Annotated in this window: 57 protein-coding genes, 1 tRNA gene and 1 other RNA gene (2 of these 59 only partly in view); 26 read left to right on the top strand and 33 right to left on the bottom strand. The window is 63.8% G+C overall.

Features of this window, described 5'->3' with window-relative positions; translation table 11 throughout:
- From RSE12_16760 to RSE12_16735, 6 genes are all read right to left on the bottom strand, one after another.
- Positions 1 to 258: the start of an SPFH domain-containing protein gene (locus tag RSE12_16760; protein ID WRH62000.1), read on the bottom strand. It extends 843 nt beyond the left edge of the window; 258 of the gene's 1101 nt are visible here — the first part of the coding sequence; its start codon is at positions 256 to 258; its stop codon lies beyond the left edge, outside the window.
- Between the two features lie 49 nt (positions 259 to 307).
- Positions 308 to 1249, bottom strand: a complete 942-nt coding sequence (locus RSE12_16755) for a DUF2927 domain-containing protein (GenBank protein ID WRH61999.1) — start codon at positions 1247 to 1249, stop codon at positions 308 to 310.
- Positions 1250 to 1281: 32 nt separating this feature from the next.
- On the bottom strand, positions 1282 to 2463 hold the full coding sequence (locus RSE12_16750) for a toxic anion resistance protein (GenBank protein ID WRH61998.1): 1182 nt from the start codon (positions 2461 to 2463) through the stop codon (positions 1282 to 1284).
- A 210-nt stretch (positions 2464 to 2673) separates the two neighbouring features.
- The gene (locus RSE12_16745) at positions 2674 to 3456 is read right to left on the bottom strand and encodes a hypothetical protein (GenBank protein ID WRH61997.1); all 783 of its coding nucleotides are present in this window, start codon (positions 3454 to 3456) and stop codon (positions 2674 to 2676) included.
- Positions 3457 to 3545: 89 nt separating this feature from the next.
- Positions 3546 to 4439 (bottom strand): 5-bromo-4-chloroindolyl phosphate hydrolysis family protein, encoded by an 894-nt coding sequence (locus tag RSE12_16740; GenBank protein ID WRH61996.1) that lies wholly within the window; start codon positions 4437 to 4439, stop codon positions 3546 to 3548.
- Between the two features lie 167 nt (positions 4440 to 4606).
- Entirely contained in the window at positions 4607 to 5773 is a 1167-nt protein-coding gene (locus RSE12_16735) for a pseudouridine synthase (protein ID WRH61995.1), read from the bottom strand.
- A gap of 151 nt (positions 5774 to 5924) precedes the next feature.
- On the opposite strand from RSE12_16735, the gene RSE12_16730 reads away from it, so the two are divergent.
- Positions 5925 to 6380, top strand: coding sequence for a nucleoside deaminase (locus tag RSE12_16730; protein WRH61994.1), 456 nt, complete (start codon positions 5925 to 5927; stop codon positions 6378 to 6380).
- Positions 6381 to 6413: 33 nt separating this feature from the next.
- On the opposite strand, the gene RSE12_16725 is transcribed toward RSE12_16730, so the two are convergent.
- Complete coding sequence (locus tag RSE12_16725) at positions 6414 to 7106, bottom strand: metal-dependent hydrolase (protein ID WRH61993.1); 693 nt, start codon at positions 7104 to 7106, stop codon at positions 6414 to 6416.
- A 247-nt stretch (positions 7107 to 7353) separates the two neighbouring features.
- Between RSE12_16725 and gatC the strand changes: the two genes are divergently transcribed.
- The 7 genes from gatC (at position 7354) to RSE12_16690 (ending at position 12146) form a co-directional block, all read left to right on the top strand.
- Complete coding sequence (gatC, locus tag RSE12_16720; protein ID WRH61992.1) at positions 7354 to 7641, top strand: Asp-tRNA(Asn)/Glu-tRNA(Gln) amidotransferase subunit GatC; 288 nt, start codon at positions 7354 to 7356, stop codon at positions 7639 to 7641.
- On the top strand, positions 7638 to 9116 hold the full coding sequence (gene gatA, locus RSE12_16715; GenBank protein WRH61991.1) for an Asp-tRNA(Asn)/Glu-tRNA(Gln) amidotransferase subunit GatA: 1479 nt from the start codon (positions 7638 to 7640) through the stop codon (positions 9114 to 9116). The genes gatC and gatA overlap by 4 nt, the downstream gene beginning before the upstream one ends.
- Positions 9117 to 9145: 29 nt before the next feature.
- The gene (locus tag RSE12_16710) at positions 9146 to 9961 is read left to right on the top strand and encodes a hypothetical protein (protein WRH61990.1); all 816 of its coding nucleotides are present in this window, start codon (positions 9146 to 9148) and stop codon (positions 9959 to 9961) included.
- Entirely contained in the window at positions 9958 to 10629 is a 672-nt protein-coding gene (locus RSE12_16705) for an N-acetylmuramoyl-L-alanine amidase (protein ID WRH61989.1), read from the top strand. Before RSE12_16710 ends, RSE12_16705 begins: the two co-directional genes overlap by 4 nt.
- Before the next feature lie 12 nt (positions 10630 to 10641).
- Positions 10642 to 11031: RNase P RNA component class A (gene rnpB / locus RSE12_16700), an RNA gene on the top strand.
- A 295-nt stretch (positions 11032 to 11326) separates the two neighbouring features.
- Positions 11327 to 11494 carry a 50S ribosomal protein L33 gene (gene rpmG / locus RSE12_16695; protein WRH61988.1) on the top strand — a complete coding sequence of 56 codons (168 nt, stop codon included), beginning with the start codon at positions 11327 to 11329 and terminating at the stop codon, positions 11492 to 11494.
- Positions 11495 to 11618: 124 nt separating this feature from the next.
- A complete protein-coding gene (locus RSE12_16690; protein ID WRH61987.1) occupies positions 11619 to 12146 on the top strand; it encodes a GNAT family N-acetyltransferase in 528 nt (175 codons plus the stop codon).
- Between the two features lie 82 nt (positions 12147 to 12228).
- Here RSE12_16690 and RSE12_16685 read toward each other — a convergent pair whose 3' ends face one another.
- The gene (locus RSE12_16685) at positions 12229 to 12972 is read right to left on the bottom strand and encodes a Bax inhibitor-1/YccA family protein (protein WRH61986.1); all 744 of its coding nucleotides are present in this window, start codon (positions 12970 to 12972) and stop codon (positions 12229 to 12231) included.
- Positions 12973 to 13144: 172 nt separating this feature from the next.
- Entirely contained in the window at positions 13145 to 13372 is a 228-nt protein-coding gene (locus tag RSE12_16680) for a DUF1127 domain-containing protein (GenBank protein WRH61985.1), read from the bottom strand.
- A gap of 107 nt (positions 13373 to 13479) precedes the next feature.
- On the opposite strand from RSE12_16680, the gene RSE12_16675 reads away from it, so the two are divergent.
- Positions 13480 to 14334 (top strand): LysR family transcriptional regulator, encoded by an 855-nt coding sequence (locus tag RSE12_16675; GenBank protein ID WRH61984.1) that lies wholly within the window; start codon positions 13480 to 13482, stop codon positions 14332 to 14334.
- Here RSE12_16675 and RSE12_16670 read toward each other — a convergent pair.
- The gene (locus tag RSE12_16670) at positions 14322 to 15293 is read right to left on the bottom strand and encodes an NADPH:quinone oxidoreductase family protein (protein ID WRH61983.1); all 972 of its coding nucleotides are present in this window, start codon (positions 15291 to 15293) and stop codon (positions 14322 to 14324) included. The two genes, RSE12_16675 and RSE12_16670, sit on opposite strands and share 13 nt — an antisense overlap.
- Positions 15294 to 15636: 343 nt before the next feature.
- Between RSE12_16670 and RSE12_16665 the strand changes: the two genes are divergently transcribed.
- Together RSE12_16665 and RSE12_16660 are read left to right on the top strand one after the other, a co-directional pair.
- Positions 15637 to 15999: a helix-turn-helix transcriptional regulator gene (locus tag RSE12_16665; GenBank protein WRH61982.1), complete on the top strand. Its 363-nt coding sequence runs from the start codon at positions 15637 to 15639 to the stop codon at positions 15997 to 15999.
- A gap of 96 nt (positions 16000 to 16095) precedes the next feature.
- The gene (locus RSE12_16660; GenBank protein ID WRH61981.1) at positions 16096 to 16893 is read left to right on the top strand and encodes an inositol monophosphatase family protein; all 798 of its coding nucleotides are present in this window, start codon (positions 16096 to 16098) and stop codon (positions 16891 to 16893) included.
- Between the two features lie 32 nt (positions 16894 to 16925).
- On the opposite strand, the gene RSE12_16655 is transcribed toward RSE12_16660, so the two are convergent.
- The gene (locus RSE12_16655) at positions 16926 to 17510 is read right to left on the bottom strand and encodes a hypothetical protein (GenBank protein WRH61980.1); all 585 of its coding nucleotides are present in this window, start codon (positions 17508 to 17510) and stop codon (positions 16926 to 16928) included.
- A 221-nt stretch (positions 17511 to 17731) separates the two neighbouring features.
- Here RSE12_16655 and RSE12_16650 point away from each other — a divergent pair, with 221 nt between their 5' ends.
- From RSE12_16650 to RSE12_16640, 3 genes are all read left to right on the top strand, one after another.
- Entirely contained in the window at positions 17732 to 19075 is a 1344-nt protein-coding gene (locus RSE12_16650; GenBank protein WRH61979.1) for an 8-oxoguanine deaminase, read from the top strand.
- Positions 19076 to 19087: 12 nt separating this feature from the next.
- Entirely contained in the window at positions 19088 to 19399 is a 312-nt protein-coding gene (locus tag RSE12_16645; protein WRH61978.1) for a hypothetical protein, read from the top strand.
- Between the two features lie 81 nt (positions 19400 to 19480).
- A complete protein-coding gene (locus RSE12_16640) occupies positions 19481 to 20260 on the top strand; it encodes a formate/nitrite transporter family protein (GenBank protein WRH61977.1) in 780 nt (259 codons plus the stop codon).
- Positions 20261 to 20471: 211 nt separating this feature from the next.
- Here RSE12_16640 and guaD read toward each other — a convergent pair whose 3' ends face one another.
- On the bottom strand, positions 20472 to 21749 hold the full coding sequence (guaD, locus tag RSE12_16635; GenBank protein ID WRH64848.1) for a guanine deaminase: 1278 nt from the start codon (positions 21747 to 21749) through the stop codon (positions 20472 to 20474).
- Positions 21750 to 21894: 145 nt separating this feature from the next.
- On the opposite strand from guaD, the gene mgtE reads away from it, so the two are divergent.
- Positions 21895 to 23265 carry a magnesium transporter gene (mgtE, locus tag RSE12_16630; protein ID WRH61976.1) on the top strand — a complete coding sequence of 457 codons (1371 nt, stop codon included), beginning with the start codon at positions 21895 to 21897 and terminating at the stop codon, positions 23263 to 23265.
- Complete coding sequence (locus tag RSE12_16625) at positions 23262 to 23813, top strand: 5-formyltetrahydrofolate cyclo-ligase (GenBank protein ID WRH61975.1); 552 nt, start codon at positions 23262 to 23264, stop codon at positions 23811 to 23813. Before mgtE ends, RSE12_16625 begins: the two co-directional genes overlap by 4 nt.
- Before the next feature lie 128 nt (positions 23814 to 23941).
- On the opposite strand, the gene RSE12_16620 is transcribed toward RSE12_16625, so the two are convergent.
- The 14 genes from RSE12_16620 to RSE12_16555 form a co-directional block, all read right to left on the bottom strand.
- Entirely contained in the window at positions 23942 to 25294 is a 1353-nt protein-coding gene (locus RSE12_16620) for an ATPase (GenBank protein ID WRH61974.1), read from the bottom strand.
- Positions 25295 to 25349: 55 nt separating this feature from the next.
- Positions 25350 to 25868 carry a prepilin peptidase gene (locus RSE12_16615; protein ID WRH61973.1) on the bottom strand — a complete coding sequence of 173 codons (519 nt, stop codon included), beginning with the start codon at positions 25866 to 25868 and terminating at the stop codon, positions 25350 to 25352.
- 6 nt (positions 25869 to 25874) lie between these two features.
- On the bottom strand, positions 25875 to 26720 hold the full coding sequence (locus RSE12_16610; protein WRH61972.1) for a tetratricopeptide repeat protein: 846 nt from the start codon (positions 26718 to 26720) through the stop codon (positions 25875 to 25877).
- 39 nt (positions 26721 to 26759) lie between these two features.
- Positions 26760 to 27281: a tetratricopeptide repeat protein gene (locus tag RSE12_16605; GenBank protein ID WRH64847.1), complete on the bottom strand. Its 522-nt coding sequence runs from the start codon at positions 27279 to 27281 to the stop codon at positions 26760 to 26762.
- A gap of 49 nt (positions 27282 to 27330) precedes the next feature.
- Positions 27331 to 28314, bottom strand: coding sequence for a type II secretion system F family protein (locus RSE12_16600; protein WRH61971.1), 984 nt, complete (start codon positions 28312 to 28314; stop codon positions 27331 to 27333).
- A 3-nt stretch (positions 28315 to 28317) separates the two neighbouring features.
- Positions 28318 to 29286 carry a type II secretion system F family protein gene (locus tag RSE12_16595; protein WRH61970.1) on the bottom strand — a complete coding sequence of 323 codons (969 nt, stop codon included), beginning with the start codon at positions 29284 to 29286 and terminating at the stop codon, positions 28318 to 28320.
- Positions 29287 to 29301: 15 nt separating this feature from the next.
- Positions 29302 to 30786, bottom strand: a complete 1485-nt coding sequence (locus tag RSE12_16590; protein WRH61969.1) for an ATPase, T2SS/T4P/T4SS family — start codon at positions 30784 to 30786, stop codon at positions 29302 to 29304.
- A 42-nt stretch (positions 30787 to 30828) separates the two neighbouring features.
- Entirely contained in the window at positions 30829 to 32124 is a 1296-nt protein-coding gene (locus tag RSE12_16585) for an AAA family ATPase (GenBank protein WRH61968.1), read from the bottom strand.
- Positions 32125 to 32447: 323 nt separating this feature from the next.
- Positions 32448 to 33095 (bottom strand): OmpA family protein, encoded by a 648-nt coding sequence (locus RSE12_16580; GenBank protein WRH61967.1) that lies wholly within the window; start codon positions 33093 to 33095, stop codon positions 32448 to 32450.
- A gap of 10 nt (positions 33096 to 33105) precedes the next feature.
- Positions 33106 to 34494 carry a type II and III secretion system protein family protein gene (locus tag RSE12_16575; protein WRH61966.1) on the bottom strand — a complete coding sequence of 463 codons (1389 nt, stop codon included), beginning with the start codon at positions 34492 to 34494 and terminating at the stop codon, positions 33106 to 33108.
- Positions 34495 to 34725: 231 nt separating this feature from the next.
- Entirely contained in the window at positions 34726 to 35565 is an 840-nt protein-coding gene (gene cpaB / locus RSE12_16570; GenBank protein WRH61965.1) for a Flp pilus assembly protein CpaB, read from the bottom strand.
- Positions 35566 to 35647: 82 nt separating this feature from the next.
- A complete protein-coding gene (locus RSE12_16565; GenBank protein ID WRH61964.1) occupies positions 35648 to 35845 on the bottom strand; it encodes a pilus assembly protein in 198 nt (65 codons plus the stop codon).
- 159 nt (positions 35846 to 36004) lie between these two features.
- On the bottom strand, positions 36005 to 36193 hold the full coding sequence (locus RSE12_16560; protein ID WRH61963.1) for a hypothetical protein: 189 nt from the start codon (positions 36191 to 36193) through the stop codon (positions 36005 to 36007).
- 421 nt (positions 36194 to 36614) lie between these two features.
- Entirely contained in the window at positions 36615 to 36803 is a 189-nt protein-coding gene (locus RSE12_16555; GenBank protein ID WRH61962.1) for a hypothetical protein, read from the bottom strand.
- A gap of 390 nt (positions 36804 to 37193) precedes the next feature.
- On the opposite strand from RSE12_16555, the gene RSE12_16550 reads away from it, so the two are divergent.
- Complete coding sequence (locus tag RSE12_16550; GenBank protein ID WRH61961.1) at positions 37194 to 38045, top strand: lytic transglycosylase domain-containing protein; 852 nt, start codon at positions 37194 to 37196, stop codon at positions 38043 to 38045.
- Positions 38046 to 38054: 9 nt separating this feature from the next.
- Here the strand turns inward: RSE12_16550 and RSE12_16545 are convergent, their stop codons facing one another.
- From RSE12_16545 to RSE12_16530, 4 genes are all read right to left on the bottom strand, one after another.
- Positions 38055 to 38342 carry a GNAT family N-acetyltransferase gene (locus RSE12_16545; protein WRH61960.1) on the bottom strand — a complete coding sequence of 96 codons (288 nt, stop codon included), beginning with the start codon at positions 38340 to 38342 and terminating at the stop codon, positions 38055 to 38057.
- A gap of 173 nt (positions 38343 to 38515) precedes the next feature.
- Positions 38516 to 39145, bottom strand: coding sequence for a 3-oxoacid CoA-transferase subunit B (locus RSE12_16540; GenBank protein ID WRH61959.1), 630 nt, complete (start codon positions 39143 to 39145; stop codon positions 38516 to 38518).
- Positions 39145 to 39849, bottom strand: a complete 705-nt coding sequence (locus RSE12_16535) for a CoA transferase subunit A (GenBank protein WRH61958.1) — start codon at positions 39847 to 39849, stop codon at positions 39145 to 39147. Before RSE12_16535 ends, RSE12_16540 begins: the two co-directional genes overlap by 1 nt.
- A gap of 82 nt (positions 39850 to 39931) precedes the next feature.
- Positions 39932 to 40543, bottom strand: coding sequence for an META domain-containing protein (locus tag RSE12_16530; protein WRH61957.1), 612 nt, complete (start codon positions 40541 to 40543; stop codon positions 39932 to 39934).
- Between the two features lie 239 nt (positions 40544 to 40782).
- On the opposite strand from RSE12_16530, the gene RSE12_16525 reads away from it, so the two are divergent.
- Positions 40783 to 40868: transfer RNA gene (locus RSE12_16525), tRNA-Leu, on the top strand.
- Positions 40869 to 41116: 248 nt separating this feature from the next.
- Entirely contained in the window at positions 41117 to 42079 is a 963-nt protein-coding gene (locus RSE12_16520) for a response regulator (protein ID WRH61956.1), read from the top strand.
- On the opposite strand, the gene RSE12_16515 is transcribed toward RSE12_16520, so the two are convergent.
- On the bottom strand, positions 42072 to 42533 hold the full coding sequence (locus RSE12_16515; protein WRH61955.1) for an Lrp/AsnC ligand binding domain-containing protein: 462 nt from the start codon (positions 42531 to 42533) through the stop codon (positions 42072 to 42074). The two genes, RSE12_16520 and RSE12_16515, sit on opposite strands and share 8 nt — an antisense overlap.
- Before the next feature lie 104 nt (positions 42534 to 42637).
- On the opposite strand from RSE12_16515, the gene putA reads away from it, so the two are divergent.
- On the top strand, positions 42638 to 46084 hold the full coding sequence (putA, locus tag RSE12_16510) for a bifunctional proline dehydrogenase/L-glutamate gamma-semialdehyde dehydrogenase PutA (GenBank protein ID WRH61954.1): 3447 nt from the start codon (positions 42638 to 42640) through the stop codon (positions 46082 to 46084).
- Positions 46085 to 46385: 301 nt separating this feature from the next.
- Positions 46386 to 47159 (top strand): rhomboid family intramembrane serine protease, encoded by a 774-nt coding sequence (locus tag RSE12_16505; protein ID WRH61953.1) that lies wholly within the window; start codon positions 46386 to 46388, stop codon positions 47157 to 47159.
- 3 nt (positions 47160 to 47162) lie between these two features.
- On the opposite strand, the gene RSE12_16500 is transcribed toward RSE12_16505, so the two are convergent.
- Positions 47163 to 47951: an inositol monophosphatase family protein gene (locus RSE12_16500; GenBank protein WRH61952.1), complete on the bottom strand. Its 789-nt coding sequence runs from the start codon at positions 47949 to 47951 to the stop codon at positions 47163 to 47165.
- Between the two features lie 149 nt (positions 47952 to 48100).
- On the opposite strand from RSE12_16500, the gene RSE12_16495 reads away from it, so the two are divergent.
- The 5 genes from RSE12_16495 to RSE12_16475 all read left to right on the top strand — a co-directional run bounded on the left by RSE12_16495 (position 48101) and on the right by RSE12_16475 (position 54835).
- A complete protein-coding gene (locus RSE12_16495; GenBank protein ID WRH61951.1) occupies positions 48101 to 49675 on the top strand; it encodes a calcium-binding protein in 1575 nt (524 codons plus the stop codon).
- A gap of 179 nt (positions 49676 to 49854) precedes the next feature.
- On the top strand, positions 49855 to 51432 hold the full coding sequence (locus RSE12_16490) for a calcium-binding protein (protein WRH61950.1): 1578 nt from the start codon (positions 49855 to 49857) through the stop codon (positions 51430 to 51432).
- A 153-nt stretch (positions 51433 to 51585) separates the two neighbouring features.
- A complete protein-coding gene (locus RSE12_16485) occupies positions 51586 to 52794 on the top strand; it encodes a GTP-binding protein (protein WRH61949.1) in 1209 nt (402 codons plus the stop codon).
- Entirely contained in the window at positions 52791 to 53075 is a 285-nt protein-coding gene (locus RSE12_16480; GenBank protein ID WRH61948.1) for a DUF6525 family protein, read from the top strand. Before RSE12_16485 ends, RSE12_16480 begins: the two co-directional genes overlap by 4 nt.
- 200 nt (positions 53076 to 53275) lie before the next feature.
- The gene (locus RSE12_16475) at positions 53276 to 54835 is read left to right on the top strand and encodes a calcium-binding protein (protein WRH61947.1); all 1560 of its coding nucleotides are present in this window, start codon (positions 53276 to 53278) and stop codon (positions 54833 to 54835) included.
- Between the two features lie 185 nt (positions 54836 to 55020).
- On the opposite strand, the gene RSE12_16470 is transcribed toward RSE12_16475, so the two are convergent.
- Positions 55021 to 55623, bottom strand: the 3' portion of a protein-coding gene (locus tag RSE12_16470; GenBank protein ID WRH61946.1) for a LysR family transcriptional regulator. Its footprint extends 303 nt past the window's final position; 603 of the gene's 906 nt are visible here — the last part of the coding sequence; the start codon falls outside the window, past its right edge; it ends in the stop codon at positions 55021 to 55023.

Below are 55623 nucleotides of genomic sequence, written 5' to 3'. Positions count from 1 at the left end.
GAAGCCGTGATCCCAGTGCTGAAGCGTGGTCATCACCGGCATGTTGTTGGTTTCCAACATGTAGAGGCCGGGGCCGAAGACATCGGCCAACTGCCCTTCGTGGATGAAGACGGCGGCCTGGCCTTCGCGGACGGTCAGCTTGGCGCCGTATTTGATCGCGTTGCCGCGCCGTTCAAACCGCCAGACCATCGTATCGCGGGTGTCATCCGTCCAATCGATGACGTCGATGAATTCGCCCTTGAGGAAATCGAAGACCATCTTTCACACTCCTACCGTTGCGCCCCTGACTGTTGGGCTGGCACTTTGGTCAACTTTCGCCGCCCACCAGCCGCGCTGCAAGCGATTCCACGATGGGGCGGGCCTGCGCTTCGGTCATGCCGGGGCGGAGGGCGGGGTTGTAGAGCATCCGCAGCATCAATTCATCCTGCCGGGTGAGGAGGGCGAATTCTTCGTCATCGTTGAAGATCGAGGGGCGGGCGGTGGGGCTGTCATTGGCGAGGCCAAGGCCCTGCGCGATTTCTTCGTGCAGGCAGGAGAGGCGGAGGAGATCGGGGTGTTCGGCGCGGATCACCGCGAAGGCGCGGCTGTAGGTGGAGCCGTCGGGGGCGGACATGGCGTAGACTAGGCAATAGGTGGAACGCGGCATGTCGGTGATGGCGGCAACCTCGGAGCCGGAGAGGCCGGGCAGCACGGCGCGGACCTGTGGGCCCAGTGCGCGGCGTTCATCTTCCGAGACGATGTGGATGAAGAAGTTGGGGGCGCGGTCATCCAGCCCGATGGGGTGACCTGTGGCGCGGGAGAGGCGTTGCAGGAGCGAAGATATGCGGGCGGTATCGGCGGCGCGGCGGTCGGGCGGGGTGGAGGGGCCAAAGCGCAGGCCGACGCGGACCGGGGCCTGCCATTTGCGGATGCGGCTGGTTGTCATGCGCTGCACCGGGCCGTTGGAGGTGCGGGCGTATTCATCGAAAAGCGCGATGCGGATGAAGTTTTCCGCCAGCATCCGGTCAGTGAAGGGGGTGTCGCGACCGCCGCCATCGGTGCGCAGCAGGCCCTGCGACAGAAGCTGTGCCTGCACGCGGGCATAGTGCTGCCGCGCGGCGGCAGAGGCCGCCGTTTCCGGGGCCGGACCGGCGGGCTGGCCTGCGGTTTGCGGCGCGGCGGGGGCGATCACGCGGGTGGTGGACGTGGTCGGTGTGCAGGCGGTGAGCCCTGCCAGCGCGAGGGCGGCGAGGGTCTTGGGGACGTTCATGTTCTTGGCCGATGCGGGCTGGAGGGGTCTGATCAGGTGGCGGGGGCGTCGAGCGGCGGTTGCGTGGTGCGTGCGCGGGCCGAGGAGAGGGTGTCGCGCAGGTCCACTTCCATCTTTTGCAACTCGATTTCGGCATTTGCGCGGCGGGCCTTGCCTTCATCAGCGATGCGCAGGCTGTCTTCGATCGTGGCGATCAGGGTTTCATTGGCTTCGCGGACGGCTTCGATGTCGAAGACGCCGCGTTCCATTTCCTCGCGCACGACCTTGTTCGCCTCTTGCAGGTTGTCGGCGTTGGATCGGAGGAGTTCGTTGGTCAGATCGTTGGCTTCGCGGACGGCTTCGGCCGCCTCTTTGCTGCGCTGGATGGTGACGGCCTGAGCCAGCTGGGTTTCCCAGAGCGGCACGGTGTTGACGAGGGTGGAGTTGATCTTGGTGACCAGGCTCTTGTCGTTTTCCTGCACGAGGCGGATGGACGGGAGCGATTGCATGGTGACCTGACGGGTGAGTTTCAGGTCATGCACCCGGCGTTCCAGATCATCGCGCGCGGCGCGCAGGTCGCGCAGTTCCTGGGCGACCTTGACCTTGTCCATTTCGGGCGCGGCGGCGACGGCGGCCTCTTTCGCGGGGATGGCGGTGCTGTCGGTCTCAAGCAGCTTGGCCTCGCCCGCTGCGATGTAGAGGGCAAGCTCATCATAGAAGCGCAGCGTTTTTTCATAGAGCAGGTCGAGCGACTTGATGTCTTTGAGAAGCGTGTGTTCGTGCTTCAGCAGGTTTTCGGTGATCTTGTCGATCTGGGACTGCACCTCTTCGTAGCGGGCCACGAATTTGGCGAGGGGCGCGGCCTGACCGGTGAGTTTGTCCCACCAGCTGCGTTCGCGGCTGACGTCAAGCTCTTCGGAGGCGAAGCCGCGGATAGTGGTGACGATGTCGCGCAGCGCGTCGCCGGCGGGGCCAACATCCTTGTTCTTCACGCCGGCGAGCATGTCCTGCGAGATGACCTGCAATTCGGCCTGGGCGGAGGAACCGAAGGAAATGATGGATTGGGTGTTGGTCAGGTCCACCTCGGCCATGCGGCGGCGAATCTCATCCGCCTTGTCGGCGGGGGCGGCGTCGAGCGCGACGATTTCGGCCACAGGTGCGGGAAGAATGGTGGTGGTGAGCGCCTCGACCTCGGCCAGGGCTTTTTCGGCATCTTCGCGGACGGTGGTGGCCATGGGGGCATCCTTGTTGGTCGGCGGCTGGGTCGGGCAGCGCTTTGGTGATGAAATGGGTCGGGCCGGTAGTTGCCGCGCAGGTTGCGACAGGTTGGCCGGATTTTCCAGAGTGGTTTTCATCAGGCCGCGCAGAAAAGCGTGATGACGCCGGGGAAGGGGGCCGGGGTAGCCTGCGGTGGCCGTCTGGGGACGGCTGTCAGTGGGAGGGCGTCAGGGGGCGGGCATCAGGGGGCGGGGGCCATGCGGCGCGGGGGTGGCGCGGGCAGGATCGGGGTGGGTGGCAAGGCGGGCGAGTTGCGCGGTAACATTGGCCAGCGTGGCGGTCAGCTCGGCGGCGGGTTGGGCGGCGGCGGTTGGCGTGGTCAGGCAGTGCTGGCGCAGATGTTCGCAGACATCGACCAGTGCGGGCAGCCAGAGGACGAGGGCGCGATGTGCCCGGGCCTGCGTGGCGGGGTCACGGTCGACCTGCGCGGCAAGGGCCAGCGCTTCGCGGCGCAGGGCGCGGGCCGCGACATGCAGATGCGGATCGCGGCAGGGGGCGAGGGCGGTGATGATGCGGGCGAGGTGAGTTTCCGTCTGAGCGGTGATCCGCTCTGCCTGCGGTGGGGTGCGGATGGGGCGGGCGGCGGGGCCGAAGGCCGCAAGATGCAGGGCGGCGGCCAGAGCGCCGCAGAGCAGAGCCGCGGGAAGATCGGCACTGTCGCGGGCCAGCGCCGCGCCAAGTGCGAGGCCCATCAGGGCAGAGAGGAGAGGGAAGAGGTAGGCCTTTGCACGTGGGATGCGGGCGCGGGTTGCGGACAGGAGGGTGCGGATGCGCCCAAGCGCGCGGGGGCGAAGGGGATTGAGCCTGTCTGCGAAAGCCCAGATCAGGGTGGCGAGGGCGAGGAAGGCGAGCAGGGCCGCGAGGAGGAGCAGGCCGAATTGCACGCCGACAACTGCAAGGCCGCAGCCAAGGCCGAAAAGGGCGGCAAGGGTGAAGAGGGCGGTCTTCATGCAATCCTGTCCCGTTCTGAGGGGGTCAGGATGCGCGCGGGCGATGGCGGGAATGGGGCAGAGGCGTGGAAAGCTGCGGGCGCGGACTGTCAGTGATCGCGTTGCAGCCGTTCGCGCAGCACGCCGATTTCGACATCGAGATCGGTGCGGTTGTCGGAAAGCAGGGTCTGGGTGCGCGCGGCGAAGTTGGTTTCCAGATCGGTGAGCAGCGATTCGTAATCGGCGCGGGCGGCGGGGTCGCGGTTCTGGCGGTAGAGATCGGCGAACTTGACCGTCGCGTCGCGGGCCCCGGTCAGGTAGACCGACAGATATTTGCGCGCGGCGGTCAGGTCGCGGGGATCGGCCTCGATCGTGCGGAACATGGCGCGGGCGGTGGTGACGAAACGATCAACCCGCGTCTCGAGCGCGCGGTCACCGGCGCGGAGGATGGCGTCTTTCATGCCGTCCAGCAGCTTTTCGGCATCTTCTACGGCGCGGGCGACACGGTCGGTCTGGAAGGTGTCGATCCCTTCGGCCCCCTTGTCGCGCAGGGGATCGGGGCCGAAGGCGAAAAGGTGCAGCAGGCCGCCCGCGATGGCAAAGCCGATGGGGGCAAGGCCCGGCTGGCTTATGGATGCGGCCAAGGCGAGGCCCGCGCCGGTGAGGACGGAGGCAAAGAGCTTGCGCGGGATGGCGGGGCGGCGCGCGATGCGGCGGTCATCATATTCCTGATGCGCGCGGGTGCCTTCGCGGGTGAGCCAGGCGGCGAAAAGAAGAAGCGCGGTGGCGCCGAGGCCTGCAAACAGCGCGTCCGATCCGCCGGTGAAGGCAGGGACAAGCATGGTGAGCGAGGCGAAGAAGAACATGTTGACACGTGCGCCCGCGCGGTTGGGGCGTTTGCCATCGAAGCGGTGGGGCGGGATGGGGGCTGGTTGGCCTTTGGGATCGGCCGGGGGGCGGCTGTCGCCATTGGGGCTGTATTTTCCGCCGAAACGTTGGGCCATGTCACTGCACCCCGCTGCCGGCGGTATACAGGATCAGCGCCAGAAGGACGAAATAGGACAGCGTTTGTAGTCCCGTGCCCGACATGTGCCCGCCCCTTTTGCCTGCCTGTCACGGAGTATAGGCGATGGGGGCAGGGCGGGGCAATGGCGGGCGGATGCCGTTTCGGTCAGCGCGGGCGGCGGGGTGGCTGCGGCGGGCGGGGGCCAGTTTTGGGGCCAGATTTGGGGGCCGGTTTCGCACCTGTGGGGCGCGGGGAGGGGCTGGGTTTGCCTGTGGGGCCACCTGCGGGTTTGGTAAAGGGTTTGCCGCCGCGCCGGGGGGCGGGTGCATCCAGCAGGGTTGCGCCGCGCGGAACGGCGGGTTTTGCGTCCGATTTGGTGGTTGGTCTGGCACCTGATCTGGCCGTTGTCTTGACGCCCGGCTTGGGGCTGGTGCGGGGGCCGGATCGTTCGGATGCGGCGGGGGCGGGGCCGTGCGCGCCACGGGGGGCGGATTTATTGGGGCGTGTTTCTGGCCGCGCGGGGCGGCCGGGTTGGCGGGGGGTGTCGCCATCAGACGCCTCGCCCGTGAGGCCAAGCTGATCGCGCAGGACTTTGGGGCGAACCTCTTCCACCTCGCCGGGTTTAAGCTCGTTCAGGCGGAAGGGGCCATAGCTGATGCGGATCAGGCGGTTCACGGTCAGGCCGATGGCAAACATGGCGCGGCGGATTTCACGGTTCTTGCCTTCGCGCAGGCCCACGGTGAGCCAGGCATTCGCGCCCTGATGGCGGTCGAGGATGACCTGCATCGGCTGAAAATCCTCGCCCTCCACCGTGATCCCCCGGCGGAGGGGTTCGAGATCGGGGTCGGTCGGGTTGCCCTTGACCCGGACGCGGTATTTGCGGAGCCAGCCGGTGGAGGGAAGTTCAAGCCGGCGCTTGAGTTCGCCGTCATTGGTGAGCAGCAGCAGGCCTTCGGAATTGAGGTCGAGCCGGCCCACAGACATGACGCGGGGCAGGTCTTCGGGGAGGTGGTCGAAGATCGTGTCGCGGCCCTTTTCATCGGCGTTGGAGGTGACCAGACCTTCGGGTTTGTAGTATAGCCAGAGCCGCGCGGGTTCGGGCGCGGCGAGGGGCTGGCCGTTCACGGTGATGCGGTCACGGGGGCCGACATTGAGCGCCGGGCTGTCGATGACCTTGCCGTTGACGGTGACTTCGCCTGCCTCGATCATCCGTTCCGCCTCGCGCCGGGAGGCGATGCCTGCGCGGGAGAGCACCTTGGCGATACGCTCGCCTTCGGGGGCTGTGGCGGAGGCGGGCGCAGCGGGCGGCGTGGCTTTGGGGGGGCGGGTCATGGTCTGTCCTTTGCGCGTCAGATAGCGTGCCTATCGGAAGCGGGGTGTGTTTTCTACCCCCGGTGCTTTGGCGGAGGCCGGGCAGGGGGTATTTGGGCCAAGATGAAGGGGCAAGGTTGCGCCTTTGCCTGTGGCGGGGCAGGAAGGGCGTATGGAATTCCGGTCTTTCATGGATGTGGCGCTGGAGGAGGCGCGGGCGGCGGGCGCGCGGGGCGAGGTGCCCGTGGGTGCTGTCGTGGTGTCGCCCGGCGGTGTGGTGGTGGCGCGGGCGGGGAACCGGACGCGGGAGTTGAGCGACCCCACGGCCCATGCCGAGGTGCTGGCGATCCGGGCGGCTTGTGCGGCGGCGGGATCGGAGCGGCTGGGGGGCCATGATCTTTATGTGACGCTGGAGCCTTGCCCGATGTGCGCGGCGGCGATTGCGGCGGCGCGGGTGGCGCGGCTGTACTATGGCGCCTCTGATCCGAAGTCAGGCGGGGTGGCGGTGGGCGCGCGGATATTCACGCATCCGCAGTGCCACCATGTGCCGGAGGTCTATGACGGGATCGGCGCGGCAGAGGCGGAGGCCTTGCTGAAGGCGTTCTTCGCGGCGAAACGGCCGGGGTGACGGCGTGGGGGGCGTGATGGCCCCCCAGCCGGTTCACAGGCGGATGGGTTCCAGCACCTGCGGTTCAATCACGTTCACGCCCGGCAGGGCCGCAATCATGGCGGTGGCGTCCTGTTCCAGCGCGCCGAAGGTGCGGTAGTGGCAGGGGATCAAGGTCTTGAAGTTGAAGTAGCGCTTCGCCGCCCAGGCCGCACGTTCCATATCCATCGTGAAATGCCCGCCCGCGGCAAGGATGCCGATATCGGGGGCGTGCAGTTCGCCCATCCATTGCATGTCGGCCATGATGTCGGTGTCGCCCGAGACATAGATGCGGTGCCCGCTGCCCGCGATCATGAAGCCCGCCTCGGATCCCACGGCGACGGGGCCGTTTTCGCCGGGCATCGTGGAAGAATGGCAGGCATTGACCAGCGTGACCTTGGCCCCGCCCAGATCGACGGTGCCGCCCTTGTTGAAGCCGATGGTGGCGATGCCTTCGCGGGACTCGAGCCAGCTTGTGAGGTCGTAGATGCCCACCAGCGGGATCGACAGCTCTTTGCAGATGGCCACGGCATCGGCGGAATGGTCGCCATGCGCGTGGGTCAGAAGAACATGGGTGGCGCCCGTGATCGCCTCGGCCCGGCGGTCCGCCGGGAACATCGGGTTGCCGGTCAGCCAGGGGTCGATGAGCAGGATGGCCCCTTCGATTTCGATGCGGAAGCCGGAATGGCCAAGCCAGGTGATCTGCATGCGCGTGTTCCTTGTTTCGTTACGGGGTTTCGTTGCGGGCGTAGTCAGTTGGGCGCAAAGGTAGCGGGCGGCGCGCGTTAAGGAATAGGACCAAGGGCGCAGAGACTGTGCGCGGCGGAGAGTTGCCGGGGGGATGCGCGCAGATGCGCCCCGCTTTGCCGTGCCATTCCTGTGCAGGACGGGCCTTGCGAGACGGGGGGCGCGGGGCTAAACGGGCTTGGATCAGAACAGGGAAGCGCTATCGCCCATGTCCATTGACATCGACACCGCCCGCCGCGTGGCAAAGCTGGCCCGGATCCGGGTTGAGGAAGCCGATCTTCCGGCATTGGCCGGGGAGCTTTCGGGGATCCTGACCTTCATGGAGCAGCTGAACGAGGTGGATGTGACGGGGATCGAACCCATGACATCGGTCACGCCGATGCGCCTGAAGCGGCGCGAGGATGTGGTGACGGATGGCAATATCCAGGCGCAGGTCTTGAAGAATGCGCCCGATGCGCGCGAGGGGTTCTTTGCCGTGCCGAAGGTGGTGGAATGAGCGCGAACAGCTGGACGATTGCGGCGGCGCGGGATGCGCTTCGCAAGGGTGAGATCACGGCGACCGACCTGACGATGGCCTGCCTGACGGCGATGGATGCGGGCGATGCGCTGGGGGCTTTTGTCCACAAGACGCCCGAGATCGCGCTGGAGCAGGCGCGGGCGGCGGATGCGCGGATCAAGGCGGGCGATGCACCCGCGATGTGCGGCATTCCGCTGGGGATCAAGGACCTGTTCTGCACGAAGGGCGTGCCGTCGCAGGCGGCATCGAACATCCTGCGTGGGTTCAAGCCGGAATATGAATCCACGGTCACCACCAAGCTGTTTGATGCAGGTGCGGTGATGCTGGGCAAGCTGAACATGGACGAGTTTGCCATGGGGTCCAGCAATGAGACGTCCTGCTATGGCAATGCGGTGAACCCCTGGAAGGTGGACGACCGCAAGCTGACGCCGGGCGGTTCGTCGGGCGGTTCGGCGGCGGCGGTGGCGGCGGACCTGTGTCTGGGTGCGACCGGCACTGATACGGGCGGGTCGATCCGCCAGCCTGCGGCCTTTACCGGGATCGTCGGAATCAAGCCCACCTATGGCCGGGTCAGCCGTTGGGGCGTGGTGGCCTTTGCCTCCAGCCTTGATCAGGCGGGGCCGATGACCAAGTCGGTGCGGGATGCGGCGATCTTCCTGCAGGCGATGGCCGGGCATGACGCCAAGGATTCCACGTCCGCCGATCTGGCCGTGCCGGATTTCGAAGCCGCACTGACCGGGGATATCCGGGGCAAGAAGATCGGCCTGCCGCGCGAATACCGCATGGACGGGATGCCAGCGGAGATTGACAAGCTGTGGGCCGATGGCGCGGCGATGCTGAAGGATGCGGGGGCGGAGATTGTCGATATCTCGCTGCCCCACACCAAATACGCGCTGCCTGCCTATTATGTGATTGCGCCTGCAGAGGCGTCATCCAACCTCGCCCGGTATGACGGGGTGCGCTATGGGCATCGAGCGAAGCTGGCGCAGGGTGATGGCATCACCGAGATGTATGAGAAGACGCGCGCCGAAGGCTTTGGCAAGGAAGTGCAGCGTCGCGTGATGATCGGGACCTATGTTCTGTCGGCAGGCTTCTATGACGCCTATTACAACCGGGCGCGGAAGGTGCGGGCGCTGATCAAGCGCGATTTCGAGCAGGTGTTTGCCGCCGGGGTGGATGCGATCCTGACGCCCGCCACGCCGAGCGCGGCCTTCGGGTTGGGCGAGATGTCGTCGGCCGATCCGATCGAGATGTATCTGAACGATGTGTTCACCGTGACGGTGAACCTGGCCGGGTTGCCGGGGGTTTCGGTGCCGGTCGGGTTGAGCGCGCAGGGGCTGCCGCTGGGGTTGCAGCTGATCGGGCGGCCCTGGGACGAGGGTGGTCTGCTGAATCACGCTTATGTGCTGGAGCGTGCTGCGGGCTTTGTGGCAAAGCCTGCGAAATGGTGGTAATCCCCCGGACCGAACGAAACCGAGGCGTGATGATGCGTATTGCTGTGATGCTTGCCCTGACGGCCGGAGTGGCGGCCTGTTCCCCCAGCGTGCCGGACAGTGGCGCGGGTGTCGGGTTTCAGGATTACAACAGCTATCTGCGTGAGCAGGCGGCATCGGCCCCGCGGGCGGCAACACCGGTGACGCCGGTTGCGCCCTTTGGCACGGCAATAGCGCCGGCAGCCCCGGCGGGCGGGTTTTCACCCGATCTCGCCTCGGCCGCGATTGACCGGGCGAGCGGGACAGGGCCTGCAACGGGCAACGTGATTGGTGCGCCGCTTTCGGCGACGGCACCGGTGACCTTCCCCGCGCCGCTGGCGCAGCCGTCGACTGCGACGGCGGCCTTTGATCCGAACGATCCCAACCGGCCGCGCGGCAATGCGCCCGCGACCATTCAGCCGCAATCGGGCGAGATGCAGGCCAGCAATGCAGGTATTTCGGACGAGCAGGACTTTGATGCCGTGGCGGCGCGTGAAACCATCGAAAGCGATGCAGAGCGGATCGCGCGCAACAAGGCGCAGTATACGGTGATCCAGCCGACGGCGGTGCCGGAGCGGGCAACGACCGGGCCGAACATCGTGCAATTCGCGCTGTCTACCACCCATGCGCCGGGCACGCAGGTCTATAACCGGTCGTCACTGCGCTTTACCGATCAGGCGGCGGCTTGCGCGCGCTATTCCTCATCCGATCTGGCGCAAGAGGCGTTTCTTGCGGCAGGGGGGCCAGAGCGTGACCGGCGCGGGCTGGACCCGGATGGCGACGGTTTCGCCTGTTCCTGGGACCCGCGGCCTTTCCGCCTGCAGTGAGCTTCCCGTCGCCGAATTGCGGCGAACGGCGCGGCGGGGCGCGGCCCGATCTGATTGTCATTCATTATACGGCCATGGCCAGCATGGCCGAGGCGCGGGCGCGGCTGTGCGACCCCGCGCATGAGGTATCGGCGCATTGGCTGATATCAGAGCAGGGCGCGGCAGAGCAGCTGGTGGATGAGGCGCTGCGCGCCTGGCATGCCGGCGCAGGGGCCTGGGGCGCGGTGAGCGACGTGAATTCACGCTCCATCGGGATCGAGCTGGCCAATACCGGGGCGGCCCCGTTTGCGGAGGCGCAGATGGCGGCGCTGGAGCAGGTGCTGGCGGGGATCATGGGGCGGTGGGGAATCCCGCCCGCGCGGGTGATCGCGCATTCCGACATGGCACCGGCGCGGAAATCCGATCCGGGGCCACGGTTCGACTGGCGTCGGCTGTCGTTGGCAGGGCTGTCCGTCTGGCCCGACAGGCGAAGCGGCGGTCGGCCGGTCGCGTTCCGCGACCATGCGCGCCGCTTCGGTTACCCGGACGTGGAGGAGGCGCTGATCCTGCGGGCGTTCCGGCTGCGGTTCCGGCCCTGGGCGGAGGGACCCGCCGATGCGCTGGATGCGGCGATGGCGGAAGATCTGGCGCTGCGCTTCCCGGTTGACGGCGGCGGTGCCGGGGCGTAAGCCGCCCCTCGCGCGGATGGCTGGATGACCGCGGGGCGCAAGTCCCGAGGAAAGTCCGGACTCCATGAAGCAAGGGTGCCGGGTAACCCCCGGCGGGGGCAACCCCAGGGAAAGCGCCACAGAGAAGAGTCTGCCTTGCATGCAAGGTGATGGTGAAACGGTGGGGTAAGAGCCCACCGCGGACCGGGCAACCGGGACGGCACGGCAAGCCCCACCCGGAGCAATGCCGAATAGGGGCCTCGCGCGGAAAGGTCCGGGTTTCCGGAGACCTCCGCAGGGACGCTTCAGCCCAGAGGCCCGGGTTGGCAGCTTGACCGCCGCGGTAACGCGTGCGGCAGAGGAATGGTCATCCATGGGGGGAAACCCCCGGGACAGAATCCGGCTTACAGGCCATCCGCGCGTTTTCCTTTGTGTCGGAGGAAGAAGGGGGCCTTGCCCCCTCGCCGCCTGTGGCGGCTCACCCCCAGGGTATTTGTGCCAAGATGAAGCTGATGCCGTTTCACCTTGGGCCAAATACCCAATACGGAGCCAAGCGGCGCAGGCCGCGCAGGCGACCCGAAAAACTTGCGCCGCAAGGCGCGCGATTTGATTGGCAACGGTTGGTTTGGCTGTTGACTCTGCCGGTTCGCCAAGTAAAAGGCGGGCTTCAAGAGATTTCGCGGGGGCGGTGCGTTTCCCCGATGCAGGAGAGACGACTATGGCGAAACCGACGACGATCAAGATCCGTCTGAACTCGACGGCGGGGACCGGGCATTTCTACGTGACCAAGAAGAACGCCCGCACCATGACCGAGAAGATGGTCGTGAAGAAGTACGACCCCGTCAAGCGCGAGCATGTGGAATACAAGGAAGGCAAGATCAAGTAAGATCTGCCTTGCTTTCGGGTTGCAGGCCGTCCTTCGGGGCGGCCTTTTCCGTTTGTGGTGGCGGGTTCTGAACAGGCCTGCCTCGGGGTGCTTTACTCGAGCCGCGAGGGTGGTAGGCTTTGGCATGGATCACAGCCTGACCCTGCGGCGTGCGCGGCCATCGGACCTGAAAGCGGTCGATCATCTGCTGCGGCGGAGTTATCCGCGCCTCTTGAAGCCGGATTATCCGCCATCGGTGATGGTGCTGGCGCTGCCCATCATCGCGCGGGCGCGGCCGGAATTGCTGGCTTCGGGGCGGTATTTCGTGGTGCAGGCAGAGGATGGGGTGATCCTGGGCGCGGGCGGGTGGAGCATGGGCGCGCCACAGGCGGCCGGCGCGACGGATTGGGCGGAGCAGACGGGGATGGGCCATGTGCGCCATGTGGCGGTGGACCCGGAGTGGGTGCGCGGTGGCGTGGGGCGGGCGATCATGAGCGAGGTGATCGTCGATGCGCTGCGCCATGGGGTGCGGTGGCTGGACTGCCTGTCGACGCGGACGGCGGTGCCGTTCTATGAAGCGCTGGGGTTCCGGGTGCTGCATGAGGTGGAGGTTGGGCTGGCGCCGGGGATCGCCTTTCCCGCCATCCGCATGATGCGGCAGATCGCGCCCTGAGGCTGTGCTTGGCCGCTAAAGGAAAAGGGCCGGTCTTGCGACCGGCCCTTTCCTTTTGGTTCATCCTGCGCCTAGCGCCGCGTCATTCGCGGTTGCCGAGGAATTGCAGCAGGAACATGAAGATGTTGATGAAGTTCATGTAGAGGTTCAGCGCGCCCATGATGGCGGATTTGCCGAGCCATTCTTCATCGCCATACTGTGCGTGCTGAATGTAGGTGTTCTTGATGTTCTGGGTGTCGAAGGCCGTCAGGCCCGCGAAGATCAGCAGACCGATCACCGAGATCGCGAAGGCCAGTGCGCCCGAACCCAGGAACAGGTTCACGATCGAGGCGACGATCAGGCCGATCAGACCCATCATCAGGAAGGTGCCCATGCCCGACAGATCGCGCTTGGTGGTGTAACCCCAGAGCGACAGACCGGCGAAGGAGATCGCGGTGACGAGGAAGGTCTGCGCGATCGACACGCCGGTGAAGGCCGCGAAGATCCAGGCGATGGAAAGACCCATCACCGCCGCGAAGGCGTAGAAGAACAGCTGTGCCGCAGCCTGCGACAGGCGGTTGATCGCCGCGCCGAAGGCAAAGACCATCAGCAGGGGGGCGAACATGACCACCCAGCCGAGGATATTCGGCTGCAGGGTTGAAGGGTCGCGGAAGATGGACAGCAGCGCGTCTGACGTGCCGACAGCCCAGGCCACGCCGCCGGTCAGCAGCATGCCCACGGACATCAGGCCGTAGACCTTGTTCATGTGGGCGCGAAGCCCGGCGTCGATCTCGGCGGTCCGGGCGCCTGCTGCGCCGGCCGGCCGGATCGTCTGATAGTCAGCCATGTGAAGCCTCCGATGTTGAGCCAACGGCTGCGGGTTGGCGCCCCACAGGCCGGATGTTGGGAATATCGGGATGCGCGCCTTGAATTTCAAGACGCAATGCCGGGAAACGATGCGGCAAGAATGTCGCTTTTTCGGCGCTGATGCGGGCTTCGGGGCAGGCTGCGGGGCGGGGTCATTCCCGCCAATGTGCAGGCACGTCCCAGAGTGGGCGCGTGGCTTCATTCTGGGCCTGTTCGCGGGTCACGCCGATGTCTCGCAGGAGGTGGTCATCAAGGCTGGCGAGGCTGCGGCGCTGGCGGAACAGGGCCCCGATCTGTGCGAGGCGGTGCAGGAGCTGCAGGCGGCGGGCGGGGCGGGCGGCAGGTGTGGCGAGGGTGCGGAGCATGGCGGTGGCCTTCATATGATGTTGTGATGGATGCGGGGGTTTGAATCAGGATGCTTGAAATATGCGGGGCGGCGTGGCATTTGTGAAATGAATGATTGTTTGACGATACATCAGGGGATGTGATGATGGCGCGAACGCTGGATCTGGTGGCTTTGCGGTCTTTTGTGGCGGTGGTGGATGCGGGCGGGGTGACGCGGGCGGCGAGCTTGCTGAACCTGACGCAATCGGCGGTGTCGATGCAGTTGAAGCGGCTGGAGGAGTCGCTGAACCTTGGGCTGTTTGCACGGGCGGCGCGCAAGTTGACGCTGACCCCGGAGGGGGAGCAGCTGATTGGATTCGCGCGCAAGATGCTGTCGCTGAACGATGAGGCGTTGGCGCGGCTGACATCATCGGCCTATGAGGGCGAGATCCGGCTGGGGGTGCCGCATGATATTGTTTACCCTGCGATTCCGGGCATCCTGAAGCGGTTGTCGGGGCAGTTTCCGCGGATGCGGATCAATTTGGTGTCTTCGTTCACCATCCTTCTGAAGGAGCAGTTTCAGCGCGGGGAGCTGGACCTGATCCTGACCACCGAGGATGTGCCGGGGGCGGGGGCGGAGGAATTGGCGTCACGGCCGCTGGTCTGGGTCGGGGCCGAGGAGGGGCAGATCTGGCAGAAGCGGCCGCTGCGGATCGGGTTCAAGGATACCTGCATTTTCCGGCGCAAGGCGGTGACGGCGCTGGATGGGGCGGGGGTGCCTTGGGAATTGGCGGTTGATGGCGAAAGCGAGCAGGCCATCGAGGCGACGGTGGCGGCCGATCTGGCGGTGACAGCGCGGCTGACCAATGCCATGCCGACGGGGCTTTATGTTATTGATACCAAGGGGATGCTGCCCGATCTGGGCGAGCAGACGATCTGCCTGTATGTCGCGCCCACGCTGAAGGGCGAGGCGGCGGCGCTGTTGATGCAGGAGTTGCGTAACGCCTATTGCTGCTGATCCATCTCGATCACCACCTTTCCGGTGGCCACGCGCGAACGCAGCAGGTCGAGCCCTTCGGCGAGGCGGTCCATCGGCAGGCGGTGCGAGATGTGGGGGTGCAGTTCGCCTTTGCCATACCAATCGAGCAGGGTGGCGAGGCTGTCGCGCAGCAGGTGCGGGGCAAAGGCGAGATAGCCGCCCCACCAGAAGCCGATGACAGTGATGTTCTTGACCAGCAGGAGATTGGCCGCGACCTGCGGCACGGTGCCCGAGGCGAAGCCGATGGCGAGGACGCGGCCATCGGGGCGGGTGGCGCGCAGGGCGGCGTCAAACGACGGGCCGCCGACCGGATCATAGACGACATCGACGCCGCCCAGTGCCTTGAGCGCGGATTTCAGATCGGGGTGGTCGCTGTCGATCACCTCATCCGCGCCAGCGGCGGTGGCAATGGCGAGTTTTTCATGGCCGCGCGCGCAGGCGATGACGCGGGCGCCCATGCGTTTGCCCACCTCGACCGCCGTGAGGCCCACGCCGCCCGCTGCGCCGAGGACAAGGAGGGTTTCGCCGGGTTGCAGGCGGGCCCTGTGGGCAAGCGCCAGATGTGAGGTGCCATAGGCGATCTGGAAACCCGCAGCTTCGGCAAAGGACATGGCGGGGGGCAGGGGGAGCAGGCTTTCGACGGCGAAGCAGCCCTGTTCGGCCAGTCCGCCCTGACCGCCATAGACCGCGACGCGGGTGCCGGGTGCGGGGCCTTGGGTGCCGGGGCCAAGGTCAAGGACAGTGCCTGCCAGTTCGAGGCCGGGGATAAAGGGCAGTGTCGGTTTTTCCTGATATTTGCCATCTGCCATCAGAAGATCGGCGAAGTTCAGGCCGCAGGCATGGATGGCCACGCGCGCCTGACCGTGGGCTGGGACGGGATCGGGCAGCTGGCGCAGGGATGCGGGGCTGCCGAGAGTGTCGATCTGCCAGGCGCGCATGTGGAGGCCTTTCTGCCTTTGCGTGTCCCCGACGCAGGTAGTGCGCGGGAGAGGGGGTATCCAGAGCCGGGTTCATTGCAAAATGAAAATCTGATCGCGAAAAAGTTGCAAAATGCATTGCAAAATGAAAAACATCCTTAGGGGGAAAATCCCATTTGCTGGTTCCGCCTAGGGTATTGCGGGACTTTGGTTGGATGCTTCTTCTCCAGATGTATAATCGGACGTATCCAAAAAGATAGGTTTACGCATCTTTCTTTCGATTTCTGTGGATATTTTCAAAGCTTCTGACTTTGGCACGATAATTGCTTATATATTGGTGGGGACGATGTCCGAGGAGTACAAGATGAAGCATCCTGTTGACGCCCATGTGGGAAAACGCATCCGCCATCGGCGTTGGATGGTGGGCATGACCCAGCAGCAGTTGGCGGACAAGGTTGGGATCAAGTTCCAGCAGATCCAGAAATATGAGACGGGGATGAACCGGGTTTCGGCCTCGCGTCTGTGGGATATCGCGGATGCGCTGGGCGTGACGATCGGGTTCTTCTTTGAAGGGCTGGATGACAGCCGCGAGAATGCGCAGGCGGCCGAGGGTGATTTCATGGCCGACAAGGAAGCGCTGGAACTGGTGCGGTCCTACTATGCCATTCCCGAAGCGCAGCGCCGCCGTCTGTTCGATCTGGCGCGCGTGCTGAGCGACGCGGCCTGATCACGCTTTCAGCCGGTGGGCGCCTCCGCCGCCGGGCTTGACCCTGTCCCCCCGTGCGGATAGCGCGGGGGGACAGTCTATTTCGGGGGGCGGATCATGCGGGTTTCGGCGCAGGTTGCGGATGAGATCATCGCCACGGCGGCGGAACTGGCCGATGCGGCGCGCGAGGCGACGCTGCTGCATTTTCGGCGCAGCGACCTGACAGCGGATACCAAGGAAGCGGAGCGGTTCGATCCGGTGACGGTGGCGGATCGGCTGTCGGAAGAGCGGATGCGCGCGATCCTGAAGCGGCGGCGTCCGCAGGATGGCATTCTGGGTGAGGAATTCGGTTCCGAGGCGGGCACGAGCGGGCTGACCTGGGTGCTGGACCCGATTGATGGCACGCGGGGGTACCTGTCGGGGACGCCCACTTGGGGGGTTCTGATTTCCGTCCGCGATGAGGTGGGGCCGATCTATGGCATCATCGACCAGCCCTATATCCGCGAGCGGTTCGAGGGGGGCCTTGGCCGGGCCGAGGTGAACGGGCCATCGGGGCGGGCGGCGCTGCGCTGCCGGGCGGCGCGGCCTTTGTCGCAAGCGATCCTGTTTTCCACATTTCCCGAGGTGGGCACGCCCGACGAAGGCGCGGCCTTCCGGCGCGTGGTGCCAGAGGTGCGGCTGACGCGTTATGGCACGGATTGCTATGGTTATGCGCTGATCGCGGCGGGAATGGTCGATCTGGTGATCGAGGCGGGGTTGCAGGCCTATGACGTGCAGGCCCCGATTGCGGTGATCGAGGCGGCAGGGGGCATCGTGACCGATTGGGAGGGGAAACCCTGCCTTGACGGGGGCCGTGTGCTGGCGGCGGCCAACGCCGAGATTCACGCGGCGGCGCTGGCCTTGTTGCGGGGCTGAGGCCGAGGTTTCGGGCGGCCTTGGTTGGCCCATCAGGGGCCGGTCAAGGCGACGACCGGGCTTGTCAGGGTGGTGGGGCGGCGTTCCGGGCTGCACATGTCGTTGTCTGCCGGACGGGCACCGAAGCGCAGGCCCGTCGCATCCAGCGACAGAAGGTCGTGGTCGGTGCCGCAATCCGCCACCGATTTCCATGGGCCACAGCCGGTTGCGGAGATATCGATTTCAAGATTGAATGGCAGGCCGCAGGCGGCAAGACCCATGCCGGTGATCACCTCGGGGATGGTGGTGAGCAGGGTGAGATGTTTCCAGTTTTCGTCGAAGTCGGCTTGAAAAGCGCTGTCACCTGCGGGTGCGCCGATGCGGTAACTGCCGCCGGTGCGAAACTGGAAGGTGCGCTGCGTCATGCCGGGATCGAGGGCGTGGGTAAAGATCAACTGCCATTGCCCGTCGGCGAAGATGAATTCCCGGGTGCCAAAGCCACCGTACCATGTTTCGACCTGAGGGCTGATGAAAGTGCCGGAGAGTTGGCCAAGGGCGGTGGCGTCTGCGGGTTCGGCGCTGCCGGGCAGGGGGGCCAGACTGGCGCAGAAGGCGAGCATGGAGAGGACGCGATGCATGATGTGGACTCCTGTTCTGCGGGCGGCCGATCCGACCCGCTGGAGCAAAGACGCGGGCGGCGGCGGGTTTTCGACATCGGGACGAAAAAAACCTGCAATCGCAGCTTGTCCTCGCGCGGGCCTTGCCGATAGCTTTGGAAAGCACCGGCCGAGTCCTTCCCCCTTCTGTCGCCGGGCGTTCCCGATCCACCGAAGGGGGTGGGTATGAAGGGAGCATTTCCATGCCAGAGAGCGAAGTTCTGATCCGGGGCGCGGCGGCGGTTGTGACCATGGATGCCGCGCGGCGCGAGATTGCCGGGGGGGATGTGCTGATCCGGGGGGGCGTGATCGCCGCCGTGGGGCAGGGGTTGGCGACGACGGGCGTGGTGGTGGACGCGGCGGGCTGCGTGGTGACGCCGGGTTTGGTGAACACGCATCATCATCTGTACCAGACGCTGACGCGGGCGGTGCCGGGGGGGCAGGATGCGCTGCTGTTCGGGTGGTTGAAGACGCTGTATCCGATCTGGGCGCGGTTCGGGCCGGAGGAGATGTTCGTGTCCGCCCAGGTGGGGTTGGCGGAATTGGCGCTGTCGGGCTGTTCGCTGACATCGGATCATCTGTACCTTTATCCCAATGGGGCGCGGCTGGAGGATACGATTGCCGCCGCCGCCGAGGTGGGGTTGCGATTCCATCCGACGCGGGGGGCGATGAGCATTGGTGAAAGCGCCGGGGGATTGCCGCCGGACAGTCTGGTGGAGGCGGAGGCGGCGATTCTGGAGGATTGCATCCGGGTGGTGGATGCGTTCCACGACGCGCGGCCGGGGGCGATGGTGCGGGTGGGGTTGGCGCCCTGTTCGCCGTTTTCCGTGAGCCGTGACCTGATGCGCGAGGCGGCGCTGCTGGCGCGGGACAAGGGGGTGATGCTGCACACCCATCTGGCGGAGAATGACGAGGATATCGCCTATAGTCTGGCGCAGTTCGGCTGCCGTCCGGGGCAGTATGCGGAAGAGCTGGGCTGGACGGGCGATGACGTGTGGCACGCCCATTGCGTGAAGCTGGATTGTTCGGAAATTGATCTTTTTGCCCGGTCTGGAACCGGGGTGGCGCATTGCCCCTGTTCGAATTGTCGCCTTGGGTCGGGGATTGCCCCGGTGCGGGCGATGCGGGATGCGGGCGTGACGGTGGGGTTGGGGGTGGACGGATCGGCGTCGAATGACGCGGGTAACCTTGTGGCCGAGGCGCGGCAGGCCATGCTGCTTCAGCGCGTGGCGCGCGGGGCGGATGCGATGGGCGTGCGCGAGGCGCTGGAGATTGCGACGCTGGGCGGCGCGAAGGTGCTGGGGCGGGATGACTGTGGTGCGCTGATGCCGGGGATGCGGGCGGATGTGGCGGTGTGGGACATGACGGGGGTGGAAAGCGCGGGGGCCTGGGACCCGGTGGCGGCGCTGCTGCTGTGTGGGCCTGTGCGGGTGCGCGATCTGTTTGTTGAGGGAAAACAGGTGGTTCGGGGCGGCGAGATGGCGACGATTGATCTGGCGCGCGTGGTGGAACGGCAGAACCGTCTGGCGGCGCGGTTGATGGGATGATAGGGGGCGGGAATGTCACATAACTATGAAGCCCAGCGACGCGATACCTTTGCCACCTTCAAGGGGGTGAAGAATCTGCCGAAGGAATCGGTCATCGATTTCATGTTCTTCGTCGAGGAAACCGACGCGAACTGGAACGCCTTTGAAAAGGCGTTGAAGGTGCGCGGGTTCAAGCCGCGGCGGGTGGGCGACAATGAAACGGTGATTGCCAGTTTCGGGCCGATCCCGGTGACGCCGGAGGCGATCTGGGACAAGGAACGGGTGGCCACCGAGATCGCACTGGCGCATGATTTCTATCCGGACGGGTGGGAACTGGCGGAATAGGCTGCCGCTGCGGCCATGCCGCCTGCAAGGCAGCGCGGTGTGCGGTTGGTTCCCCTTTTTCGCGACAGAGGGAGGGATGCCATGCAGGGGCCGACGGATGCCTATAGACCCGCCGAGATCGCCGCGCTGATCGAGACGGCGGGGGTGGCCAAGGCCGCGCTGCCCGCAGGGCGGATGCTGGTGCTGGCCGTGCTGGCGGGCGCGTTCATCGGATTTGGGGCGGCGGCCTGGTGCATGGCCATGGCGGGGGTGGACCCCGGATTTGGCCCGGTCCGGGTGCTGGGCGGTGCGGTCTTTGCACTGGGCTTGATCCTTGTGGTCGTGGGCGGGGCGGAACTGTTCACTGGCAATGCGCTGATGGTGATGGCGGCGGTGGATGGGCGCATCACGCCGGGGGCCCTGTTGCGGAATTGGGGGATTGTCTGGCTGGGAAACCTGATCGGGGCTGTGGGGCTTGCGCTGGCCTTTGGGTTTTCCGGGCTGGCCGAGGGGCCGATGGGGGCGGTGGCCGTGCGGGCGGCGGAGGCCAAGGCCGGGCTGGGGCCTTGGGAGGCTGTGATCCGGGGCGCGCTGTGCAATGCGCTGGTCTGTCTGGCGGTGTGGCTGAGTTTCGCGGCGCGGTCGGTGACGGACCGGGTGCTGGCGGTGCTGTGGCCGGTGACGGCCTTTGTCGCGCTCGGGCTGGAGCATTCGGTGGCGAACATGTTCCTGTTGCCGCTGGGTTGGCTGGCAGGGGGCGAGGTGCCTTTGGCGGGGGCGGCGGGGAACCTGTTCTGGGTGAGCCTTGGCAATGTGATCGGGGGCGCGGGGGGCGTGGCGCTGGCCTATCGGTTTGCCTTTCCGGCGATGGCGGGGAAGTGAAGGAAGGTGCAGGGGGCGTTCCGCCCCCTCTTGGCGCTGTGCGCCAATTCACCCCCTGAGGGTATTTTTGCCAAGATGAAGGGGGCGGGCGCGTTAACCCTAATAATCGGTATCTGATTGTTTATGCCGGGGTCTGGTCGTGGATCCGGGATGGCGTTGCGCGAGACTGCGCACATCATGTGGATTGGGGCGCGGGCGGGCTGCGACGGGATCAGCGCAGGGGTTTGCCGCCGATCCAGACGGTGCGGATGGCGCGGTCGTCGCCCATCATGATGGTGGGAAAGAGCGCCTGCCAGATCGTTTCGGCCCGCGCCGTGGCCTGGGCGATGGCGGGGGTTGAGGCGAGGTCGAGGATCGTCAGGTCCGCCTCCATCCCCGGGGCGATGTTGCCGATGCGGTGCTCGGCCCGCAGGGCACGGGCGGAGCCGATGGTGGCGAGCCAGAGCAGTTGTGAGGGATGGAGGGCCTGACCGCGCAGCTGGGCCACCTCATAGGCGGCGGCCATGGTGTGGAGCATGGAAAAGGACGACCCGCCGCCGGTATCGGTAGCGAGGCCCACGCGGAGGTGGCGGGCGAGGGACATGTCGAAAAGGCCCGATCCGATGAACGTGTTGGAGGTGGGGCAATGCACAAGGCTGGCGCCGGCCTCGATCAGGCGGGATTTTTCGCGGTCGGTCAGATGGATGGCATGGCCGTAGACGGCACCTTCGCGCAGCAGGCCCTGGGCTTCGTACGTATCCAAATAGTCGCGCGATTGCGGGAAGAGGTCGCGCACCCAGGCGATTTCATCGGTCTGTTCCGACAGGTGTGTCTGCATCAGGCAATCGGGGTATTCGCGCCAGAGGCTGCCGAGCGCGGCCAGTTGTTCCGGGGTGGAGGTGGGCGAGAAGCGGGGGGTGATGACGTAGTTTAGTCGGTCTTGTCCGTGCCATTTCTCCAACAGCGCCTTGCTGTCGTCATAGGCGGATTGGGCGGTGTCGCGCAGGCCTTCGGGGGCGTTCCTGTCCATGCAGGTTTTGCCCGCATAGAGGCGCATCCCGCGCGTCTGGGCGGCGGTGAAGATGGCGTCCACCGATGCGGGGTGGATGGTGGCATAGGTGCAGATGGTGGTGGTGCCGTGCGCGGTGGCGAGGTCAAGGTAACGGTTGGCGATCATGTCGGCATAGGCGGGATCGGCAAAGCGCATCTCTTCGGGGAAGGTGTAGCTGTTGAGCCAGTCGATCAGGCGTTTGCCCCAGGAGGCGATGATGGCGGTCTGCGGGTAATGGACATGGGCGTCAATGAAGCCCGCTGTGATGAGGGCGCGGCCATAGTCATGCACCTTTGCCTGCGGATGGGCGGCGCGCAGGGTATCGGCTGGGCCGGTGGCGATGATGCGGCCCGCGTCGACCAGCACCGCGCCGTGGCTTTCGTGCCGGGCGGCGGTTTCGCCCTCGATAAACGGATCGGCGGTGAAGGACAGCACCTGTCCCAGAAGAAGATCGGCCATGTCAAACCTTTGCCTGCGCCGGGGTTGGCGCGTCATGCTTTGCTTGCAAAGCTATGATCTTTTGGCGCATGGGTAAATTTCCCCTTGGCCCCTGTTTCCCAGAAACAGCTTTCGCCGGGGTGCGGGTAATCGGGCAGGGTGCGACATGGCGGAAAACGAGGCAGGGATCGAAGAGGTCGAGCTGGATGACGCCCGCGTCGAGGCGATCCGCGCGGCGGTCGAAGCTGGGGACGATGCGCTTGTCCTGCGGTTGATGGAGCCGCTGCATGCGGCCGATATCGCCGACTTTCTGGAACAGATCGACCAGCGCGAGCGGCGGGACTTTCTGGCCATCTATGCCGGTGAGATCGACGGTGATCTGCTGTCCGAGATTGATGAGACGATCCGCGAAGAGGTGATCGAGAGTCTGCCCGTTTCGGTGGTGGCCGAGGCGGTGCGCGATCTGGATACCGATGACGTGGTCGATATTCTGGAGGATCTGGAGGCCCCGGCGCAGGGGCGCATTCTGGATGCGCTGGATCTGGCGGACCGGGTGGCGGTGGAACAGGCGATGGCCTATCCGGAAGGATCGGCAGGCCGCCTGATGCAGCGCGAAGTGGTAGTGGCCCCCGAGCATTGGACGGTGGGCGACGCCATTGATCATATGCGCGGCGATGTGGTGCTGCCTGATCAGTTCTATCACGTGATCCTTGTCGATCCGCGGATGAAACCGCTTGGCTATGTCACGCTGGGGCGCATCCTTTCGGCGCGGCGGGATGTGGCGCTGAAGGATCTGTCGGAGGACAGTTTCCGCACCGTCGAGGCGACGGAGGATGAGGAAGAGATCGCCTATATCTTCAACCAGTATCACCTGATTTCCTGCCCGGTGGTCGATGCCGGAGGGCGGTTGGTGGGGGTGATCACCATCGACGACGCGATGAACGTGCTGGATGAGGCGCATGAGGAAGACATGCTGCGACTGGCAGGCGTGGGGCAGGAGGCGAGCGTGCTGGACGGCCCCTTTGCCACCGTCCGGCAGCGGCTGCCCTGGCTGGTGGTGAACCTGTTCACGGCGTCCATCTCGGCCTTTGTCATTTCGCGCTTTGAGGCGACGATTGCGGCCATCGTGGCGCTGGCGGCGTTGATGCCGATTGTCGCCTCGACCGGGGGGGTGGCGGGGACGCAATCGCTGGCCGTGGCGGTGCGGGCCTTGGCGGCGCGCGACCTGACGGCAAGCAACGCGCGGCGGGTGGTTTTGCGGGAACTGGCGGCCGGGGCGATGAACGGCGTGGCGCTGGCAGTGGTAATCGGGTTGGCGGGCTGGGGGTTGTTCGGCGATCCGTGGATCGGGGCGGTGCTGGCGGCGGCGATGATCGTGAACCAGATCGTGGCGGCGCTGGGCGGCGTGCTGGTGCCGCTTACGATGGACCGGATGGGGCTGGACCCGGCGCTGGCATCGGGCACCTTTGTCACCACGTTGACGGATGTGATGGGGTTCCTGGCCTTTCTGGGCTTTGCGACGCTGGTGCTGATATGAGCGTGGACATGGACAAGGCCACGGCGCGCAAGGCGGCCTTTGCGGCGCGGAAAGAGGCTTTTACGCGGGGGCAGGGGCAGGCGGCGGAATTGCTGGCCGATCTGCTGGCCGCGCATCGGGGGCGGGCGCTGGCCGGGTATATGGCGATGCGGACAGAGATCGATCCGACGGCTGCGATGGCCGCGCATCAGGGGGCGGTGGGGGTGCCGGTCATCCTTGGGCCCGGGCAGGCGCTGCGGTTTCGCGAATGGTCACCCGGTTGCGCGATGGTGGACGGGGAATTCGGCGCGCGCATCCCGGCCGACGGCGCGTGGATCGAGCCGGAGGTGGTGATCGTGCCGCTGGTGGGTTTTGACGCGCGGGGGTATCGGCTGGGCTATGGCGGCGGGTTCTATGACCGCACACTGGCGGGCTTGCGCGCGCGGCACCCGGTGCTGGCGGTGGGGTTTGCCTTTGCGGCGCAGGAACTGCCAGAGGTGCCGATCGACCAGTATGATCAACGACTGGATGTGATCGTGACGGAAGAGGGCATCCGTCGGTTCACCTGACTGACCCTGTCCATTCTTCTCTGTGAAAATATCCCACGGGGGTCAGCCAATGGTCCGCCACCGGTTCAAGAACCGTTGGCTGACGGGGCTGGCCCCCGGTCCTGTCCGTTCCATCCGCGCAGCGCTGATTACTTCGCGATCTTTTCGTCGCGGACGAACATGTTGGCCCAGGCGCGGTCGATCAACTCGGGGGTCATCTGATAGGGGATGCCCTCGAAATCGCAGATGGAGATCATCTGGTCGATCAGGAAGACCGGCTGATAGTTGGCATAGTTGTTGTTGATCGTGGGGTATTTCACCTTGAGCAGGTGGACGAGGGATTTCTCGTCCAGCGGCATCTTCTTCTTGCGGGCCACAAGGGCGAAGATTTTCAGGAAGTTTTCCTGATTGGGGCCGTCGATCTTGATCTTGAAGAAGATACGACGCAGGGCCGCGCCGTCGAAGATTTCGTTGGGGTGGAAGTTGGTGGAGAAGATCACCAGCGTGTCGAAGGGGACGGTGAATTTTTCGCCCGATTGCAGGGCAAGGATGTCGCGGCTTTCTTCCAGCGGCACGATCCAGCGGTTGACGATCTTTTGCGGCGGCTCAGACTGGCGACCAAGGTCGTCGATGATGAAGATGCCGCCCGTGGCCTTGAGCTGGAGCGAGGCGTTGTAGGTGCGGGCGGTGGGGTTGTATTTCAGATCTAGCATGTCGAGCGTCAGTTCACCGCCGGTGATAACGGTCGGGCGTTCGCAGCGGATGTAGCGTGCGTCATAGCGGTTGCCGGTGCGGCGCAGGCTGTTGGGATCATCGACCTGTTCTTCGGCGGCGGCGTGAACGATCGGGTCGTAGACCGTGATGATCTGGCCGGAATATTCGATGGCGCGGGGGACATAGATCTTGTCACCCAGTGCATCGCGGATGCCGTTCGAGATGGAGGATTTCCCGTTGCCGGGGGGGCCATACATCAGGATGGACCGGCCCGAGGTGACGGCGGGACCCAGATTGTCGATCAGGTCGGGGGGCAGGATCAGGTGGCCCATCCCCTTGAGCAGTTCCTGCCGGGTCAGCATGATGTTGCGGACCGACTGGCGTTTGACCTGTTCCTTGTACATGTCGAGCGGGATCGGGGCCGCGCCGTAATATTCGGATTGCGACAGCGCATCGAGCGCGCGCGCCTTGCCGGCATCGGTGAGCTGATAGCCCATCTCGCTGCTGGAGGTGGCGTGCAGGGTGCCTGTCGCCTCGATGAATCTTTGGGTGCGGGCGCTGTCGACCATTTCCTGGATCAGCGTCAGCGGCAGGGCGATGATCCGCGAAATGTCGGTGACATATTCGAGGTTCATGCGGAACATCGTCTTGAGCAGGAGATCGCGCAAGAGAACGGGCGAGAGGCCGGTTTCCGCAAGTGACCGGGGCTGTGGCGGTGGCGTCACCGACGGGGTCGGGGCGGCGGGCTGAGCCGTGGTCTGTGTCAGCGGTGCGGAAGGGGCGTTCATGCCTGTGGCTCTCCGGTCGGGGGCGGGATCGTTACCCGACCGGATTAGCCTTCATTCATGGAGAAATTCGGGCAGATATGAGGAGACCGAGCAGAAAATAGAAACTGATGGTGCCCGACAGCGCGAGGCCCATGGGGAATTTGCGATGGGTCCAGCTGGCCCAGTCGGCGGTGGCGGCGCGGAAAGGTGGCACAAGCCGCATCAGCCGATGCGCGAAGAAGGCGGCGAGCAGGCAGACAGAGAACAGCACGAACACCAGCGCGGGGCTGGATTCGGCAAAGAAGGGGGCCATGGCGGCGGCAAATTTGGAATCGCCCGCGCCCACCATCCGCACTGCCGAGGCGACAAAGCCTGCAACCAGCGTGATCACACCGAGCGCGAGGCCCCAGAGATAGCTTTCGAAGGGCAGGGCGATGGGGCCGATCACGATGAACACCGCCGCCAGCGCCAGAACGGCGGTATTGGGGATTTTCATGAATTTCATGTCGGACCAGGACACCCAGATGCTGATGGCAAGCACTGGCAGCAGGAACCACAGGGCGGACCACAGCGAAGGCAGATCGTCGAGCCGCATCGGTAATCAGGCCTCGAGCGCGGCAAGGCTGCGGACGGCGGCCTCGAAATGCTGGGGATGGGTGGAGATAGCGTCTTGTAGCAGGGCCTTGCCCACGGCTACATCGCCCTTTTTGATGGCGGTCAGCGCAAGGGTGTAAAGCAGTTCCGCCTTTTCCGTCTGGGTCGTGGTGATGACGGGCAGGTCATATTTGCGCTGCGCGCCACGGGCCATGACGAGGTTGTTCTTGGCGGTGAAAAGGCTGTTGTCGAAGGTCAGCGCTTGGGTGAAGAGCCGTTCCGCACCGGAGTAATCGGCGCGGCTGAGTTTGGAGAAGCCCCAGTTGTTATAGACGCCCGCGGGTTTCGTGGTCATGCCGGCGGCGATTTCGTAGAAGCTGTCCGCCTTTTTCCAATCCTTGCGGCTGTCGGCGACCATCGCTTCGAGGCGGTAGCGTTCAAAGGTTTCATGCGTGGGGGGGATGCGGTTCAGCTCGGCCGCGGCCTTGTCCCATTCGTTCGTGCGGATCAGGGAATCGGCGAGGGCGACGCGGTCTTCGGGCGTGCCTTCGGGCGAGTTGGCGATGGCGCCCCAGACTGCGACAGCCTCGGCCGGGCGGTTGGCGCGGATCAGCGATTTGCCCAGCCCGCGCTTGAGATCGACGCGGTCAGGCTGATCAGTGACGGCCTTGTTGAAATAGGCGACCGCCTCGTTCGGGTCGCCCACGGTGAGCATGATGTCATTGAGGTTCGTCTCATCAATGACATTGACGCTTTGAATGGCGCGCTGCACCTCGGCGTCCGAGGATTTCTGACAGGCGGAGAGGGCCACCGTGCCGGTGAGGCACAGGGCAACCAGGACAGGGTGGCGCATCTTGCTGCGTCCTTTTTGCTGCTCGATCCTTTGGCCCCCCTAGAGCTGCGAAAGCAGGACAAACTGGCCCTGACCGCGCCGCACGAGGGAGAAATTCGGCTCTTGTTGGGGTTCTTCATACACGTTTGCTTCGCTTTGCGCGATAGCAAGGCGCAGATTTTCGCGAATGGAGTCCGTTTCGCCACTGTCCTGCGCAAAGGCCTGCTGGAAGATCAGCCGGGCCTCGGCCGGTTTGCCCTGTTCCATCAGCACGACGCCCAGATTGTTGAGCGCGGGGACGGAGGTGGGATCTTCCTTGATGGCGCGGCGGAGGATCTGTTCGGCCTGTCCAAGGCGGCCAAGTTGCAGGTTGGCAGAGCCGATGGCCGAAAGGACATCCGCATTGATGCCAACCTCGCCCGCTGCGCGCATATAGGCCTTGAGGGCCAGTTCATATTCGCCCGATTCCATCAGGCGGTGGCCCACGATCAGGCCATCTTCGCCATCGGCGCGGGCGTTCACGCCAGGGGCGGTGCGGGTGTCGGATGTGCCAAGGCCGCCGGTCGGTTGACAGGCGGCCAGAAGCGAGAGGCCCGCGAGAGCGGTCAGGTAACGCCGTATCAAGTTGGGCTCAGCCCCCTCCGAATGCCTTCATCACGCCGTGGATGGATGGCCCGATCAGGATCACCATCAAGGGCGGCACAGTAAAGAGCATTGTGCCGAGGGTCAGCTTCGTGGGCAAGGTGTTTGCCTTTTCTTCGGCGCGCATCACGCGCTTGTCACGCATTTCGTTGGAATAGACGCGCAGCGCTTCGGCGATGGAGGTACCGAAGGTGGCGGACTGGATCATCGTGGTGACGAAAGAGGTGATGTCGGGAAGGCCGACGCGTTCGGACATGTCGCGCAGAACGGTGACGCGTTCCTTGCCGGCGCGGACCTCTTGGCTGACGATGTCGAATTCTTCGGACAGTTCGGGATAGGCGGCACCGATTTCTTTGGCGACCCGGGCGATGGACTGGTCAAGCGACTGACCCGCTTCGACGCAGACAAGCATCATGTCGAGCGCATCGGGGAAGCCTTCGGTGATCGCCTCCTGGCGGGTTTGCAGGCGGCGTTGGACCCAGTAGGTGGGCAGGTAATAGCCGGCGGCGGCGGGCAGCAGGGTGGACAGCGCCATCGCCTGCATGTCGAGCGTCTGCGAGCGGCTGACGAGGAAGGTATAAAGCATCCCGAGCAGCAGCAGGCCGATGCCCAGCAGGAACTGCATGGCGTGGAACATGCGGACCGAATTCTTGCCGCGATAGCCTGCGCGCAGCATTTTAAGCCGGGCGGCGGACATCTGTTCCTTGTCCTGCGGTTCGAGGAAATGCGCGAACTTGTTGAGCTTGTCGCTGCGGTCGGAGGCGCGGCGCAGGTCGCCTTCGCGGGCGGCGCGTTCCTTGGCGCGCTCGGGGGCGCGGTTTTGCTGTTTCAGCTTTTCAAAGGGTTCCGGTTCCTTGCGGAGCAGGAAGGGCACAGTGACAAGGATCAGCAACAGCCCCAGCCCACCCGCAAGCAGGAGCGGGCCGGTTTCGCCCATACGTTCGACGATGAATGCGTTTAGCGAAGCGAGCATGGCTCAGACCTTGATATTGACCATTATCTTCATGAAGATAACGTTGACCACGAGGAAGGCGCAGACGCCCAGGGCGACGGGGACGAACACATCGGTGTCCTTCACGCCATCGTAATAGTCAGGCTTGAGCATCTGGATCATCACCAGTGCCACGATGGGGAAGGCCGACAGGAACATGCCGGACCATTTCGCTTCGGCCGTGATGGCGCGGACGCGGCGGAACAGTTTGAACCGGGCGCGGATCACCTTGGCCAGACCATCGAGGATTTCAGCAAGGTTGCCGCCCGATTGCTGTTGGATCGACACGGCAACGGCGAGGAAGTGGAGATCCTGATTGTCCATCCGGCCGGCGAAGGAGCGCAGGCTTTCGGCGATGTCGCGGCCATAGGTCGCCTCATCCGCGATGAGGCCAAATTCGGTGCCGAGCGGATCGGCGACCTCTTTCGACACGATGGCGACAGCGGCGGAAAAGGGATGGCCCACACGCAGTGAGCGGACCATGAGTTCCACCGCATCGGGAAGCTGTTCTTCCAGCAGCGACATGCGCTTTTTGGCCTTGCGCGAGACCCAGACATAAACGCCGCCCACGCCCATCGCCGCGGCCAGGGCGATGCGGACGGTGGTTTCGGCCGAGGTGCCGACGGTCAGGCCCACATAGGCGAAGGCCCCCAGCAGGACCATGATCCCGAGGAGTTGCTGGGGCGAGAAGGCGATGTTGGCCTTCTGTGCCTTGGATGCCAGCACCTTATAGAGCGGGATGCCCTTGGCGTTCATGTGCTGCGACATTTCCTTGCGGAGCTGTTCGAGCACCTGTTCGCGGTTCTGGTTCTTTTCCAGCAGCGCCAAACGGCGGCTGACGCGGGAGTTGAGGCTGATCGACTTGCCGAAGACGGTCAGATACAGGCCCTCGACCAGGACCACGACGGCCACGAAGATCAGGATGTAGATGACGGGGGCTGCACTGAATTCCATGTAAGGCGGACCTGATCAGATGATGGGTTCATAGATGGACGCCGGGAGGTCATAGCCCCACTGGCGGAAGCGGTCGGAATAGTGCGAGCGCACGCCGGTCGCGTTGAAGCGACCGATGATCTTGCCCGAGGGTTCGACGCCAAGGCGTTCGTAGCGGAAGATTTCCTGCATCGAGATGACGTCGCCTTCCATCCCGGTGATTTCGGTGATCGACACCATGCGGCGCGAGCCGTCTTGCAGGCGGGAGGCCTGCACGATCAGGTTGACGGCGGAGGCGATCTGCGAGCGGACGGCCTTGAGCGGCATTTCGATGCCGGCCATGGCGACCATGTTTTCCAAACGCGAGATGCCGTCGCGGGCGTTGTTGGCGTGGATCGTGGTCATCGATCCGTCATGGCCGGTATTCATGGCCTGAAGCATGTCGATGACTTCCTCGCCGCGGGTTTCGCCCACGATGATGCGGTCAGGGCGCATCCGCAGCGCGTTGCGCAGGCAGTCGCGCTGGGTGACGGCGCCCTTGCCTTCGACGTTGGCGGGGCGGCTTTCCATGCGGCCCACATGGACCTGCTGAAGCTGGAGTTCGGCGGTGTCTTCGATCGTCAGCACGCGTTCGGTGTTGTCGATGAAGGACGACAGCGCGTTCAGCGTGGTGGTTTTCCCCGACCCTGTGCCGCCCGAGACGATGATATTGAGGCGGGTGGACACGGCGGCCTGAAGATAGGCGGCCATTTCTTCGGTGAAGGCACCAAAGCGGACGAGATCGCCCACGCCCAGCTTTTCTTTCTTGAACTTCCGGATGGAGACGAGCGAGCCGTCCACGGCCACCGGCGGGACCATGCAGTTGAAGCGCGAGCCATCGGCGAGGCGGGCGTCGCAATAGGGGTTGGATTCATCGACACGGCGGCCCACGGCCGACACGATCTTGTCGATGATGCGCAGGAGGTGGCGCTCATCCTTGAAGGTGATGTCGGTCAGCGTCAGCTTGCCGCCGCGTTCGATGAAGATGCGCTGCGGGCCGTTGACGAGGATATCGGAGACGCTGTCGTCTTTCAGCAAGGGTTCCAGCGGGCCAAGACCCATGACTTCGTCATAGAGTTCCTGATTGAGGGTGGCGCGGTCATCCTTGTTCAGGGCGACGGACATTTCCGACAGGGCTTCGGAGGTGATGTCAGCGATTTCTGACCGGAGGTTCGCCTCTGTCGCGTGTTCGAGTGCGCCGAGGTTGAGGCTTTCGAGGAGCTTCTTGTGCAGCTCGACCTTGAGCTCCATCAAGCGCTCTTTGCGCTTTTTCTCTTTGTCGGCGGCGGCGGCCTCGGGCGTGGCGGGGACGGTCGTGGGACGCCCGCCCAGCACCGGTTTGGGTGCTGCGGCCACAGACTTGGGCTGCGCGGCGGGGTTGGCGGCAGGTTGCGGCGTGGCAGCGCCGGGCGTGGCCTGCGTCACCGGGCGCAGGGCGGGCTTGATGTCGGTTCCGTCAGGTTTCTTGAAGCGTGAAAACATCAGATAGGCCCCCCAGGCCAAGGCAGTCTGATCGTGTTGCGGTTACTTGCGCGCGGTTTCGACGGCGCGGTTCAGGTCGAACAAGGATTTGGCAAGCTTTTGAATTTCCTTGCGGACCGGGTTTTTGGGCGCGCTGGCAGACAGGGGATGACCGTGGTCATTGGCCTGTGTCACCTGTGCGCCGCCATCCGGGATCTGCACTTCGAGCCGGATGTCGAGGCTTTCGGACATGCGCTTTACCCGGCTCTTGGCAGAGAGATCGGTGAACTTTGGCGCACGGTTCAGGACGTAGCGGAGTTTTTCATGCGGCAGCGTTTCGGCCTTGAGCGCGCGGACAAGCCGCAGGACGTTCTGGGCAGAGCGGAGATCAAGGTCCATGGTGGCGAAGTAGACATGCGCGCGGGACAGGACGGTTTCCGTCCAGGCGACGATGGTTTTCGGCATGTCGATGATGACGAAATCGAAATTCGTCTGCGCCATGTCGATGATGCGGGCGATGTCTTCGGGTGCCACGATATCAAGCGGCAGCATGTCGGCGGGTGCCGTCAGGACGTGCAGCTTTTCGTTATAGGTCAGCATCGCCTCAAGAAACGCGTCGCTGTCGGCGGCGGCGGTGTCGGAGAGCAGTTCGAACACCGATTCCTTGCGCGGCAGGTCGAGATAGGTGGCCACGGAACCGTACTGGAAATCGAAATCCAGCAGGCAGACGCGGGGCGGGTTGGTCTTGTCGATTGTCGCCAGTTCCCATGCGAGGTTGACTGCAAAGGTCGAGGCACCGGAACCGCCGGACAGGCCATGCACGGGCAGGACCACGCCGTCACGGTCGCCCTTGGCCTTGAAAGCAGGGGTTTGCGGGGCGGCGTCGGGGACGGCGTGCAGATGGGTGACCGAGGCGCTGGGCGCGGCCGGGATGGTGGCCTGCACCGGGGCGGGTTTGCGGATGCGTTCGATCGCCTCTTTCAACGCGCCATCGGGAAGGGGGTAGGGGACAAAGTCATCGGCGCCCAGGCGAAGCAGCTGATGCAGGCCGGCGGGGCTGATCTGATCGGCGATCAGGATCACCTTGATGTGGCGTTCCGTGGCGGATTTGATGATTTCGGTGATGCGGGACAGATCGCCTTCGTCTTCGGCATTCACGGCGATTGCAACGAATTCCAGGCTTTCGGCATCAGGCTGAATCAGGAAATCGCGGGCATCTTCAAAGGTGAGATCACCCCAGCTTTCGCCAAGCTCCAGTTCCATGTCGTCGATCAGCAGATCGAAGTTCTGGATATCCCGCGAGATGGTGCAGGCCAGAATCGGTGCTGGATCCGGCATCATGTTGGCAGCAGTGCTCATCGCCTTTTGTCCCTCTTGGCCGGGGGTGGCGATGGGCTGCGGGTGCCCGGCCCGGAAGCGGGCAGGCGTGCAGGACCACCGGTCAACCCCGCACGGCACCCTTGCCGTGAGATTGTTCCCAGTCAGTGTGGAAGCTGGGGGGGAATGGTGGCGATTCTTGGGCTAGAAAGGCGTGATTGTTTGAAATCTGGCGACTTTAACCGGGCAATGCGGGGGAGTGTCGCGATCCGGTGCGTGGCCGGGGGCATTTTCGTGCGGTCTGTTGGAAACGACGCGGGCGGGGGAGTGCATCCCCCGCCCGGTATGACGTGCGGTAGCGGTGATCAGGGCGCCGGGGCGCCGCCAGGTGCCGCGCCAGCCGCCGGTTCGGCTGCCACGGTGGTCGGCATCGCGCTTTCGATGTAGGAACGGTAGATCACTTCGGCATATTTGCCGTCGAGGATGTTGGGGTGGCGTTTCACGAAACCCGAAACTTCGGTCACGGTGCGGCGGTTCGCCTCTTCCGGGCCGGGGGTTGAGATGACGGGGCGGGTTTCGCCGAAGGAGACCAGCGCCTCGAGCCGCGAGCGCGACAGGCCGCGCGAGGCGAAATAGGCGACGACCGCTTCGGCGCGGCGTTGACCCAGCGCACGGTTATAGCCGCCGGAACCCACCAGATCGGTATGGCCGTAGACGCGGAAGCGGACTTCGGGGAATTGGCGGATGAAGTTCGCCTGACGGTCCAGCACGCCGCGTGCTTCAGGTGTGAGCTGCGCGCTGTTGAACGGGAAGGTGATGGTGTTGGGCACTTCGCGGGCGAAGCGTTCGCCCAGTGCCTGAACTGGGTCGATCTGGCCGGTGGCCACCATGAAGTTGTTCATGGTGGAGTTGCCGAAACCGCCTTCATCGACATCTGAGCCAATGACCTTGTTGGCGCATCCGGAAAGCGACAGCAGTGCGGTGGTTGCAAGGGCGAAGGCTGCGATTTTCATGGCCATCCCTTTATTCCATCACATAGCCGTAGGAGCCGGTGAAATCCTGCCGGGCGACTTCGCCCGCAGCACCGGTGGTGGCGGCCTTGCCGACCTCGCCGAACAGGAACAATTCGCGTTCCGTGGGCAGGCGGACCCGGTCCGTGGGCAGGGCCAGCGCCTCGCCCCGCGTGGGGGATACGAGGTGCGGGGTGACGATGATGACGAGTTCGGACTGCGCCTGCTGATATTCGGCCGAGCGGAACAGGGTGCCGAGGATCGGGATATCGCCCAGCCACGGCACCTGACTGTTGATGTCGCGGAAATCGTCCTGCAACAGGCCCGCGATGGCAAAGCTTTCCCCATCGCGCATTTCGACGGTGGTCGATGTTTCGCGGCGTTTGAAGGCAGCCAACTGGATGCCGTCGCTTTCCTGGGTGATGCTGCCGTCGATGGAGGAGACGGAGGCGTTGATCTGGAGGTTGATGAGATCACCGTCCACGACAGTGGGGGTGAATTCCATTTCAACGCCGAAGGGTTTGTATTCGACGGTGATGGTGCCATCATCCGACACAGGGACCGGATATTCGCCGCCGGCAAGGAACTTGGCCTGCTGACCGGACAGAGCCGTCAGGTTCGGTTCGGCCAGGGTGCGGACAACGCCTTTGGATTCCAGCGCTTCGAGCAGGATGCCGATCTGGAGCGAACCTGTGGTGAAGCCCAGCAGGCCCGCGCCGACGACGTTTTCACGCAGCGTGACGGCCGGGTTGCCAAGACTGTTTGCGCTGTTTGTCCAGGTGCCGGTTTCGACAGCCCCGTTCGTGCCGCCAAGTGCAAGGGAGGAGGAAAGGTTCTTCGACACAGACCGCTGCATTTCGGCGAAGCGGACCTTGAGCATGACCTGCTGGGTGCCGCCTACGGACATCAGGTTCGACACGCGGCCTGCGGCGTAGCGTTCGGCCAGATCCAGCGCGCGGGCGAGTTTCTGGGTGGAGGACACGGTGCCCGAGAGCACGATGCCATCATTTGCGGTGCGAACCTCGATCTTTTCGCCGGGCAGGATCTGGTTCAGGCGTTCCTTGAATTCCGCAATGTCAGTGGTGACCTGCACCTCGACGTTGGTGATCAGCTCACCTTCGGACGTGAAGAGCGTCAGTGTGGTGCGGCCGGGCGTCTTGCCCAGCACATAGATCGACCGGTCCGACAGGGTGGAGATATCGGCAATGCCGGGATTGGCGATCGACAGTTCCGCGAAGGGAACGTCGCTTTCCAGAACCACGGCGCGGTTCATCGGCACTTCCAATGCCTGAGCGGCCGTCCCCTTGACGACCCTCAGCACTTCGGCCCTTGCCGGCATCGTGGCAAAGGTTGCGAGGGCCAAACCCATCGCACCCGCTGCCATCAGCTGTCGCATCTGCATCGGTGACCTGCCCTTTCGATCACACCTCTTTGGGCGGGTCTTGGTTGCCCGCTCCGTTGCCCAACATGCCCGAGGTGAAGTTTATTTGCAAGAATCATTGCCTTAGACGCCGTTCCTTATGTGGATAACTGGCAACAGATGTTAATCCGGCGCAAGGCATGGCGGAAGAAGAAGGGCGCAGCCACCATATCCGGTGGTTGCGCCCCTGAAAGACCACTCGCCGTGAGGCGATCAGTTCGTGCAGGGGATCGGGATTTCCACGACCTCGCCGCCCTTGCGGTTGCGGATGGTGCAGACTTTCTCGGCCTCCACCTCGATCGCTTCCTGCTCCACGATGCCGAGGAGGGAGGCGCTGTCGACCTCGATCTTGCCGGTGATGGCGGTGCTGTCGCTGCCCACCAGCGAGAGCGCAAGCTTGCCGGTGGCCTGCGCCTGTGCAAGGCGGGCGACCTGTTCCTGGGTGGCCTGCACGGTGACCGTCTGGGCCACCACGGCGCCGCCTGTCGTGGCGCCGGCGGCGGTCTGGTCGATGGCGATGACGTTGACGCTGGATTCGATCAGACGGGTGATTTCGCGGATGCCGTCGCTGCCGGTCCAGTACACATCGACGAAGTTGCCGGGATAGACGAAGCCGGACACGCCGGAGGAGGCGTCGACGCTGATCGCGAAGGCGCGTTTGCCATCTTCAAGCGCGCCGGTCAGGCCGGCCGGTTGGCCCGGTTCGGTGACCTTGACGGCGAGGATGGGTTCGTGGGTTTCCATCGGGCGCAGCACATAGCGGGGCCGTTCCTCATTCGGGGGGAAGAGGATGGCCTCATCGCTGAAGGTGCCTTCGGGAAGGGCGTTCTTCTGCCAGTAGATTTTCTTCACATCTTCCAGCAGCAGAGGATCGCCGTATTTGAGCGGCTTGGACACGACATAGACTTCGACAAGCTCGCCCACCTGGTTGCGGAAGGCGCGTTCCCGGTCGAGCGCGGAGGCGGTCTGGTTGATGTAGCCCTGTGCCATGTAAACAGCAAAGCCCGCCAGCGCCACGCCGACGAGCAGGACCAATCCGAAGATCATACGCATTGTCTTTTGCCTCGATGTGTTCCGCGCCACTGCGGGCGGGTTTGGTGGATGCCCGGGGCCCAGCCAGGCCTGCGGGCGAAATTCATTGGTCGCTGTTGGCGATCATGTCTGCCGCCACTTCGGTGGTCGCGGTCTGGGTCGCGCTCTTGATCGACACGAGAACGGGGACGGACAACAAGCAAACGGCGGCCGCAAGGACGACCCAATCTGCTGTCACGGCGCCATCTTCTTCGGCGAGAAAGCCTTTGAAGGAGAAGCGGTATGCATTAGTGCCGGTCATGGCCGAACTCCCGTTCGCGGTTACTGTCGCGGTTACTGTCGCTGTTACTGTGGCCCGGCGATCCCTTCGCCTGGCAAGGCGGTCATTAGTTACTTTCGGCTTTTGTGGTTGCGGCCAGGCTTTTGGCCTGGCCGCACCTCTGTTTCTATCGAGTAGAAATCAGGGGTTGTTCGAGTTCGAGATAACGTCGGCGCTGACGTTGCCAGCGGCGGTGGTGATCGAGGTGCCCATCGTCTGAGCAATGATGATGCCCAGGCCCACAACGGCGCCGGTCAGCACGACCCAGTCAACGGTCACAGCACCGGATTCGTCGTTCTTGAAGGACTTGAAGAGTTTCAGCATTTTCATAGTCTTATTCCCTTGGTTCAGGTTCATGTTTCAGGTCTTGCTCACAACCGCGCCGGTGTCTGTCGGTCCTTTTCGTTCCGTGCCGTCTTCCGTTCGGTATGAGTGCATATGGCCCCTGAATCGTGGCGGCAGTTGGGTGGCGAATGGGCAATTTTATAAAAGTTAACCCGTCCGCTGCCTTTTCGCCCAAATCCCTGAAATCCAAAGAGAAAATTCTTTGCGACACAGACCTCGGATGGCTTGGCCCATCCTTAAGTCTATGATTTCGGTGGTTTTGCCAAAATCGCGCCGCATTGCGAGCCGTTTGCCCTGCTGCCGGGACCGGGAGCGGCACGCCATTTGGCGGCACGCTCCGCAGGTCTTTGGCTGGGGACGTGCGGGCCGACCGGGGGGCCGGCGCCGCACGGCTCCTTTCCGCGCGTCAGTTCTTGCTGGCTTCGCGGACGATGTCACCGCTGACGCCGCCAGCAGCGGTGGTGATCGAGGTGCCCATCGTCTGAGCGATGATGATGCCCAGGCCCACAACGGCGCCGGTCAGCACGACCCAGTCAACCGTCACGGCGCCGGATTCGTCTTTCTTGAAACGGTTCAGGATGTTCAGGAGTTTCATGGTCTTAGTCCTTATACTGGTTACTGTTACAGGTCTTGGTTCCAACCGAACCGGCTTGCGTCGATCTCTCTGACCGTCCGTCTGCCGTTCGGTATGGGTCTATATGGCCCCCCAAGGGTGGCAGCAGTTGGGATTTGTCAGGGCTTTTGCAATGGCGCTGCATTTTCTGAAAATTTTTCCAGAACCTTGAGAAGAATGGAAAAAATTGTTTAAAATCATTAAGATATTAACTCTTTGGGCGAAGGGTGGGCGGAAACGCCATGATCCGGCGGGAAGGAGTGGCCTTGAAGACCGTTCTGATGCATAGTGGCGCAACAGGCAGACGACAGGCACAGACAGGAAAGGCATCCGACAGAGATGCGATTCCGGGCAGCATTCATCATCGCGCTGATGGCGTCAGCGAATCCCATTGCCGTATCGGGCGAGGGGCTGGATCCGACGCGGGATTTTACATTCAAGCGGGTGAAGGTGGGCGAACGGCAGTCGCGGGCGCAGGGGTTGGTGCAGATTGACCCGGTGGAACAGGCGCGGCTTTTGGCGGCGCTGCCCAAGACCAGTGCCCCGCATCAGGTGCCGGACCTGCCCCCGATCGACGGCGGGACCGAGGCCGCCAAACCGCCGCTGGGGCCGGTGCCTACACCCGAAGCGGCCTATGCGTGGTTCTGGGATGCGGTGCCTGCAGGTATCGATGATCTGTCGGGGCGGTTCCCGCTGGCGCTGGCAGCGCTGACGCAGGGGCCGGGGGGCAAGGCCGTGGCGGCGCCACGGTTGCAGGACATGCAGGAGCTGGCCGACAAGTTCGGGGTGGAATTGCTGAAGGCCACGGTGGGAACGGAAGTATCGCCCGCGCTGGCGCTGGCAGTGATGGCGGCGGAAAGTGCAGGGCGTGCGGATGCGGTCAGCCATGCCGGGGCGCAGGGGTTGATGCAGTTGATCCCGGCCACGGCAGAACGGTTCGGTGTGACCGATGCCATGGACCCGGTGGAGAACATCAAAGGCGGCGTGGCCTATCTGGATTGGCTGATGCGGCATTTCGACCGCGACCCGATCATGGTGATTGCGGCCTATAATGCGGGTGAGGGGGCGGTGAAGGCCAACCGTGGGGTGCCGCCCTATGCCGAGACGCGGGATTATGTGCCGAAGGTGCTGGCGGCCTGGACAGTGGCGCAGGGGCTGTGCATGACGCCGCCCGAGGTGGTGAGCGATCCCTGCGTGTTCCGGATCATCTCGGCCAGCAACTGACCAACAGGATCAGACGGCGAAGACATCCGTCCATTCGGGATGCTTCTTGCGCTGGGCGTTCACGAAGGGGCAGAGCGGCATGATGCGGACGCCGTCCCTGCGCGCATCTTCAACAAGCCGCGTCACAAGGGCGAGGCCCGCGCCGGTGCCGCGAAAGCTGTCTGGCACGGCGGTGTGATCGGCAATGATCAGGGTTGGGGTGGTGATGGAGTAGGTCAGTTCCGCCTCTTCCCCGTTCAGGCGGATGACGTAGCGGCCTTTTGTCGTGCCGTGTTCGCGGGTGATGTCGTGGGTCATGTGGCCTCCTTGGGCGAGGCAAAATTTTCTATGGGAAAATTTTGCCGACGGCAGAGAAAAATCTTCACTGAAGATTTTTCGGTCTGGCGGGGGGGCGAAAAATTTTCGGGAAAATTTTTCGCATAGGCTGGGAGAGGGCCGCGCCTCAGGCTTGGGCCGGAGGCGCGGTTAGATCAATTGACCAGCGTCGCCTCGGTCGCGGCGCGGATTTCGGCGTCGGCTACGCCATCGGCCAGTTCGACGATCTTCAGCCCGCCGGGGACGACGTCGAGCACACCGAGGTTGGTGATGATGCGGTTGACCACGCCCTTGCCGGTGAGGGGCAGGGTGCAGGCTTTCAGCACTTTGGATTCACCATGCTTGGACGTGTGGTCCATGACCACGACCACGCGGCCCACGCCCGCCACAAGGTCCATCGCGCCGCCCATCCCCTTGACCAGTTTGCCGGGGATCATCCAGTTGGCCAGATCGCCGTTTTCGGCCACTTCCATCGCGCCGAGGATGGCCATGGCAATCTTGCCGCCGCGGATCATGGCGAAGGACTGGGCGGAATCGAAGAAGGCGGTCTGCGGCAGTTCGGTGATGGTCTGCTTGCCTGCGTTGATGAGGTCGGCGTCTTCCTCACCCTCATAAGGGAAGGGGCCCATGCCGAGCATGCCATTTTCGGATTGCAGCGTCACCTCCACCCCCGCGGGGATGTAGTTCGACACCAGCGTCGGGATGCCGATGCCGAGGTTGACGTACCAGCCGTCCTGCAGTTCCTGCGCCGCGCGGGCGGCCATCTGGTTGCGGTCCCACGGCATCAGACAGACTCCTTCTTACGGACGGTGCGCTGTTCGATGCGCTTTTCGTGCTGCCCTTGGACGATGCGGTGGACATAGATGCCGGGCAGGTGGATGGAGTCAGGGTCGAGGCTGCCGAGGGGGATGATCTCCTCTACCTCTACCACGCAGATTTTGCCGCAGGTGGCGGCGGGCGGGTTGAAGTTGCGGGCGGTCTTGCGGAAGACGAGGTTGCCCGAGGGATCGGCCTTCCACGCCTTGACGATGGAGAGGTCGGCCACGATGCCGGTTTCCAGAATGTAATCCTGACCGTTGAACTGCTTCACATCCTTGCCTTCGGCGATGACAGTGCCCACGCCGGTGCGGGTGTAGAAGCCGCCGATGCCTGCGCCGCCAGCGCGCATGCGTTCGGCGAGGGTTCCTTGCGGGTTGAATTCAAGTTCCAGTTCCCCGCTCAGGTATTGGCGCATGAATTCGGCGTTTTCGCCGACATAAGAGGAGATCATCTTCTTGACCTGACGGCTTTCCAACAGGACGCCCAGACCGAAGCCGTCAACGCCCGCATTGTTGGAGGCGACGGTCAGGCTCTTGGTTCCGGCCTTACGGATGGCAGCGATCAGCAGTTCGGGGATGCCGCACAGGCCAAAGCCGCCAGAGGCGATCAGCATGTCGTCGAACAGGACACCGTCCAGCGCGGCATCGGCGCTGGGATAGATTTTCTTCATATGGCTGGCTCCCCGCAAACTCTCGGGCGTCATATGGAACCGGGCTGCGCGCCGTGTCAATTGCCGCGCTGCGGCGACAGGATCAGCGGGTGGCGGTGAAGAGGGGGGTGGCCTCGTCGGTCTTGAGGAGGAGGGCGCCGTCGGCGGCGATGTCGAATTGGGTGACACGGGCGAAGGCAGCGAAGACGGCGGATTCGGTATCCATCAGGGGCGGGGGGCAAGCCATGCGGGTGCCTGCCATGGGGCCGAAGGTGAGGCCTTCGCCAGTGAGGGTGTAACTGCCGGAATAGCGGTTGCAGGCGGCAAGGCCGGAGATGCGGCCTGCGTCGAAGGAGAGGGTGACATCGGCGCCTTTGGGCAGGGCGGTGCCTGCAAGCGTGATCAAGGTCCATTCACCGTCAAGCAGACGCGCGGGATCGCCTGCACAACCCGGCAGATCGGCGCCATTGCGGGTGAGGGTGACCGAGAAAGGGTAGGGCATCCCGGACATGCTGTCGTGGCAGAGTGAGTCTGTCACGCGCAGGGGGCCTGCAGCGGTAGCGAAAATCAGGCTGCCCTCTATGGCAGTGGGGGCGGTGAAGGGAGCGTCGAGAGTGACGCCTTCCATATCGGTGTAGCTGCTGCCGTCAGAAGTGACGATAAGGGACCAGAAGGGTTCATTGCCGCGGGCGGTAAGGGGGAGAAGATCGGCCATGTCCTGCGCCGAGGCGGCGCACGGAACTGTAGAAAGAAAGATCGCGAGGGTGAGGGCGGGATGGTGGGACATGGGACGCCTGCTTTCTCTGCTCGGTCCTTGGTATTCTGGTCTGTGTTTCGTGGGCTTTGACCTTTCCGGGCAGGATAGTCGATTTTGGCGCTGGGGGCCAAGCCGGGTGGCGGGCGCGGGCTTTTCCTTGACGCGGCGAGTTGCTAGGCAGGCAGGACGCCCGACGCGCCCGCGTGGTGGAATGGTAGACACAGGAGACTTAAAATCTCTAGGCCGAAAGGCCGTGCCGGTTCGAGTCCGGCCGCGGGCACCAGGGACGGGCAGGTTGCTGTGATGCGCCGGGCCTGAAAAATTCCGAAATGAGATTTTTCTGTGGCGCCTGTTCCGGCGGCGATGTGTTTTTTGTCAATGATCGCAAAATAAATGTGTGGCCTGCGCTGCCTCGGCTGAGGATTTGAATTTTCATTTTGGAACTAAACGCGCTAAGGTTGCGTTAGTGACTGTTAAAACCCGTATTGCGGTAACGCGCTGACGCTGGAAAAAAGAACAGGCAGAACAAAGATGAAGATACTCGCGGTGGATGATGACGGCGTGTTTCTGGAGATTCTTGACCACAAACTGCGGACGATCGGATTTGATGACCTTCAGCTTGTGGGCGCGCCCCTTGCCGCGCTGAAGCTGCTGGAGCAGCGGACCGATGCGTTTGACTGCATCTTGCTGGATATCGAGATGCCGGGGATGACCGGGGTGGAGCTGTGCGGGCGGATAAGGGGGATGGCGGCCTATCGGCAGACGCCCATCGTCATGATCACCTCGCTGGCTGATCGGCGCAACATCGACCGGGCGTTTCAACTCGGGGCGTCGGATTACATCACCAAGCCCATCGACACGCTGGAATTGCAGGCGCGGCTGGGGGCGGTGCAGCAGTTGGTAGGGGAACGCCGGCGGCTGGCCCTGCTGGAACATCAGGTCAGCCTGATGCCGGAGTCGGTGCCGCTGGAGTTTGATTTCGACACGCCCATCCATGTGCCGGAGTTTGACCGGGGGACCGAGTTCCACGCCCTGCAGAACTATCTGATGACGCTGGGGTTGAAGGGGCTGTTTTCAGTGTCGGCCGTGGCGATCTGCGTTGAAAATGCGCTTGCGACATTTCGGATCGCCTCGCGCCTGGCGTTTCGCAACATGCTGAGCGATGTGGGCTCGGTGATCGAGGATTGCCTGAAGACCGAGAGCCTGCTGATTTCCTATGCTGGCAGCGGGAATTTCGTGGGGATCATGACGGGGTCATCGGAATGGAACCCGGCCGATCTGGAATTCGAGATGAACGCCAAGATGGAGGAGTTCAATCCGATCTATGTCAGTGAGCGGCTTCCCCTGCCGCGGATCAGGGTGGGTCCGGTCGAGAGCAATTCGCTGTTCCAGCTGGCGCGGCCAGCGCAGATTCTGGACCGGGCGATTGCGGCGGCGGGCAGCCGGAACGGGATGGCGCGTGTGGGGGTGCGGGGACAACACGCTTTCAGGTGAATTCCTTGATCGCCTCCATGGCCACATAGGTGGAGGTGGAGGCGACATGGGGCAGGGCGCTGATCCGTTCTGCCAGCACGCGGCGGTATTCCTGAATATCGCCTGTGCGGACCTTGAGCAGATAGTCGAAGCGCGAGGCGATCATGTGGCATTGTTCCACCTCTGGCACCGCGAGCACAGCCTTGTTGAAGGCCTGAAGCGCGGCTTCACGGGTGTCGGACAGTTTCACCTCGACAAAGGCGACATGGGCCTGGCCCATGCGGATCGGGTCCAGCAGGGCGCGGTAGCCGGTGATGACGCCGGTTTCCTCAAGCCGTTTGAGTCGGGCCTGGGTGGGCGATTTCGACAGGCCGATGCGGCGGGCAAGCTCGGTTGCGCTGAGGCGACCGTCGATGGAGAGGATGCGGAGGATCGCTTCGTCGAAACGATCAAGGGGGATGCGGTCGATCGGCATGTAGAAACCCCATATTGCAGGCGGATCGGGTGGTGGAATAGCCATCTTCGGGAGAATGGACCGGGAAACTTGGGGTATTATGGGCCAAATGGAGGAATTTGCCCATGCCCCGTGACAGCTTTGACACCCCGTGGTCCGTGATCGAAGGCGGCAGTTTGGCCGATGAAGGCGCGCTGGTGGCGCGGCTGATTGCCGAGGCGGGATTGGATGCCGAAGCGCGGGCGCGGATCACGGCGGCGGGGGGCGATCTGGTGGCGCGCATCCGGGGCAGCGTGAAGCCCGGGTTGATGGAGGTGTTTCTGGCCGAATACGGCCTGTCCACCGAGGAGGGCGTCGCGCTGATGTGTCTGGCCGAGGCGCTTTTGCGCGTGCCGGATGCCGAAACGATGGATGCGCTGATCGAGGACAAGATCGCGCCAAGCGATTGGGGGCGGCATCTGGGGAAGTCGGCGTCGTCGCTTGTGAATGCGTCGACATGGGCGCTGATGCTGACCGGGAAAGTGCTGGAGGATCGCGAGCCGGGGGTGGTGGGCCATCTGCGCGCTGCCGTGAAGCGGCTGGGCGAGCCGGTGATCCGCCGCGCAGTGGCGCAGGCGATGAAGGAGATGGGGCGGCAGTTCGTTCTGGGCGAAACGATCGAGGCCGCGATGAAGCGGGCGACCGAGCTGGAGGCGAAGGGATACACCTATAGCTATGACATGCTGGGCGAGGCAGCGCGGACCGAAGGCGACGCGCGGCGCTATCATCTGAGCTATTCCAAGGCCATCACGGCGATTGCGGCGGCGGCCAAGGGCGCGGATATTCGCGCCAATCCGGGGATTTCGGTGAAGCTGTCGGCGCTGCATCCGCGCTATGAGGTGGCCAAGCGCGCGCGGGTTATGGCGGAACTGGTGCCGCGGGTGCGGGCTTTGGCGGGTTTGGCCAAGGCGGCAGGGCTGGGGTTCAACATCGACGCTGAGGAAGCGGACCGACTGGCGCTGTCGCTGGAGGTGATCGAGGCGGTGCTGTCGGATCCGTCGCTGGCGGGATGGGACGGCTTTGGCGTGGTGGTGCAGGCCTATGGCCGCCGTGCTGGGGCGGTGATCGACTGGCTTTACGCGCTGGCGGACCGGCTGGACCGCAAGATCATGGTGCGGCTGGTGAAGGGCGCCTATTGGGATGCCGAGGTGAAGCGGGCGCAGGTGCTGGGGCTGGAAAGCTTTCCGGTGTTCACGCGCAAGCAGGCGACGGATGTAAGCTATATCGCCAATGCGAAGAAGCTGTTGGGGATGACGGACCGCATCTATCCGCAGTTCGCCACGCACAACGCGCATACGGTGGCGGCCATTCTGGAAATGGCGGGCGACAAGCGGGCCTATGAATTTCAACGCCTGCATGGGATGGGCGAGCGGCTGCATGATCTGGTGCTGACGGATCGTGGCACGAATTGCCGGATCTATGCGCCGGTGGGCGCGCATCGCGACTTGCTGGCCTATCTGGTGCGGCGGTTGTTGGAGAACGGGGCGAATTCGTCTTTCGTGAACCAGATCGTGAATGAGGAGGTGCCGCCTGCTGTGGTGGCGGCCTGCCCGTTGACGGCGATGGAAGGCATGGCGCAGGTCGCCAGCCCGGCGCTGAAAACCGGGCCGCGGCTCTTTGGCAGCCGGGTGAATGCGCGGGGGTTTGATCTGACGGATGCGGTCGATCTGGCCGCCATCGAGGCGGCGCGCGCGGCCCATGCGACGCGGTTGTTCGAAGCGGGGCCGATGACGGCGGGGCGGCCTGTCGGGGGCTTGCGGGTTGAGGTGCGCAATCCGGCGAGTGGGGCGCTGGTGGGGCATGTGGTGCAGGCGGGCGCGCCGGATGTGGAAACGGCGCTGCGGCTGGCGGAGCCCTGGGCGGCCGGTCCGGCAGAGCGGGCGGAAGTGCTGCGGCGGGTGGCAGACCTGTTTGAGGCCGAGGTCGGGCCGATCTTTGCGCTGCTGGCGCGGGAGGCGGGCAAGACGCTGGGCGATGCGGTGTCAGAACTGCGCGAGGCGGTGGATTTCCTGCGCTACTACGCCGATGGTGTGGCGGGTTTGACGGCCCCGGCGCGGGGGGTGTTCACCTGCATCTCGCCCTGGAATTTCCCCTTGGCGATTTTCACGGGACAGATTGCGGCGGCGCTGGCGTCGGGCAATGCGGTGCTGGCCAAGCCTGCGGAACAGACGCCCTTGATTGCCGCGCTCGCGGTGGGGTTGATGCATCGGGCGGGGGTGCCGGTCACGGTACTGCAATTGCTGCCCGGTGAGGGGCCGGTGGTCGGGCGGATGCTGACCTCTGATCCGCGTGTGGGGGGCGTGTGCTTTACCGGATCGACCGAGACGGCGCAGGCGATCCGCCGCGCGATGGCCGATCATCTGGACCCGACCGCGCCGCTGATTGCGGAAACCGGCGGATTGAATGCGATGCTGGTGGATTCGACAGCCCTGCCGGAACAGGCGGTGCGGGATATCCTCGCCTCCAGCTTCCAATCAGCGGGGCAGCGCTGTTCGGCGCTGCGCTGTCTGTATGTGCAGGAGGATGTGGCCGTTCCAGTACTGGAGATGCTGGAAGGCGCGATGGATGAACTGGCGCTGGGCGATCCATGGAACCTGGCGACCGATGTGGGGCCTGTGATCGACGCAGAGGCGGCGGGAATGATCCGCGACCATATCGCCAAGGCGCGGGCCGAGGGGCGGGTGATCAAGGAGATGGCCGCGCCGGAGGGAGGAACCTTTGTGGGCCCGGCGGTGATCCGCGTGTCCGGGATCGCGGCGATGGGGCAGGAGATTTTCGGGCCGGTGCTGCATGTGGCGACGTTCCGCGCCGATCAGATCGACGCGGTGGTGGATGCGGTGAACGCGACGGGATACGGGCTGACATTTGGCCTGCACACGCGGATCGACGATCGGGTGCAGCGGATCGTGGAGCGGCTGCGTGTGGGCAACACCTATGTGAACCGCAACCAGATTGGCGCGGTGGTGGGCAGCCAGCCCTTTGGCGGCGAAGGCCTGTCGGGTACGGGGCCAAAGGCGGGCGGGCCGGATTACGTGCATCGCTTCACCCGGGACGAGGTGCCGATGGTCACCGGGGAGGATCGGGTGGCTGCGGAAAGTGAAATTGTCGCGGCGTTGCGGGCTGTGCCTGCGGCAGCGGGACCGGTGAGTGTTGACCTGCCGGGGCCGACGGGGGAATCCAACCGGCTGACGACGGTGGCGCGGGGGGCGGTGGTCTGCCTTGGCCCGACGGCGGGTGCGGCGGCGGCGCAGGCGGCGGCGATCCGGGCGCTGGGCGGCATGGCGGTGGAAGCGCCGTCGCTGGAGGCGGCTGCCTTGGCGCGGCTGGACGGGATTTCCGGCGCGATCTGGTGGGGAACAGCTGAGGCAGGCCGTGCCTATGCATGGGCGCTGGCAGGGCGAGCGGGGGCAATCCTGCCGCTGATCGGGGGCGCGCCGGATGCGGGCCATGCGCGGTTGGAACGGCATGTTTGCATCGACACCACGGCATCGGGCGGCAATGCGCAGCTGCTGATGGAAGTGGCGGAGGTGTGAGGGGACCGAAAATTCTTCGGCAAAGAATTTTCGGGCTGGAGGTGAGGGAAAATTCGTCTTCGAAGAATTTTCGGGGTTGGGAAATTCTTCGGTGAAGAATTTCTGAAGGAAGGGGGCCTTCTGCCCCCTCTTGGCGCTTTGCGCCAATTCACCCCCGAGGATATTTGGACAGAGAAGAAAGCCCCGGTGCGAAAGCCTTCACCCTGGCGTTTGGTTCCGGTTGGGCGGGTCATGTGGTGGCGTGATCTTTGTGATTGGAGAGGCTTGACGCGGAATGGGCCGCCGGGCCAGCCTGAGGCGCATGTTTCCAATTCGCGACCATAACCCGTCGGGGCGGACGCCCTTTGTCACGCTCGCGCTGATTGCGGTGAATGTGGGGGTGTTTCTGGCCTATTGGCTTGCCCTGTCGGGCGAGGCGCAAGTGGGGCGGTTCTTCATGCAATGGGGGCTGGTGCCGGCGCGCATCGGCTTTGGTGAGGGGTATGAGACCTTTGTCACCTCGATGTTCCTGCACGGGGGCTGGATGCATCTGCTGGGCAATATGCTGTTTTTGTACATCTTCGGGGACAATCTGGAAGATGAGATGGGGCATGTCCGGTTCTTGGGGTTCTACCTCATGTCAGGGCTGGCGGCAGCGGGCCTGCAATTCGCGGCAGAGCCGGCGTCGATGATCCCAATGGTGGGGGCATCGGGCGCGATTGCCGGGGTGATGGGGGGCTATCTGCTGCTGTTTCCCCGAGCCAAGGTGGATGTGCTGTTCATCTTCATCGTGTTTTTTCGGGTGGTTCCGATCCCGGCATGGATCATGCTGGGGCTGTGGTTCGGGTTTCAGGTGGTCAATGGCGCGATGACGCCCGCCGATGTGGGGGGCGTGGCCTATTGGGCGCATGCGGGCGGGTTCGTGGCGGGGCTGGTGCTGTGCCTGCCTTTGTGGCTGCGGCGGGGCGGGCCGCAGTTCTGGAGCCGCACGCAGGGCTCGCCGCCGCATCCGGAGGCGACCTACCGTGTGGTGCGCACAGGCGTGCCGCGCGTCCGGCGCGGCGGGCCGGGGGCGAAACCGGGCCCGTGGCGATAGGGTTCAGGCGCCGCGGATGATCTTGCGGAAGGGTTCGAACAGGGGTTCGTTGGCGCAGATGACGGCGCCTTTTTCCAGCGGATCGTCGCCGTCGCGGATGGCCGAGACGAAACCGCCCGCTTCGCGCACCAGCAGGATCCCGGCGGCGATGTCCCAAGCCTTCAACTCGCGTTCCCAATAGCCGTCATACCGGCCGGCAGCGACATAGGCGAGATCGAGCGCGGCCGAGCCCCAGCGGCGCACGCCGGCACAGGCCGGCATCAGGCGCGCAAGATCCTGCAACATGGCAGGGAGCGTGTTTTTGGCCCCGAACGGCACCCCGGTGGCGAAGACGGCGTCATGCATTTCACGCCGGCCAGACACGCGCATGCGGCGGTCGTTCATCCAGGCGCCTGCGCCCTTTTCGGCCCAGAACAGCTCATCCTTGGCGGCGTCATAGACGACGGCAGAGACGATGTCGCCCTTGTGTTCCAGCGCGATGGAGACAGCCCAATGCGGCATCCCGTGCAGGAAATTGGTGGTGCCGTCCAACGGATCGACAAGCCAGCGGCGGGTTGGATCGGCGCCATCGGTGCGGCCGGTTTCTTCGCCCAGCCAGCCATAGGTCGGCCGCGCGCCCATCAACTCTTCCTTGATGATGCGCTCTGCCTCGCGGTCGGCGCGGCTGACGAAATCGCCGGGGCCCTTGGTGGAGACCTGAAGGTTTTCCACTTCGCGGAAGTCCTTGACCAACGAGCGGCCGGCCTTGCGGGCGGCTTTGATCATCAGGTTGAGGTTCGCGCTGCCTTGCATTGCAGGGGCTCCGGGGGTTTGGGCGTCAGGGGAGGGGCATTACACGGGGGCGGGGGGGAAGGGAAGGGGGCGCGGGAAATGGCTTGGCAGACTCAGGTGACGGGGGTAGTTTTTGGGGCAGTTGTGTATTGAGTTTGGGAGTACCCGTTATGCCTGTTGTTACGTTTACCAACGCTTCGAATTCGGACGACTACTATCTTCCGGAGCTTTTCGAGTTCGACTCGCAGGATCCAGCTTTCGACCCGGATATCTCTACTTCACCCACGCAGGTTGTGCTCACCATGCCCCGCGAGCCGGGCACGGTGACGATTTCGGCGACGGGGACGGGCTTTACCTATTTCACCGATCCGATCACTGGGGATCCGGGCGGCCCACTTTCCGGCATCGTCGACACGGTGACGCTGTCGGTCGATGGCCAAGTTTGGATGACGATCACCGGCCTGTCGGTGGAACTGACCGATCTGGATCATTTCATGTTCGGCTGGTTCAACAGGGGCGACTATCGCCCCGGCAATGGGTTTGACCTGTTTTCGCTGTTCCTGGCCGGGGATGACACGATCAACGGATCGGATAATGGCGATGACATCATCGGTGGGCGCAACACGGGCAATGACCTGATCAATGCCGGGGCCGGGTATGACTTCATCAAGGCCGATGCCGGGAATGACACCATTTTTGGGGGTGCGGACGAGGACGTTTATTCTTTCAGCGAAACCTTTTGGGACGGTGCGGCCTATCGCGGGGCGAATGTGAACCTTGCGACAGGGCGGGCGCTGGACAGTTGGGGCGGGACGGACACGCTGTCTTCGATCGAGCGGTTGGAAGGATCGCGGATGTCGGACCGCTTTACCGGATCGGATGCGGAGGAAGAGTTCGCCGGTCTGCGCGGCAATGACACGATCAATGGCGGCGGCGGTGCGGATACGGTCCGCTATGACCGGGACGCGCGCTGGGGCGGGACCGGAGCGGTGAACGTGAACCTGACCACCGGGACCGCCACGGATGGCTGGGGCAATACGGACCGGCTGTTGAACATCGAAAACGTCTGGGGCTCTGCCCGCAGTGATACGATTGTCGGCAATTCGCAGGACAACATCTTCCGCGGCTTTGACGGGGTGGATGCCATCAACGGTGGGTCGGGGCGGGATACCGTCGATTTCTTGGACGATGAGGTGTTCAACGGGGCCAACGTCAACCTCTCCTTTGCCACCGAGCAGGTGCAGAATGACGGGTTCGGCAACCGCGAGACGCTGGTCAGCATCGAAAACCTGTGGGGCACCCAGCTGGCCGATTCGTTTACCGGCAATGGGTTCGCCAATGACCTGTATGGCGATGCGGCCAACGACACGCTGTCGGGCGGTGGCGGCAATGATACGCTGAACGGTGGGGCGGACGTGGATACCCTGACCGGCGGTACGGGGTCCGACGTGTTTGTCTTTGACAGTTGGGATGGGTCGAACCCCTTTGGCGACCGGATCACCGATTTCAGATCGGGCATCGACTCGCTGGCCTTTGCCTTTGAGGATTTTGCCGGGATGGACGGCACGGTGCGGTTCCGCAACGGCACAACGGCGGGCGGAACGGGGGAATCTTGGTTCTTCTTCAACACGGCGACAGACCGGTTGTTCTGGGATGCCGATGGCATCGGCGGCGCGGCGGCGGTGCTGGTGGCGACGCTGGTCGGTGTGGACAGCCTGACAGCGGCGGATTTCGATCTGTTCTGATGCCGGCATGATCCGGGGTTTGGGGCGGTCTACTGGGCCGCCCCTTTCGTTTTGTGCGGGCGGGGCTTGATCGGGCTTATGCAAGGCAGCGGTTAAGAGACGTGGGAGGAAGCTTGGCAGACTCAACGAGCATGAGTAAGCTTTGGTTGATAATGTAATGAGTTTAGGGGGTGCCAGTTATGGCTGTTGTGACCTATACAAACGCTGTAAATTTTAATGATTACTTCTTGCCGGGTTTGTTCGTTTTCGACGCGCTGGATCCAAACCTTGATCCCCTGGTCACCACCTCGGCAACGCGGATGGAATTGACCGCGCCGGGAGCTGCGGGCCTGTCCACTATTGTGGCGACGGGCACAGGTTTCACCTACTTTGTGGACGCAAGTACGGGAGATCAGGGCGCGCCGCTATCCGGCATTGTCGATACAGTGACCCTGTCGATCAATGGCCAATTGTGGATGACGATTTCCGGCCTGTCGGTTGCCTTGACAGATCTGGTCCACTTTATGTTCGGTTGGGAAGATCGGGGCCAATACCGCCCCGGCAATGGGTTTGACCTGTTCTCTCTTTTTCTTGCCGGCAATGACACGATCAACGGGTCGGCCGGTGACGATGACCTTGCTGACGGATTCAATACGGGAAATGACCTGATCAATGCCGGGGGTGGATCTGATTTCATCATGGCGGATGCGGGCAATGACACGATCAATGGCGGCGGCGGGAGCGACATGTATTCCCTGAGCCAGACGCATTGGGACGGTTCGGCCTATCGCGGAGCGAATGTGAACCTTGCGACGGGGCGGGCGCTGGACAGTTGGGGCGGGACGGACACGCTGTCGTCGATCGAGCGGGTGGAAGGATCGCGGATGTCGGACCGCTTTACCGGATCGGATGCAGGGGAGCAGTTCGGGGGCTTGCGAGGGAATGACACGATCAACGGCGGGGGCGGCATCGACCTAGTCCGCTATGATTGGGATGCGCGTTGGGGCGGAAATGCGGCGGTGAACGTGAACCTGACCACCGGCATCGCCACGGATGGATGGGGCAATACAGACAGGCTGGTGAACATAGAAGATGTCATTGGCACAAACCGCAGCGATACGATTGTCGGCAATCTGCGGGACAACCTGATTATCGGTGGGGCTGGTGTGGATGTCATCAACGGGGGGGCAGGGCGGGACACGGCGGACTTTTGGACACCTGATGTGCTTAACGGGGCTATCGTGAATTTGTCGCTGACCACAAATCAGGTGCAGAATGACGGGTTCGGCAATCGGGAGACGCTGGTCAGCATAGAGAACCTCAACGGTACTTCTCTTGCGGATAACCTCACCGGAAACCGTTTGGCGAATCGGATAAGCGGCTATGACGGCAACGACACGATCAACGGTGGGGCGGGCAATGACACGCTGGTGGTCGGCCGTGGATTCGATCAGTTGACCGGGGGTACGGGGGCCGATGTCTTTGTCTTTGATGGGCTATTCGTATTGGGAGATGCTGGAGGAGGATCATGGGGGCCAGTGATCACCGACTTTCGATCTGGCATTGACACGTTGGTTTCGGCCTGGTCGACGGAACCGTTGCGTTTTCAGAACGGAACCAGCGCCGGGACTGCCGGGGAGGCTTGGTTTTACTTTGATGGTGCGACCAATCGGCTTTTCTGGGATGCCGACGGTATCGGAGGCGCAGCCGCATACCTCGTAGTTACCCTAACGGGTGTTAACCAACTGGCAGCAAGCGATTTCGAGTTTTGGGGCTGACCCAGGCCCAGCGTTCGGATTAAGCCGGAGGGTGGTGCCGGACAGGCGCCGCCCTTTCATGTTTGTTGGAAACTCTCTTGGCCAGACTGGGGCTGCTGGACAGGCTTAGGATCGACGCATATATGTTATGATATAACATTATGGAGTCGCCGAATGTCCGAAGTTTTTCAGAAAGACAACCGCTTGCCCGTCACCGTCCTGTCCGGTTTCCTTGGTGCCGGAAAAACCACGCTGCTGTCGCATGTGCTGAACAATCGCGACGGGCTGCGGGTGGCGGTCATCGTCAACGATATGGCCGAGGTGAATATTGACGCCGACCTGATCCGCGCCGGGGCCGAGATGCATCAGGCCGAGGAAAAGCTGGTGGAAATGACCAATGGCTGCATCTGCTGCACCCTGCGCGACGATCTGCTGGTGGAGGTGCGCAAGCTGGCCGAGGCGGGGCGGTTCGATCATCTGCTGATCGAATCGAGCGGGATATCAGAGCCGCTGCCGGTGGCCGCGACCTTTGACTTCCGCGATGCGGAGGGGATCAGCCTGTCGGATGTGGCGCGGCTGGATACGATGGTGACGGTGGTGGATGCCATCAACCTGACCCGGGATTTCGCGAGCCATGATTTTCTGGCAGCGCGGGTGGAAACACCCGAAGGCGACGGGCGCGCGCTGGTGAACCTGCTCACCGAGCAGATCGAGTTTTCCAATGTGATCGTGCTGAACAAGGTGCGCGATGCCGGGGCGGCGCGGGTGGATACGGCGCGCAAGATCATCGCAGCGCTGAACCCCGATGCGCGGGTGATCGAGGTCGATCACGGGCGGGTGCCACCGGGCGCCATCCTGGGCACTGGTCTGTTCGATTTCGACCGTGCGGCAGAGCATCCGCTCTGGGCCAAGGAGCTTTACGGGTTCGCGTCGCATGTGCCGGAGAGCGAGGAATACGGGATCGCCAGTTTTGTCTATCGCGCGCGGCGGCCCTTTGATCCGGCGCGCATTCATGCGGTGCTGAACGGTGATTTGCCGGGGGTGATCCGGGCGAAGGGGCATTTCTGGCTGGCCACACGGCCCGACTGGGCGGCGGAGTTTTCGCTGGCGGGGGCGGTGTCATCGGTGTCGCCCTTGGGCCGCTGGTGGGCGGCGGTGCCTGAGGGGCGGTGGCCCAAGCATCCCGATGCGCTGGCCGATCTGCGCGCGCATTGGGCCGAGCCTTGGGGCGACCGGCGGCAGGAGATCGTGTTCATCGGGCATGGGATGGACCGCGCGGCCATTGTCGCGGCGTTGGATGCGGCGCTGGTGCCCGCCGAAGGGTTCGCCCCCGGTGACTGGGCGGGGATGGCGGATCCCTTTCCGCTGTGGAAGGCGGCATGAGCGGGAACCTGTCCTCGCCGCTGGCCCGGCGGCGTGAGGGCTGCGCGATGCGGGCGCATGACCGCCTGCCTGCGCCGTTGCGGCTTTGGCTGAAAGGCGCGGCGCTGCCTTGGAGCGCCAAGAGTGCGCAGCGAATCTGGGAGCGGGAGGTGCGCCGGAGCGGCATAGAAGGCGCGTTGCAGCGTCTGGCCGAGGTCGAGGCGGCGACGCTGGCGCGGGAGAATGCGGCGCGTGAGCGGGGAATTGGTGAAATTTGGCGCAAATCACGCGACGATTTCTAATGCAGAAATCGTTCCGGCCGCGACATTGACCATCAGGGTGCAGGTCGCGCTTCCCGGGATCGTTGGGGCTCGGCGCTTTGCGGTCAAGGAGGACGAGTGACGCGTGGTGGGGAGGGAAGGTAAGCTCCAAATGGCTTGCCAAGCTGCTTGGCTGTTCCTAACCTGAGTCGAGTATTTTAACGATTTATCGGGTGCCTAGCATGGCTGTTTTGACCCTGACCAATGCCGTCAACACGAATGATGTGTGGTTGCCGGATCTTTTCGAGTTTTCCCGAAGTGATCCAAACTTGTCGCTGATCCGGTCGCCGACATCCGTGACCCTGACCAATCCTGCAAGTTCTGTGGGTGTATTGGTGATTACGGTAACGGGGGTCGGCCTCACCTATGCTCCGGGGACGCCGACGCGGCCTCTGTCGGGCGAGGTGCAGGCTGTCACACTGAGCGTGAACGGGCAGGTCTGGATGACAGTGACCGGACTCTCGATTGAGCTGACGGATTTTGATCATTTTATGTTCGGATGGGAACGGTTCGGACAGCAAAGGACGCCCAATGGCTGGGAACTTTTTTCGCTGTTCCTGGCGGGCAACGACACGATCAATGGGTCGGATCTCGATGATGAAATCATCGGCGGGCGCAACGGTGGCAATGATGTGATCTATGGCGGCGGCGGCTGGGATTTCATCGAGGCGGGTGCTGGAAATGACACGATCTTTGGTGGCCATGGCCGGGATACCTATTCCCTCTCTGAAAGCTTTTTCGATGGATCGGCCTTTCGCGGCGCGGTTGTGAATCTGGCGACCGGGGTTGCCACGGATAGTTGGGGTGGGACCGACACTCTGTTCGGAATCGAGCGGGTGCAGGGTTCGCGGATGTCCGACAACTTTACCGGGTCCGCCGCGGAGGAGCAGTTTGCGGGGCTGCGTGGGAATGACACGATCGACGGGGGCTCGGGTTTTGACGCGGTATGGTATCATCTAGATGCCGATTTTGGCGGCCTACTGGGGGTGACGGTCAATCTGGCGACCGGCACCGCGACGGATGGCTGGGGAAACACTGATCGGTTGTCGGGGATCGAAGTGGTCTCAGGTACGGCGGCAAATGATGTCCTTATCGGCAACGCAGATCGCAATTTCTTTATTGGCCGCGAGGGAGTGGATCGGATTGATGGCGGGGCCGGGCGCGATGTGGTGTTTTTTGGGGATGACGACGTCAATACCGGCGCCGTGGTGAATTTGGCCCTGTCCACGAATCGCGTGATCAACGACGGTTTTGGTAATGTGGAAAACCTGATCGGTATCGAAGACCTCGCCGGTACGTTTTTGGCCGATCGCTTTACGGGCAATCGGCTTGCAAACGAACTTTACGGTGATGCTGGCAATGATACGCTTTCAGGTGGCGCAGGCAATGATTGGCTTGATGGTGGAAGCGGACGCGACCGCTTGTCCGGAGGCGCGGGAAGCGATGTGTTTTCCTTTCAGAATTGGGACAATGACGCCCTGTTCAATGATACAGTCACAGACTTCGTGTCCGGCGTGGATCGGTTGCGGTTCGAGGTCGACAGCTTCGCCGGAATGGACTCGACTCTGCGATTTGTGAACGGAACCTCGGCGGGTGGAAGCGGGGCGTCGTGGTTCTTTTTCAATCCGGCAAACCGGCAATTGTTCTGGGACAGCGATGGCGTAGGCGGGAGTGCACCGGTTTTGGTGGCGACGCTGACCGGCGTGACGGCATTGACCCTTACGGATTTCGATTTGGTGTAAGTTGCCCGCGATCTTCGGCATTTACGATGTCGCAGGTCCACGCTTTTGCGTTTGGCCGTGGCCTTGGGGCAGAGCGAAATCTGTCGCGGATTTCGCAACGACTTTTGGCGCAGAAATCGTTTGGTCCGACGTTTGGTGCCGGAATTTGCGCCAAATTCCAGTGCGGTTCTTGCGTCAAAAACCGCCTAGCCGCGCTGCAACTTCACCGGTTCGGTCCGGCCCAGCCGCAGGAAATGCGCCATGAAGGGCTTGGCGGCATCCTCATCCCGCGTGGCGGCGTAGAGGCGGCGGGTGATGGTGCGGGGGCCGAGGGGGCGGGTGATGTAATCGGCATGGCTGCGCACATCGCGCAGCACCCAATCGGGCAGCACGGCAACGCCGCGGTTGGAGCCGACCAGCATCAGGATCACGGCGGTCAGTTCCACAGGGCGCTGGCCGCGGGGTTCCACTTTGGCCGGGGTCAGCAATTCGGTGAAGATATCCAGTTTGTCGCGGCTGACGGGGTAGGTGATCAGCACCTCGTCGCGGAAATCCTCTGCCCCGACCCAATCTTTCGCAGCAAGCGGGTGGTCCTTGGCGGCGACGAAAGTGGGGTGGTAGTCGAAGAGCGGGTTGTAGATCACCCCGTCAAGGCGGAGGGGATCGGAAGAGATCACAAGGTCCACCTCTTCGCGCAACAGCGCGGGGATGGCGTCAAAGGCAAGGCCCGCGCGGATATCGACATCGACATCGGGCCAGGCATGGCGGAACTGTTCGAGGACCGGGAAAAGCCAATCGAAACAGGCATG

This window comes from Fuscovulum sp., assembly GCA_035192965.1.
Taxonomy (GTDB): domain Bacteria; phylum Pseudomonadota; class Alphaproteobacteria; order Rhodobacterales; family Rhodobacteraceae; genus Paragemmobacter.
The sequence above is the reverse complement of the archived record's forward strand: the minus strand, read 5'-3'. Positions and strand labels throughout refer to the sequence as shown.

Coding starts and splice junctions, on each gene's coding strand:
- RSE12_16555 (WRH61962.1), bottom strand. CDS start 36,803: ATGAAACTCCTGAACATCCTGAACCGTTTCAAGAAAGACGAATCCGGC.
- RSE12_16685 (WRH61986.1), bottom strand. CDS start 12,972: ATGGCTGACTATCAGACGATCCGGCCGGCCGGCGCAGCAGGCGCCCGG.
- RSE12_16520 (WRH61956.1), top strand. CDS start 41,117: ATGAAGATACTCGCGGTGGATGATGACGGCGTGTTTCTGGAGATTCTT.
- RSE12_16475 (WRH61947.1), top strand. CDS start 53,276: ATGGCTGTTTTGACCCTGACCAATGCCGTCAACACGAATGATGTGTGG.
- RSE12_16485 (WRH61949.1), top strand. CDS start 51,586: ATGTCCGAAGTTTTTCAGAAAGACAACCGCTTGCCCGTCACCGTCCTG.
- RSE12_16620 (WRH61974.1), bottom strand. CDS start 25,294: ATGAACGCCCCTTCCGCACCGCTGACACAGACCACGGCTCAGCCCGCC.
- RSE12_16530 (WRH61957.1), bottom strand. CDS start 40,543: ATGGCCGATCTTCTCCCCCTTACCGCCCGCGGCAATGAACCCTTCTGG.
- RSE12_16590 (WRH61969.1), bottom strand. CDS start 30,786: ATGTTTTCACGCTTCAAGAAACCTGACGGAACCGACATCAAGCCCGCC.
- RSE12_16595 (WRH61970.1), bottom strand. CDS start 29,286: ATGGAATTCAGTGCAGCCCCCGTCATCTACATCCTGATCTTCGTGGCC.
- RSE12_16750 (WRH61998.1), bottom strand. CDS start 2,463: ATGGCCACCACCGTCCGCGAAGATGCCGAAAAAGCCCTGGCCGAGGTC.
- RSE12_16670 (WRH61983.1), bottom strand. CDS start 15,293: ATGCGCGCCTGGCAGATCGACACTCTCGGCAGCCCCGCATCCCTGCGC.
- putA (WRH61954.1), top strand. CDS start 42,638: ATGCCCCGTGACAGCTTTGACACCCCGTGGTCCGTGATCGAAGGCGGC.
- RSE12_16575 (WRH61966.1), bottom strand. CDS start 34,494: ATGCAGATGCGACAGCTGATGGCAGCGGGTGCGATGGGTTTGGCCCTC.
- rpmG (WRH61988.1), top strand. CDS start 11,327: ATGGCGAAACCGACGACGATCAAGATCCGTCTGAACTCGACGGCGGGG.
- RSE12_16600 (WRH61971.1), bottom strand. CDS start 28,314: ATGCTCGCTTCGCTAAACGCATTCATCGTCGAACGTATGGGCGAAACC.
- RSE12_16650 (WRH61979.1), top strand. CDS start 17,732: ATGCCAGAGAGCGAAGTTCTGATCCGGGGCGCGGCGGCGGTTGTGACC.
- RSE12_16745 (WRH61997.1), bottom strand. CDS start 3,456: ATGAAGACCGCCCTCTTCACCCTTGCCGCCCTTTTCGGCCTTGGCTGC.
- RSE12_16625 (WRH61975.1), top strand. CDS start 23,262: ATGAGCGTGGACATGGACAAGGCCACGGCGCGCAAGGCGGCCTTTGCG.
- RSE12_16645 (WRH61978.1), top strand. CDS start 19,088: ATGTCACATAACTATGAAGCCCAGCGACGCGATACCTTTGCCACCTTC.
- RSE12_16655 (WRH61980.1), bottom strand. CDS start 17,510: ATGCATCGCGTCCTCTCCATGCTCGCCTTCTGCGCCAGTCTGGCCCCC.
- RSE12_16490 (WRH61950.1), top strand. CDS start 49,855: ATGGCTGTTGTGACCTATACAAACGCTGTAAATTTTAATGATTACTTC.
- RSE12_16660 (WRH61981.1), top strand. CDS start 16,096: ATGCGGGTTTCGGCGCAGGTTGCGGATGAGATCATCGCCACGGCGGCG.
- RSE12_16690 (WRH61987.1), top strand. CDS start 11,619: ATGGATCACAGCCTGACCCTGCGGCGTGCGCGGCCATCGGACCTGAAA.
- RSE12_16615 (WRH61973.1), bottom strand. CDS start 25,868: ATGCGGCTCGACGATCTGCCTTCGCTGTGGTCCGCCCTGTGGTTCCTG.
- mgtE (WRH61976.1), top strand. CDS start 21,895: ATGGCGGAAAACGAGGCAGGGATCGAAGAGGTCGAGCTGGATGACGCC.
- RSE12_16710 (WRH61990.1), top strand. CDS start 9,146: ATGATGCGTATTGCTGTGATGCTTGCCCTGACGGCCGGAGTGGCGGCC.
- RSE12_16730 (WRH61994.1), top strand. CDS start 5,925: ATGGAATTCCGGTCTTTCATGGATGTGGCGCTGGAGGAGGCGCGGGCG.
- RSE12_16735 (WRH61995.1), bottom strand. CDS start 5,773: ATGACCCGCCCCCCCAAAGCCACGCCGCCCGCTGCGCCCGCCTCCGCC.
- RSE12_16725 (WRH61993.1), bottom strand. CDS start 7,106: ATGCAGATCACCTGGCTTGGCCATTCCGGCTTCCGCATCGAAATCGAA.
- RSE12_16550 (WRH61961.1), top strand. CDS start 37,194: ATGGCGTCAGCGAATCCCATTGCCGTATCGGGCGAGGGGCTGGATCCG.
- RSE12_16755 (WRH61999.1), bottom strand. CDS start 1,249: ATGAACGTCCCCAAGACCCTCGCCGCCCTCGCGCTGGCAGGGCTCACC.
- RSE12_16640 (WRH61977.1), top strand. CDS start 19,481: ATGCAGGGGCCGACGGATGCCTATAGACCCGCCGAGATCGCCGCGCTG.
- RSE12_16680 (WRH61985.1), bottom strand. CDS start 13,372: ATGAAGGCCACCGCCATGCTCCGCACCCTCGCCACACCTGCCGCCCGC.
- RSE12_16740 (WRH61996.1), bottom strand. CDS start 4,439: ATGGCCCAACGTTTCGGCGGAAAATACAGCCCCAATGGCGACAGCCGC.
- RSE12_16480 (WRH61948.1), top strand. CDS start 52,791: ATGAGCGGGAACCTGTCCTCGCCGCTGGCCCGGCGGCGTGAGGGCTGC.
- RSE12_16675 (WRH61984.1), top strand. CDS start 13,480: ATGATGGCGCGAACGCTGGATCTGGTGGCTTTGCGGTCTTTTGTGGCG.
- RSE12_16560 (WRH61963.1), bottom strand. CDS start 36,193: ATGAAAATGCTGAAACTCTTCAAGTCCTTCAAGAACGACGAATCCGGT.
- RSE12_16495 (WRH61951.1), top strand. CDS start 48,101: ATGCCTGTTGTTACGTTTACCAACGCTTCGAATTCGGACGACTACTAT.
- gatA (WRH61991.1), top strand. CDS start 7,638: ATGAGCGCGAACAGCTGGACGATTGCGGCGGCGCGGGATGCGCTTCGC.
- RSE12_16665 (WRH61982.1), top strand. CDS start 15,637: ATGAAGCATCCTGTTGACGCCCATGTGGGAAAACGCATCCGCCATCGG.
- RSE12_16610 (WRH61972.1), bottom strand. CDS start 26,720: ATGCGCCACCCTGTCCTGGTTGCCCTGTGCCTCACCGGCACGGTGGCC.
- RSE12_16580 (WRH61967.1), bottom strand. CDS start 33,095: ATGAAAATCGCAGCCTTCGCCCTTGCAACCACCGCACTGCTGTCGCTT.
- RSE12_16565 (WRH61964.1), bottom strand. CDS start 35,845: ATGACCGGCACTAATGCATACCGCTTCTCCTTCAAAGGCTTTCTCGCC.
- RSE12_16515 (WRH61955.1), bottom strand. CDS start 42,533: ATGCCGATCGACCGCATCCCCCTTGATCGTTTCGACGAAGCGATCCTC.
- RSE12_16535 (WRH61958.1), bottom strand. CDS start 39,849: ATGAAGAAAATCTATCCCAGCGCCGATGCCGCGCTGGACGGTGTCCTG.
- guaD (WRH64848.1), bottom strand. CDS start 21,749: ATGGCCGATCTTCTTCTGGGACAGGTGCTGTCCTTCACCGCCGATCCG.
- RSE12_16500 (WRH61952.1), bottom strand. CDS start 47,951: ATGCAAGGCAGCGCGAACCTCAACCTGATGATCAAAGCCGCCCGCAAG.
- RSE12_16505 (WRH61953.1), top strand. CDS start 46,386: ATGTTTCCAATTCGCGACCATAACCCGTCGGGGCGGACGCCCTTTGTC.
- RSE12_16545 (WRH61960.1), bottom strand. CDS start 38,342: ATGACCCACGACATCACCCGCGAACACGGCACGACAAAAGGCCGCTAC.
- cpaB (WRH61965.1), bottom strand. CDS start 35,565: ATGCGTATGATCTTCGGATTGGTCCTGCTCGTCGGCGTGGCGCTGGCG.
- RSE12_16585 (WRH61968.1), bottom strand. CDS start 32,124: ATGAGCACTGCTGCCAACATGATGCCGGATCCAGCACCGATTCTGGCC.
- gatC (WRH61992.1), top strand. CDS start 7,354: ATGTCCATTGACATCGACACCGCCCGCCGCGTGGCAAAGCTGGCCCGG.
- RSE12_16540 (WRH61959.1), bottom strand. CDS start 39,145: ATGCCGTGGGACCGCAACCAGATGGCCGCCCGCGCGGCGCAGGAACTG.